Annotated in this window: 57 protein-coding genes (1 of these 57 only partly in view); 25 read left to right on the top strand and 32 right to left on the bottom strand. The window is 55.2% G+C overall.

Annotation, left to right across the window (positions count from 1 at the left end; genetic code table 11):
• Positions 1-256: 256 nt before the first annotated feature.
• Complete coding sequence (mobB, locus tag AAH446_RS17795; protein ID WP_342908013.1) at positions 257-763, bottom strand: molybdopterin-guanine dinucleotide biosynthesis protein MobB; 507 nt, start codon at positions 761-763, stop codon at positions 257-259.
• Positions 764-775: 12 nt separating this feature from the next.
• Positions 776-1,360, bottom strand: coding sequence for a molybdenum cofactor guanylyltransferase MobA (gene mobA, locus AAH446_RS17800; protein WP_463322832.1), 585 nt, complete (start codon positions 1,358-1,360; stop codon positions 776-778).
• A gap of 76 nt (positions 1,361-1,436) precedes the next feature.
• Here mobA and AAH446_RS17805 point away from each other — a divergent pair, with 76 nt between their 5' ends.
• The 5 genes from AAH446_RS17805 to spfP all read left to right on the top strand — a co-directional run bounded on the left by AAH446_RS17805 (position 1,437) and on the right by spfP (position 7,005).
• A complete protein-coding gene (locus AAH446_RS17805) occupies positions 1,437-1,706 on the top strand; it encodes a YihD family protein (protein WP_342908014.1) in 270 nt (89 codons plus the stop codon).
• Positions 1,707-1,787: 81 nt separating this feature from the next.
• The gene (locus AAH446_RS17810) at positions 1,788-2,780 is read left to right on the top strand and encodes a serine/threonine protein kinase (protein WP_342908015.1); all 993 of its coding nucleotides are present in this window, start codon (positions 1,788-1,790) and stop codon (positions 2,778-2,780) included.
• Positions 2,781-2,827: 47 nt separating this feature from the next.
• Entirely contained in the window at positions 2,828-3,457 is a 630-nt protein-coding gene (gene dsbA / locus AAH446_RS17815) for a thiol:disulfide interchange protein DsbA (protein WP_342908016.1), read from the top strand.
• A gap of 419 nt (positions 3,458-3,876) precedes the next feature.
• Complete coding sequence (gene polA / locus AAH446_RS17820; RefSeq protein ID WP_342908017.1) at positions 3,877-6,663, top strand: DNA polymerase I; 2,787 nt, start codon at positions 3,877-3,879, stop codon at positions 6,661-6,663.
• 294 nt (positions 6,664-6,957) lie between these two features.
• Positions 6,958-7,005 (top strand): small protein SpfP, encoded by a 48-nt coding sequence (gene spfP / locus AAH446_RS19810; protein WP_440135769.1) that lies wholly within the window; start codon positions 6,958-6,960, stop codon positions 7,003-7,005.
• Between the two features lie 64 nt (positions 7,006-7,069).
• Here the strand turns inward: spfP and yihA are convergent, their stop codons facing one another.
• Positions 7,070-7,705 carry a ribosome biogenesis GTP-binding protein YihA/YsxC gene (gene yihA, locus AAH446_RS17825; RefSeq protein WP_342908018.1) on the bottom strand — a complete coding sequence of 212 codons (636 nt, stop codon included), beginning with the start codon at positions 7,703-7,705 and terminating at the stop codon, positions 7,070-7,072.
• A gap of 551 nt (positions 7,706-8,256) precedes the next feature.
• Between yihA and yihI the strand changes: the two genes are divergently transcribed.
• Together yihI and hemN are read left to right on the top strand one after the other, a co-directional pair.
• A complete protein-coding gene (yihI, locus tag AAH446_RS17830; RefSeq protein ID WP_342908019.1) occupies positions 8,257-8,787 on the top strand; it encodes a Der GTPase-activating protein YihI in 531 nt (176 codons plus the stop codon).
• A 274-nt stretch (positions 8,788-9,061) separates the two neighbouring features.
• The gene (gene hemN / locus AAH446_RS17835) at positions 9,062-10,420 is read left to right on the top strand and encodes an oxygen-independent coproporphyrinogen III oxidase (protein ID WP_463322836.1); all 1,359 of its coding nucleotides are present in this window, start codon (positions 9,062-9,064) and stop codon (positions 10,418-10,420) included.
• 115 nt (positions 10,421-10,535) lie between these two features.
• Here the strand turns inward: hemN and glnG are convergent, their stop codons facing one another.
• From glnG to glnA, 3 genes are all read right to left on the bottom strand, one after another.
• Positions 10,536-11,945 (bottom strand): nitrogen regulation protein NR(I), encoded by a 1,410-nt coding sequence (gene glnG / locus AAH446_RS17840; protein WP_342908020.1) that lies wholly within the window; start codon positions 11,943-11,945, stop codon positions 10,536-10,538.
• A 7-nt stretch (positions 11,946-11,952) separates the two neighbouring features.
• Positions 11,953-13,002 (bottom strand): nitrogen regulation protein NR(II), encoded by a 1,050-nt coding sequence (gene glnL / locus AAH446_RS17845; protein ID WP_342908021.1) that lies wholly within the window; start codon positions 13,000-13,002, stop codon positions 11,953-11,955.
• A 252-nt stretch (positions 13,003-13,254) separates the two neighbouring features.
• A complete protein-coding gene (gene glnA / locus AAH446_RS17850; RefSeq protein ID WP_342908022.1) occupies positions 13,255-14,664 on the bottom strand; it encodes a glutamate--ammonia ligase in 1,410 nt (469 codons plus the stop codon).
• A 434-nt stretch (positions 14,665-15,098) separates the two neighbouring features.
• Here glnA and typA point away from each other — a divergent pair, with 434 nt between their 5' ends.
• From typA to fabY, 5 genes are all read left to right on the top strand, one after another.
• A complete protein-coding gene (gene typA, locus AAH446_RS17855; RefSeq protein WP_342908023.1) occupies positions 15,099-16,922 on the top strand; it encodes a ribosome-dependent GTPase TypA in 1,824 nt (607 codons plus the stop codon).
• Positions 16,923-17,059: 137 nt separating this feature from the next.
• Positions 17,060-17,656 carry a glucose-1-phosphatase gene (gene yihX, locus AAH446_RS17860; RefSeq protein WP_342908024.1) on the top strand — a complete coding sequence of 199 codons (597 nt, stop codon included), beginning with the start codon at positions 17,060-17,062 and terminating at the stop codon, positions 17,654-17,656.
• Positions 17,657-18,529, top strand: coding sequence for a virulence factor BrkB family protein (locus tag AAH446_RS17865; protein WP_342908025.1), 873 nt, complete (start codon positions 17,657-17,659; stop codon positions 18,527-18,529).
• Positions 18,526-18,963, top strand: a complete 438-nt coding sequence (gene dtd, locus AAH446_RS17870) for a D-aminoacyl-tRNA deacylase (RefSeq protein ID WP_342908026.1) — start codon at positions 18,526-18,528, stop codon at positions 18,961-18,963. The genes AAH446_RS17865 and dtd overlap by 4 nt, the downstream gene beginning before the upstream one ends.
• A gap of 56 nt (positions 18,964-19,019) precedes the next feature.
• A complete protein-coding gene (fabY, locus tag AAH446_RS17875; RefSeq protein ID WP_342908027.1) occupies positions 19,020-19,958 on the top strand; it encodes a fatty acid biosynthesis protein FabY in 939 nt (312 codons plus the stop codon).
• Positions 19,959-19,965: 7 nt separating this feature from the next.
• Here fabY and rluF read toward each other — a convergent pair whose 3' ends face one another.
• The 3 genes from rluF to AAH446_RS17890 all read right to left on the bottom strand — a co-directional run bounded on the left by rluF (position 19,966) and on the right by AAH446_RS17890 (position 24,139).
• A complete protein-coding gene (rluF, locus tag AAH446_RS17880; RefSeq protein WP_342908028.1) occupies positions 19,966-20,835 on the bottom strand; it encodes a 23S rRNA pseudouridine(2604) synthase RluF in 870 nt (289 codons plus the stop codon).
• A 102-nt stretch (positions 20,836-20,937) separates the two neighbouring features.
• Entirely contained in the window at positions 20,938-22,620 is a 1,683-nt protein-coding gene (locus tag AAH446_RS17885) for an AsmA family protein (protein WP_342908029.1), read from the bottom strand.
• 130 nt (positions 22,621-22,750) lie between these two features.
• Positions 22,751-24,139: a nucleobase:cation symporter-2 family protein gene (locus tag AAH446_RS17890; RefSeq protein WP_342908030.1), complete on the bottom strand. Its 1,389-nt coding sequence runs from the start codon at positions 24,137-24,139 to the stop codon at positions 22,751-22,753.
• 176 nt (positions 24,140-24,315) lie between these two features.
• Here AAH446_RS17890 and AAH446_RS17895 point away from each other — a divergent pair, with 176 nt between their 5' ends.
• The gene (locus AAH446_RS17895) at positions 24,316-24,981 is read left to right on the top strand and encodes an SDR family oxidoreductase (RefSeq protein ID WP_342908031.1); all 666 of its coding nucleotides are present in this window, start codon (positions 24,316-24,318) and stop codon (positions 24,979-24,981) included.
• Positions 24,982-24,983: 2 nt separating this feature from the next.
• Here the strand turns inward: AAH446_RS17895 and recG are convergent, their stop codons facing one another.
• From recG to gmk, 5 genes are read right to left on the bottom strand one after another with little or no spacing between them, the layout of a single operon-like run.
• Positions 24,984-27,065, bottom strand: a complete 2,082-nt coding sequence (recG, locus tag AAH446_RS17900; RefSeq protein ID WP_342908032.1) for an ATP-dependent DNA helicase RecG — start codon at positions 27,063-27,065, stop codon at positions 24,984-24,986.
• Positions 27,062-27,760 (bottom strand): tRNA (guanosine(18)-2'-O)-methyltransferase TrmH, encoded by a 699-nt coding sequence (trmH, locus tag AAH446_RS17905; RefSeq protein ID WP_342908033.1) that lies wholly within the window; start codon positions 27,758-27,760, stop codon positions 27,062-27,064. Before trmH ends, recG begins: the two co-directional genes overlap by 4 nt.
• A 3-nt stretch (positions 27,761-27,763) precedes the next feature.
• On the bottom strand, positions 27,764-29,887 hold the full coding sequence (spoT, locus tag AAH446_RS17910; RefSeq protein WP_342908034.1) for a bifunctional GTP diphosphokinase/guanosine-3',5'-bis pyrophosphate 3'-pyrophosphohydrolase: 2,124 nt from the start codon (positions 29,885-29,887) through the stop codon (positions 27,764-27,766).
• A gap of 22 nt (positions 29,888-29,909) precedes the next feature.
• On the bottom strand, positions 29,910-30,185 hold the full coding sequence (gene rpoZ / locus AAH446_RS17915; protein ID WP_342908035.1) for a DNA-directed RNA polymerase subunit omega: 276 nt from the start codon (positions 30,183-30,185) through the stop codon (positions 29,910-29,912).
• A 53-nt stretch (positions 30,186-30,238) separates the two neighbouring features.
• On the bottom strand, positions 30,239-30,862 hold the full coding sequence (gene gmk, locus AAH446_RS17920; RefSeq protein ID WP_342908036.1) for a guanylate kinase: 624 nt from the start codon (positions 30,860-30,862) through the stop codon (positions 30,239-30,241).
• Between the two features lie 253 nt (positions 30,863-31,115).
• On the opposite strand from gmk, the gene ligB reads away from it, so the two are divergent.
• Positions 31,116-32,807 carry an NAD-dependent DNA ligase LigB gene (ligB, locus tag AAH446_RS17925; protein ID WP_342908037.1) on the top strand — a complete coding sequence of 564 codons (1,692 nt, stop codon included), beginning with the start codon at positions 31,116-31,118 and terminating at the stop codon, positions 32,805-32,807.
• Here ligB and AAH446_RS17930 read toward each other — a convergent pair.
• Entirely contained in the window at positions 32,782-33,399 is a 618-nt protein-coding gene (locus tag AAH446_RS17930) for a trimeric intracellular cation channel family protein (protein ID WP_342908038.1), read from the bottom strand. The two genes, ligB and AAH446_RS17930, sit on opposite strands and share 26 nt — an antisense overlap.
• 280 nt (positions 33,400-33,679) lie before the next feature.
• Between AAH446_RS17930 and AAH446_RS17935 the strand changes: the two genes are divergently transcribed.
• Positions 33,680-34,081, top strand: a complete 402-nt coding sequence (locus tag AAH446_RS17935; RefSeq protein WP_342908039.1) for an HMG-box domain-containing protein — start codon at positions 33,680-33,682, stop codon at positions 34,079-34,081.
• 112 nt (positions 34,082-34,193) lie between these two features.
• On the opposite strand, the gene AAH446_RS17940 is transcribed toward AAH446_RS17935, so the two are convergent.
• Positions 34,194-34,532: a zinc ribbon domain-containing protein YjdM gene (locus AAH446_RS17940; RefSeq protein WP_342908040.1), complete on the bottom strand. Its 339-nt coding sequence runs from the start codon at positions 34,530-34,532 to the stop codon at positions 34,194-34,196.
• A gap of 562 nt (positions 34,533-35,094) precedes the next feature.
• Here AAH446_RS17940 and AAH446_RS17945 point away from each other — a divergent pair.
• The 3 genes from AAH446_RS17945 to AAH446_RS17955 are packed head-to-tail and all read left to right on the top strand — an operon-like array spanning position 35,095 to position 36,360.
• Positions 35,095-35,580, top strand: a complete 486-nt coding sequence (locus tag AAH446_RS17945; protein WP_342908041.1) for an Hcp family type VI secretion system effector — start codon at positions 35,095-35,097, stop codon at positions 35,578-35,580.
• 10 nt (positions 35,581-35,590) lie between these two features.
• Positions 35,591-36,034 (top strand): STM2901 family protein, encoded by a 444-nt coding sequence (locus AAH446_RS17950; RefSeq protein WP_342908042.1) that lies wholly within the window; start codon positions 35,591-35,593, stop codon positions 36,032-36,034.
• Positions 36,028-36,360: a DUF1493 family protein gene (locus AAH446_RS17955; RefSeq protein ID WP_342908043.1), complete on the top strand. Its 333-nt coding sequence runs from the start codon at positions 36,028-36,030 to the stop codon at positions 36,358-36,360. The genes AAH446_RS17950 and AAH446_RS17955 overlap by 7 nt, the downstream gene beginning before the upstream one ends.
• A gap of 136 nt (positions 36,361-36,496) precedes the next feature.
• Here the strand turns inward: AAH446_RS17955 and AAH446_RS17960 are convergent, their stop codons facing one another.
• On the bottom strand, positions 36,497-37,360 hold the full coding sequence (locus AAH446_RS17960; protein WP_342908044.1) for a YicC/YloC family endoribonuclease: 864 nt from the start codon (positions 37,358-37,360) through the stop codon (positions 36,497-36,499).
• Positions 37,361-37,733: 373 nt separating this feature from the next.
• On the opposite strand from AAH446_RS17960, the gene rph reads away from it, so the two are divergent.
• Positions 37,734-38,450: a ribonuclease PH gene (rph, locus tag AAH446_RS17965; protein WP_342908045.1), complete on the top strand. Its 717-nt coding sequence runs from the start codon at positions 37,734-37,736 to the stop codon at positions 38,448-38,450.
• A 55-nt stretch (positions 38,451-38,505) separates the two neighbouring features.
• Complete coding sequence (gene pyrE, locus AAH446_RS17970) at positions 38,506-39,147, top strand: orotate phosphoribosyltransferase (protein ID WP_342908046.1); 642 nt, start codon at positions 38,506-38,508, stop codon at positions 39,145-39,147.
• A gap of 39 nt (positions 39,148-39,186) precedes the next feature.
• Here pyrE and slmA read toward each other — a convergent pair whose 3' ends face one another.
• The 3 genes from slmA to coaBC all read right to left on the bottom strand — a co-directional run bounded on the left by slmA (position 39,187) and on the right by coaBC (position 41,550).
• Positions 39,187-39,783 (bottom strand): nucleoid occlusion factor SlmA, encoded by a 597-nt coding sequence (gene slmA, locus AAH446_RS17975; protein ID WP_342908047.1) that lies wholly within the window; start codon positions 39,781-39,783, stop codon positions 39,187-39,189.
• A 116-nt stretch (positions 39,784-39,899) separates the two neighbouring features.
• Entirely contained in the window at positions 39,900-40,358 is a 459-nt protein-coding gene (gene dut / locus AAH446_RS17980; RefSeq protein ID WP_342908048.1) for a dUTP diphosphatase, read from the bottom strand.
• Positions 40,336-41,550 carry a bifunctional phosphopantothenoylcysteine decarboxylase/phosphopantothenate--cysteine ligase CoaBC gene (gene coaBC / locus AAH446_RS17985; protein WP_342908049.1) on the bottom strand — a complete coding sequence of 405 codons (1,215 nt, stop codon included), beginning with the start codon at positions 41,548-41,550 and terminating at the stop codon, positions 40,336-40,338. The genes dut and coaBC overlap by 23 nt, the downstream gene beginning before the upstream one ends.
• Before the next feature lie 195 nt (positions 41,551-41,745).
• On the opposite strand from coaBC, the gene radC reads away from it, so the two are divergent.
• The 4 genes from radC (at position 41,746) to mutM (ending at position 43,997) form a co-directional block, all read left to right on the top strand.
• A complete protein-coding gene (gene radC, locus AAH446_RS17990) occupies positions 41,746-42,417 on the top strand; it encodes a RadC family protein (protein WP_342908050.1) in 672 nt (223 codons plus the stop codon).
• A 271-nt stretch (positions 42,418-42,688) separates the two neighbouring features.
• Entirely contained in the window at positions 42,689-42,925 is a 237-nt protein-coding gene (rpmB, locus tag AAH446_RS17995; protein WP_004154798.1) for a 50S ribosomal protein L28, read from the top strand.
• Positions 42,926-42,941: 16 nt separating this feature from the next.
• Positions 42,942-43,109 carry a 50S ribosomal protein L33 gene (rpmG, locus tag AAH446_RS18000; protein WP_001051798.1) on the top strand — a complete coding sequence of 56 codons (168 nt, stop codon included), beginning with the start codon at positions 42,942-42,944 and terminating at the stop codon, positions 43,107-43,109.
• Between the two features lie 78 nt (positions 43,110-43,187).
• Positions 43,188-43,997, top strand: coding sequence for a bifunctional DNA-formamidopyrimidine glycosylase/DNA-(apurinic or apyrimidinic site) lyase (mutM, locus tag AAH446_RS18005; RefSeq protein WP_342908051.1), 810 nt, complete (start codon positions 43,188-43,190; stop codon positions 43,995-43,997).
• 22 nt (positions 43,998-44,019) lie between these two features.
• Here the strand turns inward: mutM and coaD are convergent, their stop codons facing one another.
• From coaD to AAH446_RS18045, 8 genes are all read right to left on the bottom strand, one after another.
• A complete protein-coding gene (gene coaD, locus AAH446_RS18010) occupies positions 44,020-44,496 on the bottom strand; it encodes a pantetheine-phosphate adenylyltransferase (RefSeq protein WP_342908052.1) in 477 nt (158 codons plus the stop codon).
• Positions 44,493-45,272 (bottom strand): glycosyltransferase family 2 protein, encoded by a 780-nt coding sequence (locus AAH446_RS18015; protein ID WP_342908053.1) that lies wholly within the window; start codon positions 45,270-45,272, stop codon positions 44,493-44,495. The genes coaD and AAH446_RS18015 overlap by 4 nt, the downstream gene beginning before the upstream one ends.
• Complete coding sequence (waaA, locus tag AAH446_RS18020; protein ID WP_342908054.1) at positions 45,273-46,547, bottom strand: lipid IV(A) 3-deoxy-D-manno-octulosonic acid transferase; 1,275 nt, start codon at positions 46,545-46,547, stop codon at positions 45,273-45,275.
• 104 nt (positions 46,548-46,651) lie between these two features.
• Positions 46,652-47,785 (bottom strand): glycosyltransferase family 4 protein, encoded by a 1,134-nt coding sequence (locus tag AAH446_RS18025; RefSeq protein WP_342908055.1) that lies wholly within the window; start codon positions 47,783-47,785, stop codon positions 46,652-46,654.
• Positions 47,778-48,863, bottom strand: a complete 1,086-nt coding sequence (gene rfaQ / locus AAH446_RS18030) for a putative lipopolysaccharide heptosyltransferase III (RefSeq protein ID WP_342908123.1) — start codon at positions 48,861-48,863, stop codon at positions 47,778-47,780. Before rfaQ ends, AAH446_RS18025 begins: the two co-directional genes overlap by 8 nt.
• Before the next feature lie 76 nt (positions 48,864-48,939).
• Complete coding sequence (locus tag AAH446_RS18035; protein ID WP_463322833.1) at positions 48,940-49,941, bottom strand: glycosyltransferase; 1,002 nt, start codon at positions 49,939-49,941, stop codon at positions 48,940-48,942.
• A gap of 8 nt (positions 49,942-49,949) precedes the next feature.
• Positions 49,950-51,047, bottom strand: coding sequence for a glycosyltransferase family 9 protein (locus AAH446_RS18040; RefSeq protein WP_342908056.1), 1,098 nt, complete (start codon positions 51,045-51,047; stop codon positions 49,950-49,952).
• Positions 51,048-51,250: 203 nt separating this feature from the next.
• Positions 51,251-52,357 (bottom strand): glycosyltransferase, encoded by a 1,107-nt coding sequence (locus AAH446_RS18045; RefSeq protein ID WP_463322834.1) that lies wholly within the window; start codon positions 52,355-52,357, stop codon positions 51,251-51,253.
• A 289-nt stretch (positions 52,358-52,646) separates the two neighbouring features.
• On the opposite strand from AAH446_RS18045, the gene AAH446_RS18050 reads away from it, so the two are divergent.
• Complete coding sequence (locus tag AAH446_RS18050) at positions 52,647-53,609, top strand: polysaccharide deacetylase family protein (protein ID WP_342908126.1); 963 nt, start codon at positions 52,647-52,649, stop codon at positions 53,607-53,609.
• A 10-nt stretch (positions 53,610-53,619) separates the two neighbouring features.
• Here the strand turns inward: AAH446_RS18050 and AAH446_RS18055 are convergent, their stop codons facing one another.
• The 4 genes in view from AAH446_RS18055 to rfaD are tightly spaced (at most 15 nt apart) and all read right to left on the bottom strand, a layout consistent with a single transcriptional unit that may run on beyond the window.
• The gene (locus AAH446_RS18055) at positions 53,620-54,540 is read right to left on the bottom strand and encodes a glycosyltransferase family 2 protein (RefSeq protein ID WP_342908057.1); all 921 of its coding nucleotides are present in this window, start codon (positions 54,538-54,540) and stop codon (positions 53,620-53,622) included.
• Entirely contained in the window at positions 54,540-55,532 is a 993-nt protein-coding gene (gene rfaC / locus AAH446_RS18060; RefSeq protein ID WP_342908058.1) for a lipopolysaccharide heptosyltransferase RfaC, read from the bottom strand. Before rfaC ends, AAH446_RS18055 begins: the two co-directional genes overlap by 1 nt.
• A complete protein-coding gene (gene rfaF / locus AAH446_RS18065) occupies positions 55,520-56,581 on the bottom strand; it encodes an ADP-heptose--LPS heptosyltransferase RfaF (RefSeq protein ID WP_342908059.1) in 1,062 nt (353 codons plus the stop codon). The genes rfaC and rfaF overlap by 13 nt, the downstream gene beginning before the upstream one ends.
• Before the next feature lie 15 nt (positions 56,582-56,596).
• Positions 56,597-56,655: the end of an ADP-glyceromanno-heptose 6-epimerase gene (gene rfaD, locus AAH446_RS18070; RefSeq protein ID WP_342908060.1), read on the bottom strand. It continues 874 nt past the right edge of the window; 59 of the gene's 933 nt are visible here — the last part of the coding sequence; its start codon lies beyond the right edge, outside the window; its stop codon occupies positions 56,597-56,599.

Here is a 56,655-nt window from a genome sequence, read left to right on the forward strand (position 1 = left end):
ACGGTCAGGGTTTTTTGCGTTATGCGGCATCAGAAACGCAGCCGGCCAGATACGTTTTCATCCTGTCCGCACCGCACCGGGCCTGTATCCGCGCCCGGATCTCCCGCGTCCCTGCGTAAATCCTGAGACTGGAAAGATAATTTTCAGTTCGTCTCCACACATCGACACCCACTACATCCGGGCATGTCAGCTTTCAGATACTGAAAATATGTCAGCTTTACTGCGGCCCATCCCGGCCTCTCTGCCTTCATCCTGCTTAACGCGGCTTACCCAGCCAGCCAGCGATAAAATCGGCGATGCTGTCCGGCTCGTTAAGATCGAGATGGGGAAGAGCCAGCCCCTGATCCCTGTCGCTGGCGACGGCAATAACAAAATCATCCAGCGGACCGGGAAAAGGATGTCCTGAAGCTTCACGGTGCAGCACAATTCTGGTTAAGGCTTCCTCTTTAAACCCTTCAACCAGGATCAGATCAAGCTGGCTGGCGTCCATCCGGCCCGCCAGAAAAGCCAGATCCAGCTTTTCAGCCGCCGGCGTCTCCGTCATCAGTGCCCAGCGCTTCTGGCTGGCGACCATGACCTGATTCGCTCCTGCTTTCCGCAGCTCATAGCTGTCTTTGCCGGGCTTATCCACGTCCATATCGTGGTGCGTATGCTTAATCAGCCCGCAGCGAATGCCGCGATCCTGCAGCAGCGGGATCAACTGCTTCAGCAACGTGGTTTTTCCTGTGCCGCTAAAGGCGGATATTGCCAGTAAAGGAACCATTAAACATAAACCTCAGCGCGTAAGATCTTCAGGATGGTTAATATTGATGAAGGCATCGGGTTGGTCATCAAAAGAAACAGCGTGCCCCCCGGCCTGTTTCAAAAAAAGCATCACTTTGCGTTCTCCTGCGGCCAGAAAGGCGGCCAGTTCGTCAGCAAGGCTGACATGAACAAGCGCAAAAGTGGGATGATCGCGGCCCGCGCAACGAGCCCAGACAACTGGCGCACTATCTTTGCCCTGCCAAAGCCGGGTCACCAGACTGACAGGCAGCGCAGGCGTATCGCAGGGGGAAAAGACGGTCCATGCATGTTGAGTCTGTTGCAGTGCGCTAAGCATCCCAGCCAGTGGACCAGGAAAATCGGCCAGGGTATCCGTTATCACTCTGAGGCCGCCCTGCTGATAGGCAGCAAGATTGCGGTTAGCATTGATACAGATCTCCTCTACCTGAGGCTGCAGGCGTGAAAGAACATGCTGATAAAGCGGTTTACCTTGCCATAAAATCAGCCCTTTATCCTCACCGCCCATGCGGCTCCCTTTTCCACCCGCCAGGATTACGCCTGAAACAGGTATCCTGGAGATAGTAGACTTCCCGGACATAATACTTACACCCTCTTTTATTGTGGGTTTAACCCTGCTACCGTAGCTGAAACTGACTCAAAACAGGGATCAACTGATGAAATGTCACCGTCTTAATGAACTTCTCACCTTGCTGCAACCTGCCTGGCAACAGGAGCCCGATCTCAATCTAATGCAATTTTTGCAAAAGCTTGCTGATGAGGCTGGTTTCAGGCAACCCATAGGCGAGCTAACCGATGACGTGCTGATCTACCATCTTAAAATGCGTGGGACAGATAAGCATGAGGAGATCCCTGGCCTTAAGAAAGACTATGAGGATGATTTTAAAACCGCACTGCTTCGTGCCCGTGGCGTGATCAAAGATTAACGCCATACCTTCATCCGTCTACCTGATAATGATGATATTCTTTATTACTGATTGAATCGCCATTATCTACAAGTAGGCCGGATGAAAGAACCCGCTTTTACCTTCCAAAACTTAAATCCTGATACCATCCTGGATGCGCTCTGGGAAACCGGCATTCGCGTCGAGTCCGGTTTAACGGCCCTGAACAGCTATGAGAACCGCGTCTATCAGTTTTCCGATGAAGACAAAAAGCGGTACGTCGTGAAGTTTTATCGTCCCCAGCGCTGGACCCAGCAGCAGATCGAGGAGGAACACCAGTTTACCGCCGAAATGCTGGAGGATGAGGTTCCGGTCGCCGCTCCGCTGCTTTTGCAAAACAGTACCCTTCATCAGCATGAGGGCTACCGTTATGCGATTTTCCCCAGTTTGGGGGGGCGCCAGTACGAAACCGATAATGATGACCAGCTGGAGTGGGTTGGCCGTTTTCTGGGGCGTATCCATCAGACCGGGCGGAAAAAAACCTTTCAGCATCGTCCCACTTTTTCGCTGAAAGAATATATTGAAGAACCTCTTCAGGTGTTTGAAAACAGCAGCCTGATTCCTGCCAAACTGAAAGAAAAATTAATCGCCAGCGTCATGCTGATCGGCACAACTTTACAAAAATGTTGGCATACTCAATGGCAACCTCTACGTCTGCACGGGGACTGTCACCCCGGCAACATACTCTGGCGTGATGGTCCTATGTTTGTCGATCTTGATGATGCCCGCAACGGCCCCGCAGTGCAGGATTTGTGGATGCTGATCAATGGCGACAAGCAGGAGCAACGCATCAAATGGGATATTTTGCTGGAGGCATACGGTGAATTCAGTGACTTCGATACACATGAATTGTCACTGATTGAACCTTTACGCGCCATGAGGATGGTTTATTATCTGGCATGGGTGGTTCGCCGCTGGGAAGATCCTGCGTTTCCTGCCTCATTTCCGTGGATGACGGATGAAGATTTCTGGCGCAGGCAGATAGCTATTTTCAACGAGCAGGCGAAGCTGTTGCAGGAACCCCCGCTTCAGCTATTGTCCGCATTCCAGGGCTGACCGCGTATTCTGGTCGGCTTCTTTTGCTGTTAGGAGAGCGTTTTAAAATGAAAAAGATTTGGTTTGCGTTGGTCGGCATGGTGCTGGCATTCAGTGCGTCAGCTGCCCAGTTCACCGAGGGTCAGCAGTACGTTACCATGCAGAAACCCGCAACCGGCGAACCCCAGGTACTGGAGTTCTTCTCCTTTTACTGCCCACACTGTTATGAATTCGAACGCGTCTGGCACGTTAGCGATGCCGTGAAGAAAGGCCTGCCTGAGAATACGAAAATCACCAAGTATCATGTCGAGTTCCTGGGTGGCGAGATGGGCAAAACCGTGACGCAGGCCTGGGCAGTGGCTATGGCGCTGGGTGTGGAAGAGAAGGTCACCGGACCGGTTTTTGATGGTATCCAGAAAACACAGACCATTACTGACCCAGCCAGTCTGAAAGAGACCTTTGTTAAGGCTGCAGGTATCAAGCCCGAAGAGTATGATGCGGCATGGAACAGCTTTGTAGTGAAGTCCCTGGTCGCACAGCAGGAAAAAGCGGCGGCAGATATGAATCTGCGTGGCGTACCAGCAATGTTCGTTAACGGTAAATATATGGTTAACAACGGCGGCCTGGACACCAGTTCAATGGATACCTACGTACAGCAGTATGCCAACGTAGTGAAATTCCTGCTGACGCAAAAATAAGTTATTACCGCGAACAACGCCGGCTGATAGCCGGCGTTGTTGTTTATACGCCCCGGAAGACGATTTGTTGAGCGGACTCATCGGTGCGGATCGGCGTTAACCGTAAAGGATCCTGTGCTGTTAATAGCGCTGATAATTAATATCCACAAAAACGGTATTTTGCAAAATGTAAAGGCTGTGCCAGGGTTTATTTATAATCTTTTGTATTTATTATTATTTTACATAACAAACAAGTTTATATTCTGTTTTTACTACTATAGGCAGAAAATTACGCACAAACTTATCCACAGCTTATTGTTATGCGTCCCGCCGCAAATTTGGGCACGAAACGACGCAATTCCCAGAGTTATTTCATCTTTTATACTCAGCTGTGGCATCCTTACCCTATCGAAAATATCAACGAAGAACGTAATGAAACTATGGCTAAAATCGCAGAAAACCCGCTCATTCTGGTAGACGGCTCCTCTTACCTCTATCGTGCTTATCACGCCTTCCCTCCGCTGACCAACAGCAAAGGAGAGCCGACCGGCGCGATGTATGGTGTCCTGAATATGTTGCGCAGCCTGCTGCTGCAATATAAACCCAGCCATGTTGCCGTCGTTTTCGACGCCAAAGGAAAAACGTTCCGCGATGAGCTGTTCGAACATTACAAATCCCATCGTCCTCCTATGCCAGACGATCTGCGTGCTCAGATTGACCCGCTGCATAGCATGGTAAAAGCGATGGGGCTGCCGCTGCTGGCCGTATCGGGGGTTGAAGCCGATGATGTAATAGGCACGCTGGCGTTAGAAGCGGGTAAAATCGGGAAGCCGGTTTTAATCAGCACCGGCGATAAAGATATGGCCCAGCTGGTCACGCCGGATATCACGCTGATCAATACAATGAACAATGCCATCCTCGGTCCTGAAGAAGTGGTGGAGAAGTATGGTATTCCGCCTTCTCTGATCATCGATTTCCTGGCACTGATGGGGGATTCATCAGACAACATTCCCGGCGTGCCGGGCGTGGGTGAAAAAACCGCACAGGCGCTGCTGCAGGGGCTGGGCGGTATTAAGGATATCTACGATAATCTGGATAAAGTGGCCGGCTTAACGTTTCGCGGCGCGAAAACCATGTCCGCGAAGCTTGAGCAGAATAAAGAGGTCGCTTTCCTCTCCTATCAGCTGGCCACGATCAAAACCGACGTTGAGCTGGCGCTTACCTGTGAGCAACTGACGGTCACTGAACCCGATGTGGAGACGCTGCTCGGACTGTTCCGCCATTACGAGTTCCGGCGCTGGATCGAGGATCTGGAACAGGGGAAATGGCTACAGGGTAAAAAAAGCAATCCGGCAGCGCAGCAAGCCCTGGTTGAAAAAATTGAAGAAAAACCTGAAGCGACCAGTGTGTTATCTGCGGAGGGTTACGTCACCATTCTTGATGACGAAACGTTCGAAGCGTGGCTGACGAAAGTGCAAAAAAGTCCTCTGTTTGCTTTCGATCTGGAAACGGATTCGCTGGACACGCTGAGCGCTAATATTGTCGGCCTCTCTTTTGCCGTGGCACCGGGTGAAGCCGCCTATTTGCCGGTCGCTCACGATTATCTGGATGCCCCCGTCCAGCTGGATCGCAACAGCGTGCTGGAACGCCTCAAGCCTTTGCTGGAAGATCCCAGCCTGCTTAAGGTCGGTCAGAATCTCAAATATGACCGGGGCGTGCTGAAGAATTACGGCATTGAACTACAGGGCATCAAATTTGACACCATGCTGGAATCCTATGCGCTGAACAGCGTTTCCGGACGCCACGACATGGATTCGCTCGCGTCGCGCTGGCTGAACCACAAAACTGTCTCCTTTGAGGAGATCGCCGGTAAGGGCAAAAAACAGCTTACGTTTAATCAGATAGCTATGGAGCAGGCGGCCCATTATGCCGCTGAGGATGCGGACGTCACGCTACAGCTGCACCTCAAAATGTGGCCTGAGCTGGAGAAGGCACCGGGCCCGAAGCAGGTTTTTGAAAATATCGAGATGCCGCTGGTCACCGTTATTTCGCGTATTGAACGTAATGGTGTGCTGATCGATCAGGGAATACTGGCCACCCACTCTAAGGAGCTGACGGAGAGGCTGGCCGGTCTGGAACAGAAGGCGCACGAACTGGCGGGCGAGCCGTTTAATCTCTCCTCAACCAAGCAGTTGCAAACCATTCTTTTTGAAAAGCAGGGGATCAAGCCGACCAAAAAAACGCCGGGGGGAGCGCCTTCCACCTCTGAAGAGGTGCTGGCTGAACTGGCGCTCGACTACCCTTTGCCAAAGGTTATTCTTGAGCATCGCGGGCTCTCCAAGCTGAAATCGACCTATACCGATAAGCTGCCATTGATGATTAACCCGGTCACCGGCAGAGTACACACCTCCTATCATCAGGCGGTGACGGCTACCGGGCGCCTTTCGTCCACCGATCCAAACCTGCAAAACATTCCGGTGCGTAATGACGAAGGCCGTCGTATCCGCCAGGCGTTTATCGCGTCCAAAGGGTGCAAAATTGTGGCGGCGGACTACTCGCAAATCGAGCTGCGCATCATGGCCCATCTCTCGCAGGATAAAGGGCTGCTGAATGCCTTTGCTGAAGGCCAGGATATTCACCGCGCCACGGCGGCTGAGGTCTTTGGCATGGCGCTGGATAGGGTCACGGGCGAGCAGCGACGCAGCGCTAAAGCGATCAACTTTGGGCTGATTTATGGTATGAGCGCCTTCGGCCTCTCGCGTCAGCTTAATATCGGTGCCGGCGAAGCGAAGAAATATATGGATCTCTATTTTGAACGCTATCCGGGCGTGCTGGAGTATATGGAAAGCACACGCCAGCTTGCGGCCGAAAAGGGATACGTTGCTACGCTGGATGGCCGCCGGCTTTACCTGCCGGATATTAAGGCCAGCAATGCGATGCGCCGCAAGGCGGCGGAACGCGCTGCGATTAACGCCCCAATGCAGGGCACCGCAGCAGACATCATAAAAAAAGCGATGATTGCCGTGGACGCCTGGCTGACGCCGCAAGCGTCACCGGATGTCAAAATGATCATGCAGGTTCACGATGAACTGGTCTTTGAAGTCAAAGCGTCTGAGGTTGAAGCCGCCTCGGCTAAAATTCGTGATTTGATGGAGAACAGCATGACGCTGGATGTGCCGCTACGGGTGGATGTCGGCGTTGGGGATAACTGGGATCAGGCCCACTAATTTTTTATAACGAAAGCCGGGAGGCTGGAACCGCGGCGTTTCAGCCTTATTTTTTCACCATACGAAAATTATCTGGCTGAAACGATCCCGCCTTTTGCTACAGGGCATTCCGCTCAGGTTCCCTCCTAAGCATTTATCCCGAAAGCACTTTTTTTGTAATTTTGCTACAGCAAAAGTCGCTTTATGTGACACGAGTTTGATAACACAGGGGGTTTTCTGAAAATTAACTACAAAAAATCCTTTTGAGCGCTCATAAAATCATGTAGAGTTTCAGGCGTAGGGTACAGAGGTAAGATGTTCTATCTTTCAAACCGTTTACTTCACGTAACCGGATTTGGCTGAATTTAGCCGCCCCAGTCGTTATGACTGGGGCGTTTTTTATTGGGCGCGATTCAGCCCTGAAGCCCTATTCTGCGGGGATATTCTCATCGGTCGCCGGTGGGATTTCACTGAACCAGCTATCCAGCTTCTGACTCAGTTTATCAACGCCAATTTTTTTCAGTGAAGAGAACATCTCTACCTGAACATCGCCAACAAATTCTTTAGCCGCTTCCCGCACCTTGTTCAGCTGCGCCTTACGCGCACCGGAGGCCAGCTTGTCGGCTTTCGTCAGTAATACCAGCACCTCAATGCCACTCTGCACGGCCCACTGAATCATCTGCTGATCCAGATCTTTTAGCGGATGGCGGATATCCATCAGGACAACCAGCCCTTTCAGGCATTCGCGCATTTGCAGATATTCTGCCAGCGCACGCTGCCACTTGAGCTTCATCTCTTCCGGGACCTCTGCATAGCCATAGCCGGGGAGATCCACCAGCCGGTAACCCTCCGCGACCTGGAACAGATTGATCAACTGCGTACGCCCTGGGGTTTTACTGGTACGCGCCAGCGCTTTCTGGTTGGTCAGCGTGTTAAGCGCGCTGGATTTGCCCGCATTAGAACGACCGGCAAACGCAACTTCAATTCCGATATCGGGAGGAAGGTGGCGGATGTCAGGGGCGCTGGTGACAAAGTGAGTAACGTGATAATTCCAGCCAGGCAAAATAAAAACTCCAGATAAAAGGGCGATTGCGCAGAGTATACCCTGTCTGGAATGAAAGCGCCCAGCCGTCCGTTTGCCTGCCTGAATTTTGTCAGCGATTTGCCATTAGTTTTGACGGCGATCGCCGCTATTTTTTTTACGCCGTTAACAGAACAGAGCCGTAAAACATTGCGTTAACGATGGTACTGAAAAAATAACGGGAAAATTGCTTTCTTCACCTTGTGTGTCTGACGCTATGGTCTACAGTATCTGTCATAACCCGGGAGGGGTTACTTCAGGATGAAGTGCTCAGGGAGATTGGGATAGTGTGGAGCAGGGAAGGACGGTGCTGAGGGTGAAGCACGAAAAGGAAGGATCGCGTCCAGGCTGGACGAAAAGGCAACGGAAAACAGGGAGGTTGTGTGCTAAAAAGGATGCGGAATGAGTCAACCCTTCTCTGGAAGGGATGAAAAAAGGCGACAGGGTGACCTGCCGCCTTTTTTCTTTGTCCGCTTTCTGCTAGATTTCGCCGCAATTCTATACTGAATGATAAATCCCTGAGAGCAAAAACCATGAAGCAACCCGCACGCGCGTCCCTGGACAAAAAACCAGCCGCGAAAACTAAACGCAAAACGCGCGATGACGTCAACGCTGAAGCACGCGATCGTAAACGTGACAAAAAACATCGCGGTAATGCTTCCGGCAGCCGGGCTAATCCCGTTGTGCAGAATCAGAAAGGCAGCGGCGCGTCTGGCAGCAAAGATCCACGCATTGGCAGCAAAAAACCCGTGCCGCTGGTGGCTGAAGGTATCAGCAGCAAACCGGCCAAACCGGCGAAGGTGAAGCAGCCCGCTGAAAAGAAAAAAGTGGCTCTTTCTCCCCAGGAGGAGCTGACGGCCCTCGAAAACGACGAACGTCTGGATGCGCTGCTCGACCGCCTTGAGAATGGCGATACGGTATCTGCGGAAGAGCAGGCCTGGCTGGATGAGACGCTGGATCGTATCGACATACTGATGGAAGAGCTCGGCATTGCCCTGGACGACGGCGCAGAGGATGAAGAAGCCGAAGAGGATATGTATCGTCTGCTGAAGGGCGGTCAGTAACTATCACGGCCTGAAGGCAGATATTGAGGCAGCGCAATCTGGCGCTGTCTTATAAAAAAGGTTTCTCCGCTAATGAATTGGCCTGGATCAATTTTTGCGCTGATTCTGCTCTGCATGCTGGGCGGGTTATTTGCTAAACTTCGTCGCCTGTCGCGGCTGAAAGCCCGGTTGCGCAGAACCACCGCCCGTCCGCCCCTGAATCAGCACTCCCCCTTTATCCGACGGTCGGCCACCAGACGCAGACGCCTGCGAAGGAGTGACTATCGTGACACAGATGATTGAATGGGATCAGGGCCTGATCCAGAAGTACAATATTTCTGGGCCACGTTACACGTCTTATCCCACCGCGCTGGAGTTTCATCAGGATTATGATGAAGCCGCATTTATGCAGGCGTCGCAGCGCTATCCCGGTCGTCCGCTTTCGCTCTATATTCATATCCCTTTCTGCCATCGTCTCTGCTATTTCTGCGGCTGTAATAAAGTGGTCACCCGCCAGCAGCATAAAGCTGATGCCTATCTGGATGTGCTGGAGAAAGAAATCCTCGCCCGCGCGCCGCTGTTTGTCGATCGCACCGTCACGCAGATGCACTGGGGAGGCGGTACGCCGACCTATCTCAGCAAGGCGCAAATCACCCGCCTGATTGGGCTGCTTAAGTCACAGTTTCGCTTCGACGAGCGCGCTGAACTTTCTATTGAGGTCGATCCGCGTGAAATCGAGCTTGATGTGCTGGATCATCTTCGTGCCGCCGGCTTTAACCGGCTGAGCATGGGCGTTCAGGATTTCAATAAGGCGGTGCAGGAGAAGGTCAATCGCGTACAGGATGAAGAGATGATTGTGGCGCTGGTGGAGCGCGCGCGCAGGCTTGGCTTTACCTCGACAAACCTGGACTTAATTTATGGTCTGCCGATGCAGACGCCGGAAAGCTTCGCCTTCACGCTGAAAAAAGTTGCCGGGCTGAATCCGGACAGGCTGAGCGTATTCAACTATGCCCATATGCCGAACCTGTTTGCCGCCCAGCGTAAAATCAAGGAAGCCGATCTGCCGGATGCCCAACAAAAGCTCGACATACTTCAGCAGTCGATCGCCATGCTGACCGCCGAAGGCTATCAGTTTATCGGTATGGACCACTTTGCCCGGCCCGATGATGAGCTGGCGGTGGCGCAGCGGGAAGGAAAACTGCACCGTAATTTCCAGGGATATACCACGCAGGGCGACAGCGATCTGCTGGGAATGGGGGTTTCTGCCATTAGTATGATCGGCGACACTTACGCCCAGAATCAAAAAGAGCTGAAGGCGTACTATGCCAGCGTCGGTGAGCAACAAACGGCGCTGTGGCGGGGCGTGGTCCTTTCAGAAGATGACTGCCTGCGGCGGGATGTGATCAAAACGCTGATTTGCCATTTTGCGCTCAATTTTGACGATTTCGACGCGCGCGGCCAGGCTTTTACCGACTATTTCTCTGAAGATCTGGCGCTGCTAACGCCGTTTATTGAGGATGGGTTGGTGGAACGGCATGGGAAGGGCCTTCAGGTCACGCCTAAGGGACGTTTGCTGATCCGCAATATCTGCATGTGCTTTGATGTTTACATGCGCCAGAAAGCCCGTATGCAGCAATTTTCACGGGTCATCTGAAGAAAGGTAAAGCCCGGACACCGACACGCCATCTCAACTGTCGGGATCGTTCGGTGTCCGGCTTTATCTTTACGCGCGGCCAGGGGAAAGATAAGGCCGCGCGGCTTTGCCTCCGCTACTCCATTCCCAGCTCTTTCAGCTTACGGGTCAGGGTATTTCGCCCCCAGCCCAGCAGCCTGGCCGCTTCCTGCTTGTGCCCCTGCGTATGACGCAGGGCGGTAGTCAGCAGCGTACGCTCCATCTCCGGCTGCGCTTCCGACAGCAAATTTTGATGACCGGAACGAAGCGCGCGATCTGCCCACTGCGCCAGCAGCGTCGCCCAGCTGTCAGGCAGCGACTGTACCGGGTTGTCGGGCGTCGACGTTTCAAAGAGTTCGGGAGGAAGATCCTGGATCAGCACTTCCTGTCCGGCCGCCATTACCGTCAGCCAGCGGCAGGTATTTTCCAGCTGGCGCACGTTACCGGACCAGTGCAGCCGGGTCAGCGCCGTTTCGGTTTCCGGATGAAGTATTTTCGCCTCCACGCCCAGCTCCCGCGCCGCAACCTGTAAAAAATAGCGCGCAAGACGAGGGATATCCTCACGGCGCTCCCGCAGCGGCGGCAGATGGACGCGGATCACGTTCAGGCGGTGAAATAGATCTTCCCGGAACTTGCCCTCCTGAACGCGCAGCTCCAGGTTCTGGTGGGTGGCCGCGATGATGCGGACGTCCACCTTGACCGGCGCATAGCCTCCGACGCGATAAAACTGCCCATCGGCCAGCACACGCAGCAGACGAGTCTGGACATCCAGCGGCATATCGCCGATTTCATCCAGGAACAGCGTGCCGCCGTCGGCCTGCTCAAAACGCCCCTGGCGAATCTGGTTGGCGCCGGTAAACGCCCCTTTTTCATGGCCGAACAGTTCGGACTCAATCAGGTCTTTTGGGATCGCGGCCATATTCAGGGCGATAAAGGGCGCTTTTGCACGCGGGCTGTGCCGGTGCAGCGCATGAGCCACCAGCTCCTTACCCGTACCGGACTCGCCGTTGATCAGCACGCTAATAGAAGAGCGTGAAAGGCGGCCAATAATGCGGAAGACATCCTGCATGGCTGGCGCTTCGCCGATGATATCGGTGGTAGGACCGCTGACCGGCTGATTGCGCGGCTGCTGCTGCTCCTGATAGTGGCTGATGGCACGCTCAACCAGCGCAACCGCTTCATCAATATCAAACGGCTTTGGCAGATAGTCGAATGCCCCTTGCTGATAGGCGCTGACGGCGGCATCCAGATCCGAATGGGCGGTCATTATGATGACCGGGAGCATCGGATGCCGCTGTTTTATCTGCTTCAGCAGGGCCAGGCCATCCATACCGGGCATGCGAATATCTGAAAGTAAAACGTCCGGCGTCTTGGTAGCAAGGGCGGTCAGCACCTCATTACCGCTGTTAAAAGTGGCACAGCTTAAACCGGCTCCAGTGAGGGCGCGTTCAAGCACCCAGCGGATGGAGCTGTCGTCATCGACGATCCAAACTATCCCTCGTTGCATAGAAACCTCACTGGCGAATAGGCAGGTAAACCGAAAATTCAGTATGTCCGGGCCAACTGTTGAACTCTATTTTTCCCGAATGTTGATCGATAAGACTACGGGCTATCGACAACCCTAAACCCGTCCCGCCTTCACGTCCGCTGACCATCGGATAAAAGAGCGTATCCTGAAGCTGGGCCGGGATACCGGGGCCATCATCTTCAATATCAATACGCGCGACCAGGCGGTAGCGTACGCCGTGCAGCGTCAGCTGGAACGCCGTGCGGGTACGCAGCGTAATTGTCCCGCCTTCTTCCCCCAACGCCTGGAGCGCGTTACGTACGACATTCAGCAATACCTGTTCAATTTGATCCGGATCGTGCGGAAGTTCTGGCAGGCTGGGATCGTAATCTCTGACCAGCGTGACATTATCAGGCAGCTCCATCGACACGAGGTTAACCACCCGCTCGGCCACCTGATGAATACTTTGCGTGACGTGCATGCCCGGCTGCTGAGGGCCAAGCAGGCGATCGACCAGATTGCGCAGCCGGTCTGCCTGCTCAATAATCACGCGGGTATATTCTGTTAACGCGGGATCGGGCAGCGCTTTTTCCAGCAGCTGCGCGGCGCCCCGTAATCCACCCAGCGGATTTTTAATTTCATGGGCCAGCCCACGGACTAAATCCCGTGCGGCAACCTGCTGGGCATGCTGAATCTGTTCCTGACTGAGACGGCGTTGATTATCCATCGGTGCCATTTCGAGCAGGATTAACCCTTCGGGAAGACGCTGTGCCGTCAGCGACATAATATGCGCGCGGCTGTCCACCACAAGAGTCACTTCACTGTCTGTAAATCCCTGACCTGCATTCAGGCTCTCATGCATGACGTCGATATTTAACGAGAAATATCCCACCAGTTCCGGCAGCGGTGTGCCAAACAGCTTGCGAGAGCTCTGTGCCAGTAATTGCTGTGCCGCAGGGTTGGCGTAGTGAATCACCAACGCACTATCAACCAGCAAAATGCTGTTAAGCAGGGAATTGAGAATCTGCCCAGCATCGGGCGGCGTGCCTGTTGCCATACAGCGTTCTCCTGCACTCTTTTAGTGCATTATGAGGCGAGATCCGGGGATCGTCTTCCTGAACGATGAGGGCGTGGAGAAAAAAGCCCATCCGGAGATGGGCTGTACGTTTCCACGGCAACAAAATCCAGGCGGTTTTACGCGGCAGCAGGCTTTGGCCCGACTTTTACTTCTGCCTTAAGGCCTCTTCCGCCAGGGCGGGAGTACCTTCGGCCATTTTGCTGCGGCATAAACCTGCCGGGGACTACCTGATTAAACGCTGTAGTACAGTTCGAACTCGACCGGGTGTGGCGTCATGCGCACGCGGTCCATTTCAGCTTTACGCAGTTCGATGTAGGCATCGATGGTGTCATCAGTGAACACACCGCCGCGCGTCAGGAACTCGCGGTCTTCGTTCAGGGCGTTCAGCGCTTCTTCCAGTGAACCCGCAACTTTTGGGATCTCAGCTTCTTCTTCCGGCGGCAGGTCGTACAGGTTTTTGTCCATCGCATCGCCAGGATGGATTTTGTTGATGATGCCGTCCAGGCCAGCCATCAGCAGGGCTGAGAAAGCCAGATAAGGGTTAGCGGCAGGATCCGGGAAGCGGGCTTCAATACGGCGCGCTTTCGGGCTGGCCACAACCGGGATACGGATTGACGCAGAGCGGTTACGGGCGGAGTAAGCCAGCATCACTGGCGCTTCATAGCCAGGGACCAGACGCTTGTAGGAGTTGGTGGTCGGGTTAGCCAGGGCGTTGATCGCTTTAGCGTGTTTGATCACACCGCCGATGTAGAACAGCGCCATTTCAGACAGGCCGCCGTATTTGTCGCCCGCGAACAGGTTATTGCCATCTTTAGAAAGAGACATATGGCAGTGCATACCGGAACCGTTATCACCAAAAATCGGTTTTGGCATAAAGGTCGCCGTTTTGCCATAGGCATGGGCGACGTTGTGCACGACATATTTGTAGATCTGAATTTCGTCCGCTTTCTTCGTCATGGTATTGAAGCGGGTCGCCACTTCGTTCTGACCTGCGGTTGCCACTTCGTGGTGGTGAGCTTCAACAACCAGCCCCATCTGTTCCATGGTCAGACACATTGCAGAACGGATGTCCTGTGAAGAGTCGACCGGTGGTACCGGGAAGTAGCCGCCTTTCAGACCTGGACGGTGACCTTTGTTGCCGCCTTCGTACTCTTTACCGGTGTTCCATGCGGCTTCGATATCGTCGATCGCAACATGAGAGCCGGAAGTGGTGGCGCCAAAGCGAACGTCATCAAACAGGAAGAATTCAGGTTCCGGTCCAAACAGCACGGTGTCAGCGATACCGGAAGAACGCAGGAAGTCTTCAGCGCGTTTCGCGATAGAGCGCGGGTCGCGGTCATAGCCCTGCATGGTGCCAGGCTCGAGAATGTCACAACGGATGATCAGGGTAGAATCTTCAAAAAACGGATCGAGGACGGCGGTCGTTGCGTCCGGCATCAGAACCATGTCTGATTCGTTAATGCCTTTCCAGCCGCCGATAGAGGAGCCGTCAAACATTTTGCCTTCTTCGAAAAAGTCAGCGTTAACCTGGTGAGCAGGAATGGTGACGTGCTGTTCTTTGCCTTTGGTATCGGTGAAGCGCAGATCAACAAACTTGACTTCATGCTCGTTCATCATCGACAGAACGTGTTCAGCGGACATACTTAACTCTCCTGGATTTTGTCATTGTCGTCGTGGTTAGAGATCTTCACGGTGTACTTTGCTTATCTGGCTTAGTCATCCGATAATAAAGATCTCTGACAAGCTATCAACCGTCGTGGAAATGGCGTTTATCGCTTAAGTGATATAAAGCGAAATCTATGCCAACTTTTTCATTTGGCCCGAAAAGCGCTATGATACGCGCTCTCGTGAAACGCGAGCTGCACCACAATGGAAGTCGCGCACCATTATGGTGCCTCCAGGTGCCCGATGGGCACTAATTTGGTGCATTTTTTCGATGGAGTGCAATTCTTGCACTGTAAATGGCTCTGAAAGCAATCCTGACAGTTATCTTTAATTGAAATTTGTGATCCTGTTCAGTCCTTCGATTAATCCGTGTACAATAGCGCGCTATTTCTAATGCCTGAGGCAAAGCTGTGATCGAAAATTTGCGTAACATCGCCATTATTGCCCACGTTGACCACGGTAAAACTACCCTGGTTGATAAATTGCTACAGCAGTCCGGTACTTTTGATGCCCGTACTGAAGCAACTGAGCGCGTAATGGACTCCAACGATTTGGAGAAAGAGCGTGGGATTACCATCCTCGCAAAAAACACCGCCATTAAATGGAACGACTACCGCATCAACATCGTGGATACCCCAGGACACGCCGACTTCGGCGGTGAGGTAGAGCGTGTGATGTCGATGGTCGACTCGGTGCTGCTGGTTGTGGATGCAACGGATGGCCCTATGCCGCAAACCCGCTTCGTGACCAAAAAAGCGTTTGCTAATGGTCTGAAGCCGATCGTGGTCATCAACAAAGTTGACCGTCCTGGCGCCCGTCCAGACTGGGTTGTGGATCAGGTGTTTGACCTGTTCGTTAACCTGGACGCGACTGACGAACAGCTCGACTTCCCGGTTATCTATGCATCCGCGCTGAACGGCATCGCCGGTCTTGATCATGCCGAAATGGCAGATGACATGACCCCGCTGTACGAAGCGATCGTGGAGCACGTTTCCCCACCGCAGGTGGAAATGGACGCGCCGTTCCAGATGCAGATTTCTCAGCTGGACTATAACAACTACGTGGGTGTTATCGGCATCGGCCGCATCAAACGCGGTAAAGTTAAGCCAAACCAGCAAGTTACTATCATTGATAGCGAAGGCAAAACCCGTAACGGTAAAGTCGGCAAAGTGCTGACCCACCTGGGTCTGGAGCGTATCGACGCGACCGAAGCGGAAGCAGGCGATATCATTGCTATCACCGGTCTGGGCGAGCTGAACATCTCCGATACAATCTGTGATCCACAGAATGTTATGGCGCTGCCAGCCCTGAGCGTTGATGAGCCTACCGTTACCATGTTCTTCAACGTCAACACCTCTCCGTTCTGCGGCAAAGAAGGTAAGTATGTGACGTCTCGTCAGATCCTTGACCGTCTGAACAAAGAGCTGGTGCACAACGTGGCGCTGCGTGTGGAAGAAACATCCGATGCTGACGCGTTCCGCGTATCAGGTCGTGGTGAACTTCACCTGTCCGTTCTGATTGAAAACATGCGTCGTGAAGGTTTCGAACTGGCCGTATCCCGTCCGAAAGTTATCTTCCGCGAATTCGAAGGCCGTAAGCAGGAGCCATTCGAAAACGTGACGCTGGATATCGAAGAGCAGCACCAGGGTTCCGTGATGCAGGCGATGGGCGAGCGTAAAGCCGACATGAAAAACATGGATCCGGATGGCAAAGGCCGCGTACGTCTCGACTACGTGATCCCTAGCCGTGGCCTGATTGGCTTCCGTAACGAATTCATGACCATGACTTCCGGTACTGGCCTGCTCTACTCTACCTTCAGCCATTATGACGATATCCGTCAGGGCGAAGTTGGCCAGCGTCAGAACGGCGTGCTGATCTCTAACGGCCAGGGTAAAGCGGTTGCTTTCGCCCTGTACAGCCTGCAGGATCGCGGTAAGCTGTTCCTGGGTCACGGTGCGGAAGTATATGAAGGCCAGATCATTGGTATTCACTCACGTTCTAACGACCTGACCGTGAACTGCCTGACCGGTAAGAAGCTGACCAACATGCGTGCTTCCGGTACTGACGAAGCGACCACCCTGGTTCCAGCCATTAAAATGACCCTGGAGCAGGCTATCGAGTTCATCGATGATGATGAACTGGTAGAAGTGACGCCGCTGTCCGTCCGTATTCGTAAACGTCACCTGACGGAAAACGATCGTAAACGCGCTAGCCGCGGTCCTAAAGAGTCGTAATCGCCTCTGCAGGATGTAAAAAACGCTCTCCGGGTTCCGGAGGGCGTTTTTTTATGCCTGATGAAAACCCTTCCTCCTGTTCAGCCTCCACATTTACCGCTAGAGTGAATAGCTCACCGGCACAAAAGGAGATGACCATGCTGTATATCTTTGATTTAGGTAACGTCATTGTCGATATTGACTTCAACCGGGTTCTCGGAGTCTGGAGCGATCTTGGCCGGGTGCCTCTGGCAACGTTACAAAGCCGCTTCCAGATGGGGGAGGAGTTTGAGCAGCACGAGCGCGGCGAAATCAGCGACGAAGCTTTTGCCGCCAGGATGTGTGAACAGCTGGATATTGCCCTCAGCTTCGAACAGTTTTCTGCTGGCTGGCAGGCGGTGTTCGTTGGCGTCAGGCCGGAAGTGCTCGCGATCATGCATAAACTGCGTGAGCGGGGCGACCGTGTGGTAATTCTCTCCAATACGAACAAACTGCACTGCGCCTGGTGGCCGACCCAGTACCCTGAAGTGGAACGCGCCGCAGACAAAATTTATCTGTCGCAGGAGATGGGGTTACGTAAGCCGGAAGCGGCGATCTTCCGTCGCGTGCTGGCGGAGGAACAGGTCGCGGCGGAGAACGCGGTTTTTCTGGATGATAATCTGGCGAACATTGAGGCTGCACGGGCATCCGGTATCCACAGCGTACACGTCACCGACGCGACGGTTGTCCCCACATTTTTCAGCGATCGTATTTAAATGCGCAGGTTTAACCGTTACCGGCATCGTCTGCGGACCCTCTGGGCCTGGCTGAAACTGCTCTGGCAGCGCATTGATGAAGATGGCATGACCATGCTGGCAGGCAATCTTGCCTACGTTTCCTTACTTTCTCTGGTCCCCCTGGTCGCCGTCGTCTTTGCCCTGTTCGCTGCTTTTCCCGCTTTTGCTGATATCAGCACCCAGCTGAAAAGCTTTATCTTCAGCAACTTTGTCCCTGCTTCCGGCAACATCATCCAGAGCTATCTGGAACAATTTATCGGTAACGTTAATAGAATGACGGCGGTGGGGGCCTGTGGGCTAGTGGTGACCGCGCTGCTGCTGATGTACGCCATTGACAGCGCGCTGAATACTATCTGGCGGAGTAAGCGAAAAAGGCCGCTGGTCTACTCCGTGGCCGTTTACTGGATGATCCTGACGCTGGGGCCATTGCTGGCCGGGGCCAGCCTGGCGCTCAGCTCTTATCTCCTGTCGCTGCGCTGGGCATCCGTGACGGGCGTCAGTGGGCTGATAGACTATGGGTTGCGCATTTTCCCCCTGCTGCTGTCATGGCTGTCGTTCTGGCTGCTCTACAGTATCGTACCAACCCGTCAGGTGCCGGGCCGTGATGCCTTGATTGGCGCGCTGGTCGCCGGTCTGCTGTTTGAGTTGGGTAAAAAGGCTTTTGCGCTCTATGTTACGATGTTCCCTTCGTATCAGTTGGTCTACGGCGTGCTGGCGGTCATCCCTCTGCTGTTTTTGTGGGTTTACTGGACCTGGTGTATCGTCTTACTGGGTGCCGAAATCGCCGCGACGCTGGGCGACTTCCGCCATCTGAAGCAGCAGGAAGAAAAATCAGAAAAAGAGGAAGTATGATTGCCTTAATTCAACGGGCGCTGAATGCCAGCGTGACGGTGGCAGGAGAAACCATCGGTGAAATCGGGCCAGGGTTGGTGATACTGCTCGGCGTGGAAAAAGGCGATGATGAGCAAAAAGCGCAGCGGCTGTGCGAGCGGGTGCTGGGCTATCGTATTTTTGGCGATGAGCAGGGCAAAATGAATCTTAACGTACAGCAGGCTGGCGGCAGCGTGCTGGTGGTGTCGCAGTTTACCCTGGCGGCGGATACGCAAAAAGGGATGCGCCCTGGCTTTTCGGGCGGTGCGGAGCCGGCAGAAGCTGAACGCCTCTATACGTATTTCATTGGCTGCTGTCGTGAGAAAGGCGTTACCACTGAAACAGGCCAGTTTGCTGCCGATATGCAGGTCGCGCTGGTGAATGATGGCCCCGTCACCTTCTGGCTCCAGGTTTGAGACTGTTGGGCGAACGGCAGGTCAGCGTAGCGGGTTCAGAAAGAGAGAAGCATTTTATGTATCATCTTCGAGTGCCTGAAACAGCGGAAGAGCTGGAGACCTACTACCAGTTCCGCTGGGAAATGCTGAGAAAGCCCCTGCATCAGCCGATGGGGTCCGAACGGGACGCCTGGGACGCGCTGGCGCATCATCAGATGGTGGTGGACGAACGCGGCGAGCCGGTGGCGGTCGGCCGCTTATACATCAATGCGGAAAATGAGGCCGCTATCCGTTTTCTGGCGGTGCATCCTTCCGTCCAGGGCAAAGGATTAGGTACGCTGGTGGCGATGACGCTGGAATCCGTTGCGCGGCAGGAAGGCGCCAAGCGCGTGGTATGCAGCGCCCGTGAGGATGCGATGACGTTCTTTGCCAAGCTGGGTTACATCAACCAGGGCGAAATTACCGTTCCGCAGACGACGCCGGTGCGCCATTTTCTGATGATTAAGCCGGTGATCACGCTTGATGACATTCTGCATCGCGGCGACTGGTGCGGACAGCTTCAGCAGGCATGGTACGACCATATTCCGCTCAGCGAAAAGATGGGCGTGCGCATTCTTCAGTATACCGGCAAAAAATTTATCACCACGATGCCCGAAAACGGTAACCAGAATCCTCACCATACCCTGTTTGCCGGGAGCCTTTTCTCGCTGGCTACGCTGACCGGCTGGGGGCTGATCTGGCTGCTGCTGCGCGAGCGTCATCTGGGTGGGACCATTATCCTGGCGGACGCGCACATTCGCTACAGCCACCCCATTAGCGGCAAGCCGGGTGCCGTGGCGGACTTAGGCTCGCTCAGCGGCGATCTCGATCGTCTGGCGCAGGGGCGCAAGGCGAGGGTACAGCTGGAAGTCGAGCTTTTTGGCAATGAGGTCTGTGGGGCGGTTTTTGAAGGGATTTATATCGTTCTGCCTGCCGACCCGGATGGCCCTCTCGAAGAGGGCGGCTCCGGGCAGTAGCGCTGTTTTAGCGCCCTTTCTTTTTACGACCCGGCTGGGTAAAGCGCTTACGGCCAGCCGGCGCGGCGCTTTTTTCACTGCTTTTCGGCCCGCTGACGGCAGGTTTCTTCGCTGCGGCGGGTTTGGCCTTCGCCTTTTGCGCTGGTTTTTCCTCGGACGAGGAGTCCTCAATCAGCCGGAATAACTCGATCAGCTCATCATCGGTCAGGTCGCGCCACTCCCCCGGCGGCAGCCCTTTCAGGCTGACGTTCATGATGCGGACACGCTCAAGCCTGGTGACTTCATAGTCAAAATGTTTGCACATGCGGCGGATCTGACGATTAAGCCCCTGCACCAGCGTAATGCGAAACGCGAACGGCGCTTCTTTCTTCACTTTGCATTTCCGGGTCACCGTTCCCAGCATGGGCACGCCTGCACCGAGGCCCTGAATAAACTCATCGGTCACCGGCTTGTTAACCGTGACGATATACTCTTTTTCGTGATCGTTTCCGGCGCGCAGGATTTTATTCACTAAATCGCCGTGGTTGGTCAGAAATATCAGTCCCTGAGAATCCTTATCGAGACGCCCCACCGGGAAGACGCGCTTGCTGTGGTTGACGAAATCCACGATGTTATCCCGCTCGCCTTCCTCCGTGGTACAGATGATGCCCACAGGTTTATGCAGCGCGATAAAGACCAAATCTTCTTCATTACGCGGCTCAATAAGCTGACCATTCACCTTCACCACATCCCCGGCAAATACCTGAGCGCCAACCCCGGCCCGTTTGCCGTTGATAAATACGTTACCCTGTTCGATGTAACGATCGGCGTCGCGACGGGAGCAGATACCGCTCTCGCCAATATATTTGTTCAGTCGAATGGATGAGTTGGTCAGCATAGTTCCTCCGTAAAAAAGCGGACTATACCCTAACTGCGGGACATTGCGAATATAAGGGGATCACATTGCATCCTGTAGGCAATCCCCTTCACGGGTGGTATTTCAGGGCGCGGGAACCAGCTGACCTGCCTGTAGCCTTTGCTCAAGGGACTTTTCGTCAGAGGAGACCGACAATATGCCGTTCACCGTCGGTTTCATCGCCGTCTCTGCCGCCAGGCTTCCGGTTATTTTTAACCGCAGCTCTCCTTTGTCGCTCAGTGGCACCTCCGGCCAGCCCCAATTCTGCAACAGATTAACCGGAACTTCATGGCCCTGTAGCGTCAGCGACAGCGCCCGCTGGGGCTGCTGGGAAACCGTTGCCAGACTCTCCACCATACCCGCCTGGATAAACGCACTCATTTCCGTCACGTTAATCATATTATCGTCGGCGGTGAGTGCAACAGATGGATGCCGCATATCGACGCGGTTAAATGTGGCTTCGGCCGCGTTAAAGCGGAGGTTGCCTGACCAGATCCCCCACTGCCGCTGGCGTGCAAGCAGCAGGTTTTTGCCGCTGCCGTCCAGGGCGGTCATCTGGAAGGGAAATACCGGATTGATATCGATGATCAGGTTACGGTTCGCTTCAAACCTGGTGATTTCCACGGCGGAAAGCCATTCGGGAAGCTGCTTCATCCAGCGCTCGCGCCAGTTGAGCGGCAGCGTATATTCGATCCCGGCAATCGCCAGCTCGTCCAGGGTCAGTTTCTTGTCGCTGCGGTTCCATTTTCCGGAGGTACGGATCAGGCCGTTGACCCAGCGTGAACTGAACTGGGTGAGCGATACGCCTTCAGGCGAGAACGTCATATTCAGGATTGGATCGTTCAGTTGCAGGCTACCGTTCACGAAGGATCGGGCATTCATCGACAGTGAACCCTCATCGCTTTCCCATTCGCCGTTGCGCAGCGTCAGATCTTTCAGCGCCAGATTAAGATCGGTGACGGCCCAGTCTGCGCCTTCCAGCCGCGCCCCGGTGACATCAATACGGTCGAAGTGGACGGGGGGAAGACGCCGCAGCGGCGAGAAAAAACCGGACAGGGAATCTGAGGTTTGCAGGCGAATGCTGTTGAGACGCAGATTCGCCACCTGCCAGGCGCCCCGGGCATCACGCTGCGCGCTGGCGGTGATCGAGCCCAGCGCCACATCGGCCCCGACGTTACTCATTACCAGCTGCTGTTTGCTGATGCGTCCCTGCAAGAACACGTTTCTGGCCGGGATACCGTTCAGTTCCAGCGAGTCCGCGCTCATCTGAAAGCTGGCATCCGTTCCGATAACGTCTCCCGCAACGGGCTGCCAGGGAACGATGCCCCCGTTAACCTGCTGCGCGACCAGGGGCAATTCGCCCTGAGGGCGGTTAACCGACATCTTAATCAGCTGGAGCCTGTCCGCCGCGAAGGGAAGGGGAACGCCGTTATCAGTGACCCTGAGCGTACCTTCTTCCAGCTGAATAGCGGCAAAATGGTGGGGCTTAGTAAACTGGGCGCTGCTCAGCGTCAGCGTCACGTGACGGGCAGCCAGCAGCGCCGGGGCAGCTTTGCGGCCAAACGAAACGTCGTTGAGGATGAGTTGAGCAGGATCGGAAAAGTTGTGCTCCAGCTTGCTGAAGGCCAGCTGATAGCTTGTGTGCTGCGTGACGGCACGGCTTACCCATCCTGCGCCCCACTGAGTTTGCAGCAGCACATAAAGCGTGACCACGATAAGCAGTAACACCAGCAGCAGCGTAAGCAGAATTTTTCCAAGTAATTTCATTGCACCCTTTCCCGTGAGCATCCATTCATGAGCGAGTTATGCCTCATTTAAAACTGAAGCTCAACCGTCGATGATGACGGGCGGTTCACAGACCGCCCGTCGCAGGCACCCAGAATGACACAGGAGGGGCTTATTTTTCCTGTGGAAAGATAAGATTCAGAATGATGGCGGTAATTCCGCCGGCGGCAATGCCGGATGAGAACAGCGTTTTCAGCCATTCAGGCGCGAACTGCAGGATCAGCGGCTGTTGAGAAACGCCTAATCCGACCGCCAGCGAGATCGCCATAATCATAATCGCCCGCCGGTTCAGCGGCTCGCGCGAAACGATACGCACGCCGGAAGCGGCGATGGTGCCAAACATCACTAACGTTGCGCCGCCCAGTACGGGTTCAGGAATATGCTGCACAAATCCGCTGACTGCCGGAAAGAGGCCCAGCACGATCAGCATCAGCGCCACGACAAAACCGACGTAACGGCTGGCGACGCCGGTCAGCTGGATCACGCCATTATTCTGACCAAAGCAGGAGTTAGGGAAGGTGTTAAACAGCGCTGAAACAAACGAATTCAGGCCATTCGCCAGCACGCCGCCTTTCAGACGCTTCATATAGAGCGGGCCGCTGACCGGTTGTTCGGAAACGTCAGAGGTAGCGGTGATATCCCCGATGGTTTCCAGGGAGGTCACCATAAAGACCAGCATCAGCGGAATCAAAAGATTCCAGTCAATACTCAGTCCGTAATAGAACGGAACAGGGACCGTAATCAGCGACTCGTTTACCGCGGCCTGGCTCGCCGGCAGCATATCCAGCGCCCAGGCCAGCAGATAGCCGACGGCCATGGCAATCACCAGCGAGGCGACGCGAAGGTAAGGGTTGCGCTGACGGTTGAGCAGAATAATCACCAACAGCACGGCGCCTGCCAGCAGAAGGTTTTTCGGCGCGCCGAAAGTGTGATCGTTCATGGCCGCGAAACCGCCGCCAATTGAGGTTAGTCCGACCTGAATAAGCGACAGGCCGATGATCATCACCACAATGCCAGAAACCAGCGGCGTGATGATGCGGCGGGCCAGATGCAGCACGCGTGAAAGCAGCATCTCCGTACAGGACGCCAGCATCAGCGTACCGAACAGGGCCGCCATCATTGTTGGCACGTCCGCGCCGCCGTTTTTCAGCGCGAGGCCGCCCATAATCAGCGGGGAGACAAAGTTAAAACTGGTGCCCTGAATCGACAACAGGCCCGAGCCCACCGGCCCCCAGGTTTTGATTTGCAGAATCGACGCCACGCCGGAGGCGAACAGCGACATGCTGATAATATGCTGTGTATCCTGGGCGGGCAGCCCCAGCGCCTGACAGATAAGCAGCGCTGGCGTAATGACCGCCACAAACATCGCCAGCAGATGCTGGCAGGCGGCAAACAGCGTCTGCGGCAGCGGCGGGCGATCTTCGAGACGGTAGATAAGCTCACTGTTGGTGACAGAAGCAGGGCTACGGGCGGCTTCAGCATCGGAGGTATTAACGGACATTCTCACGGTTCCCTGGCGAACAAAGTGGCGATTTTAATCTTCTGTCAGCCAAAAGCAATCGTTTGCAGTCAGACAGCGTGCCTGAATGACCTCTGATGTTCAGCGCAGGGAAAGGGAAGCGGCTACAATCGGCTGAACAGTCTCATGGATTAATAGATAACGAATGTGAGGTAGAAATGAGCCGGGTATTTCTTATAGGTGCAACGGGTGGCGTAGGGCGACAGCTCAGGAAGCGCCTGGTTAATGCGGGTCATCACGTTACCGGACTGCATCGTCAGGATTCACAGGCGGATGAGTTAGTGGCGGATGGAGTGACCCCCGTTAATGGCGATTTGCTGAACACCAGCAGTGAAAGGCTGGCCGAAACAATGCGCGGATGCGATATCGTGGTCTTCTCCGCCGGGGCCGGCGGCGCTGGCGTCGATCTGACAGATGGTATTGACGGACGGGGCGCGCGTTTTGCCACTGAAGCCGCCATGCTGGCAGGCATCAGCCGGTTTCTTCTTGTCTCTGCCTTTCCGGAGGCCGGACGCGGTAAGACGGTGTCACCCACGTTTGAGCACTATATGCGGGTCAAAAAACAGGCTGACGTTATGCTGGCGGCAACGCCGCTGGAGTGGGTCATCCTGCGGCCGGGCACCCTGGTCAATGAGCCGGGGAACGGAAAAGTACGGATGGGGCTGGCTATTCCTTACGGAACCGTGCCCCGCGAAGACGTAGCGGCGGTACTGCATAGCCTTATTGAACAGCCCCAGGTGAAACGGGTCATTATCGAACTGACCTCTGGAGAGCAGGCGATTGGGGATGCCGTGGGCAGCATGGCCGCTTTTAGCGGGCAGTAACCTCAGGCATTGGTATAGCGCTCCGTTTCCGGCAGCCAGCGCTCGATCAGTGCCTGAGCCTGTTCCGGATAATGCTGGTGGATGTGCCGGGCGACCCGCTGTACTTCAGGGATCATGGCCTGATCGCGCAGCAGATCGGCAACCTTAAACTCGGCGTTGCCGGTTTGCCGGGTGCCAAGCAGCTCGCCAGGACCGCGAATTTCCAGGTCGCACTGGGCGATCACGAAGCCATCGGTGCTGTCCCGCAGCACCTGAAGCCGTTTCTGGGCGGTTTTACTCAGTGGTGCCTTATAGAGCAGCACGCAGTGTGAGGCGACGGAGCCGCGGCCTACCCGGCCACGCAGCTGGTGAAGCTGCGCCAGCCCAAGGCGTTCCGGATTCTCAATAATCATCAGGCTGGCGTTGGGGACGTCCACTCCCACTTCAATGACCGTGGTGGCCACAAGCAGGTGAATGTCGCCCTGTTTGAACGCCTGCATCACCGCCTGCTTCTCAGCAGGTTTCATGCGGCCATGTACCAGGCCAACCGTCAACTCAGGCAGCGCCAGCTTCAGCTCTTCCCATGAGGCTTCTGCGGCCTGTGCCTCAAGCTGTTCGGATTCTTCAATCAGCGTACACACCCAGTAGGCCTGACGGCCTTCGCCGCTGCAGGCATTCTTAACGCGTTCAATAATGTCCGCCCGGCGCGTATCAGGGATGGCGACGGTGGTTACCGGCGTTCTGCCCGGCGGCAGCTCGTCGATGGTCGAGGTATCCAGATCGGCGTAGGCCGTCATTGCGAGCGTGCGGGGGATCGGCGTGGCCGTCATGATCAGCTGATGGGGATGAAATCCCTGCTCCTCTCCCTTTTCCCACAAAGCCAGACGCTGGTGGACGCCGAAACGGTGCTGCTCGTCGATAATGACCAGCGCCAGCCCGTTAAACTGCACCTGCTCCTGAAAAATGGCGTGGGTGCCCACGATCATCGAAACCTGCCCGGCAGCAATCGCCTCCTGCTGTGCCTGGCGCGCTTTCCCTTTCTGTTTACCGGCCAGCCAGCCCACTTCAATACCCAGAGGCGCAAACCACTGACGGAAATTACTGGCATGCTGTTCGGCGAGCAGCTCGGTCGGTGCCATCAGGGCGACCTGTTTGCCATACGCGATCACATTTAGCGCCGTCAGCGCGGCAACCAGCGTTTTCCCCGATCCCACATCGCCCTGAACCAGCCGCATCATAGGATAGTCGTGCGTCAGATCCTGCTCAATTTCACGCACCACACGGCTTTGGGCGGCGGTAGGGCTGAACGGTAATGTAGCGAGCAGCTTATTGCTCAGATCGTGTCGTGCGGGCATCGGCAGCGCGTGATATCGCTGTGCACCCGCGCGAACCGCCAGCATGCTGAGGTTATGTGCCAGCAGTTCTTCCATAATCAGCCGGCGCTGGGCCGGATGCTTCCCGCTATCCAGATCGGCCAGCGCCATATCCGGCGGCGGACGATGAAGCGTACGCAGCGCTTCGGGAAGGCTGATCATCCCCTGGCTCAGCTCAGGCGGCAGCAGCTCCGCAATCGGGCAGGTTTCCAGCAGCGTAAGCGCCTGGTCGGTGAGATTGCGCAGGGTCGCCTGACGGATGCCTTCGGTGGTGGAATAGACCGGCGTCAGGGTTTCCTGAAGCTCCACCACGCTGTTATCTCCCTGAACGCGGTATTCAGGATGGATGATTTCTGCGCCGCGCTGGCCCCGCTTGATCTCGCCATAGGCGGTGACGCGGCGGCCGGGCGCCAGGCTGTTTTTCATGCCCGCATTGAAGTTGAAAAAGCGGAGGGTAAGGATACCGGTGCCGTCGCTGATCTGGCAGGTCAGCATACGGCGGCGGCCAAAGGTAATATCGCTGTGCAGCACTTCGCCTTCCACCGTGGCGTAGATATCAGGCAGAAGATCGTTAATGGCGTACAGCTGAGTGCGGTCTTCGTAACGAAGCGGGAGATGTAACAGCAGATCCTGCACGGTGCCCAGACCCAGCTTTGCCAGCTTGCCCGCCTGGCTTGCGCCAACGCCGGAAAGCGAGTTCAGCGGAACGGCATCCAGCAGGCGGCCCTTCATTTTTTCCGCACCGAAGCTTGCATGGTTGCCCACCAGTCAGGATCGGCGACCACTTCGCCGCGGTCGTTAATTTCCGGGTAGGGCAGGCCTTTATGTTTCGCCACTCTCGCCAGTACCGGATAGCCCCCTTCGAAAAGCAGGCGTTGCTGTTCGCTGTAGGGAAGCGAACTGCTTTTATGCTGATACATACCGGCGTTCTGACGCTGACGCTGGGCTTCATAGAGGATCAGCGCAGAGGCGACAGAAACGTTCAGTGACTGCACCATGCCCACCATCGGGATAATGATGTCCCGATCGGCCAGCGCAAGGGCTTCCTGGGTGATGCCGGTTTTTTCCTGACCCATCAAAATACAGGTCGGACGGGTGTAGTCAATTTCGCGGAAATCGACAGCGGTATCGGAAAGGTGGGTAGCCAGGATTTGCATATCCTGGCTTTTAAGATGGCTGACCGCATCGACGATGGTGCGGTGCGTTTTCACCTGTACCCAGCTGTTGCTGCCGGCGGCGGAAGAAACCATGGTACGCATCCGGCTGCCGGGCCAGACGGCATGAACCTCATGGACGCCAACGGCATCCGCCGTGCGGATCACGGCGGAGACGTTGTGCGGCTTATGGACCTGCTCCATGCAGACGGTCAGATCGTGCTGACGGGCGGCCAACATTTCACAGATGCGGGCATAGCGTTGGGCATTCATACGTCAGTTTCGGTTACGGTGAACTTTAATCACATCCGGCATTACGCGGATTTTACGCATAATATTGGCCAGATGAACACGGTCACGGGCCGTCAGACGGATAAAGGCACTGTAAACACGCCCATCTTTTTCTTCCGTATTCAGGCTCTGGATATTGGATTTGGCGGTGTTAATCGCCGCCGTCAGGTTAGCCAGTGCCCCCTGATGGTTGAACATATCCACCTTAATTTCCGCCACGAACTCCTGCTCGGAGGTCACTTTATCCCATTCGACGGCCATAAATTTCTCAGGCTCTTTCTGGTAGCCGCGGATATTACGACAGGATTCATGGTGTACCACCAGTCCCTTGCCGGGGCTGACGTGCGCCACAATGGGATCGCCCGGAATCGGACGGCAGCACTTGGCGAACGTGATCAGCACGCCGTCTGCTCCTTTGATCGGCAGCTTGCTGCGCGACGCGGAAGGCGACGAGATGGCGGCAGGCGTTGACTGTTCGCTCTGCTGAAGGTTTTTCGCGACCACCACGCTCATGGCGTTGCCAAGGCCGATTTCCGCCAGCAGATCGTCCAGCGTGGCCAGCTTCATCCGCTCCAGCTCACGCTGAAGGTTTTCCGGCGGAATTTCGGCCAGTTTGCGGCTGCCGCCCAGCGTGTGGTTAAGCAGGCGACGACCAAGGCTGACGGAGTCATCCCGCTTCAGGTTCTTCAGCAGCTGACGAATTTTCGCCCGCGCCTTGGAACTGACGACAAAGTTGAGCCATGCCGCATTCGGACGCGCGCCCGGTGCCGTAATGATCTCAACCGTCTGTCCGCTGGTTAGCGGCTGCGACAGCGGATAGGGCTGGCGATCGACGCGTGCGCCGACGCAGGCATGGCCGATGTCGGTATGTACCGCATAGGCAAAATCGACCGGCGTGGCGCCCGCAGGCAGCTCAACGATACGGCCTTCCGGGGTGAAAACGTAAATTTCGTCCGGGAAGAGATCGGACTTCACGCTTTCAATGAATTCAAAGGAGCTTCCGGCGCTCTGCTGCAGCTCAAGCAGGCTTTGCAGCCAGCGCTGAGCGCGGATCTGCGCCGTTGTGCCGGTCTCACCCTGTTCCTTATAGGCCCAGTGCGCTGCAACCCCCATTTCCGCCATCTGATCCATATCTTCGGTACGGATCTGGACTTCGACCGGCACGCCGTGCGGGCCTATCATCGAAGTATGCAGGGACTGATAGCCGTTCGCCTTGGGGATGGCGATATAATCTTTTACCCGGCCAGGACGAGGCTTATAGAGGCTGTGCATCTGACCCAGCACGCGGTAGCAGGTATCAACATCACGCACAATGACCCGGAAAGCATAGATATCCATGATCGAATGGAAGCGCTGCTCTTTCAGGTGCATCTTGCAGTAGATGGAGTAGAGGTGCTTTTCCCTGCCGCTGACGCGACAGGCGATATCGGCTTCCTGCAAACGCCCGTCAATTTCAGAAAGGATCTTCTGAATCATCTCTTTACGGTTGCCGCGGGCGGCTTTCACCACTTCTTTAATGACACGGTAACGGTTAGGGTAGAGCGCCTCGAAACCGAGCTCTTCCAGTTCAGTTTTAAGGTGGTGAATACCCAGACGATGCGCCAGAGGACTGTAGATCTCCAGCGTTTCCAGCGCGATGCGGCGACGTTTATCCGGACGAAGCGAACCGAGCGTGCGCATGTTGTGCGTCCTGTCGGCCAGCTTAATCAGGATCACGCGAATATCCTGCACCATCGCCATGATCATTTTGCGGAAGTTTTCCGCCTGGGCTTCTTTTTTATCGCGGAATTTCAGCTTATCAAGCTTGGAGACACCCTCCACCAGTTCAGCAACGCTTTTACCAAACAGCTGCTCCATATCCTGATAGGTGGCGGGGGTGTCTTCGATAACGTCATGCAGAAGCGCGGCCATGAGAGTTTCATAGTCGAGCTTCATTTCAGCCAGGATACAGGTGACGGCGACCGGATGGGTGATATAAGGCTCACCGCTGGAGCGCGTCTGTCCCTCGTGGGCATCACGTGCAACGAGATACGCTTGCTTGAGGCGCTTAATCTGGTCCTCAGGCAAGTATTTTTCAATCAGCTGATTGAGACTTTCGAACAGATACAAGGGCGAGCCTACCGGCGGGTGATTAACGACGACCTTCAGCGATAGCGGTCACGGCCTGGAGTTCAGCGGCTTCCTGCTCCTGCTGTTCCTGGCGATCGCGCACGTCCAGAATTTTATTAGTGATCAAACCTTCTTCGATCTCGCGCAGGGCGATAACGGTAGATTTATCGTTTTCTTCCGGAACCAGCGGATCTTTACCGCCTACCTGCATCTGACGCGCACGACGTGCTGCGACCAGAACGAGGTCAAAACGGTTACCAATTTTTTCTACTGCGTCCTGTACGGTTACGCGTGCCATAATTGTGATACTCCACGGGAGAAGAAATGACTGGGCATCATACTGAGTTGTCCTCAGTCTGCCAATAGTTTGCTGATTAATGCATCGTGCCGGGCTTTTTGACGACCCATGCGCAGCCGCTCAGCGCGAATGATGGTTTTCAGATCGGACAGCGCCAGATCGAAATCATCATTCACAATAAGGTAATCGTACTCGGCATAGTGGCTCATTTCCGCAACGGCCTGCGCCATGCGGCGGGCGATAACCTCTTCGCTATCCTGCCCACGACCTCTGAGACGACGATCGAGCTCTTCCCTTGACGGCGGCAGCACAAAAATGGTGCGCGCCTGCGGCATTTTATCCCGGATCTGCTGGGCGCCCTGCCAGTCAATATCCAGAAAAACATCAACGCCGGTAGAAAGCACCTGCTCAATTGCCTTGCGGGAAGTGCCGTAATAGTTGCCAAATACTTCCGCATGTTCCAGGAAAGCCTCTTCCTTAATCATGCCGCGGAATTCGTCATGCTTGACGAAGAAGTAGTGTTCGCCGTGCTGCTCGCCGGGACGCATATCCCTTGTGGTATGGGAAACCGAAACCTGCGTATCGTACAGCGGCTGCGTTTTCAGCAGCGCCGTAATCAGGCTGGATTTACCCGCGCCGCTGGGAGCAGAAACAATAAAAAGTGTGCCTTGAGCCATGATAATTCTTGATATGCCAATAAAGCGGAGTCTGATTCTTGCACAGTATACACGGGTAAGGCTCATCATGCAGCGTTTCAGGCATATGGCGACACGATTTCTCATTAACTGGCATGCTTCTTCCGCTATTTATGTCCTGTTGCAGCGCTGTCAGCTTCTTTTCTCGCGCCGCTTTCCATTTTTCAACTTTAGGGCTCGCCGGACGCGCTTCCTTTCTTTTTAATGTCCTGAGGAGACAGAGGGAGGGACAGGGATGCGTTACATAGCACTACTTCTGGCATGTTTTTGCCTGAGCGTCCGGGCGCAGTGTCCCGTCTGGACACCAGCCAGGGCCAGTCAGGAACTGACCGCGCTTGAGCAGAAGCTAAAAGGCTGGGACGACGCCTACTACAGGAAAGGCGTGAGCGTCGTGACTGACGAACGCTACGATGCTCTCGAAAAAATATTCCATACCTGGCAGCGCTGCTTCCGGCCAGAGATGCCGCTTCGTCAGCCCGTACTGCCTGAAGGCGGAAAGCGTCTTCACCCCGTGGCGCACGCGGGCGTCCGCAAGCTTGCGGATAAAGAGGCCGTCACGCGCTGGATGGAAAATAAGCGCGATCTCTGGGTTCAGCCGAAGGTGGACGGCGTGGCGGTGACGCTCCATTACCGGCAGGGAAAGCTTATCAGCCTGATTAGTCGGGGCAACGGTCTTCGCGGTGAAGACTGGACGGCGAAAGCGCATCTGATCCCCGCCATCCCTCAGTCTATTCCGCTTAAAAATCCCTCGCTTGTGCTGCAAGGGGAACTCTTTCTGAAGATGAACGATCACCAGCAGGCCATTCAGGGAGGTGGCAACGCCCGGTCAGTTGTTGCAGGCGCAATGCGGCGAAATGACAACCGGACAATACTCAGCCAGACAGGCATATTTATCTGGGCGTGGCCAGACGGTCCGCTATCGCTGCATGAAAGAAACCTACAGCTCCGGGCGGCGGGGTTTACGCTTGCGGCTGACTGGAGTAAACCCGTCGCGAATGCCGGTGAGGTTGAAGGCTGGCGCGAGCGCTGGTTCCGCCAGAAACTGCCCTTCGCTACGGACGGTGTGGTCATTCACAGCGCGCCCGTTAAGGGAGAACACTGGATGCCGGGCAACGGAGACTGGGCCGTGGCCTGGAAATACCCGCCGGCGAAGGCGATCGGCAACGTGCGTTCCGTCTCGTTCAGCACGGGACGTACGGGAAAAATCAGCGCGGTACTTAATCTGGATCCGGTACAGCTGGATGATAAAAAAGTCAGTCGTGTCAGCGTGGGCTCGTTACGACGCTGGCAGCAGATGGATATCCTGCCCGGCGATCGCGTTACGCTGAGTCTGGCAGGCCAGGGCATACCGCGCCTGGATGAGGTTATCTGGCGAGTGGTCGAACGTCCCCCGGTGTCGGTACCGGACGCGACAGCATACAATGCACAGACCTGTTTTTATTTTACGCCAGGCTGTCGCGAACAGTTGCTGGCCCGGCTCGTCTGGCTGAGCAGCCCGGAGGGGGTAAACATGCCGGGCGTCAGCCGCGCCACCTGGCAGCGCCTGATGCAGGCGGGTCTGCTTGAACACCTCTTCTCATGGTTAACACTTTCCCCGTCAGACCTGGAAAAAGCACCGGGTATCAATGCGCGTCGGGCCGGGCAGCTTTATCACCAGTTTTCCCTCAGCCCGCAGCAATCTTTCAAACGTTGGGTGAAGGCGCTGGGTGTTCCAATCCCCGAAGAAGCACTGAATGCGCTCAGCGATGAGGGGTGGCAGACGCTGCTTGCCAGAACAGAGGCCGCCTGGCAGCAGTTACCGGGAGTCGGACCACGACTGGCGCAGAAAATCACCGCGTTTCTGGCGAGTGAGCAGGTCAGGAAACTGATCGACTGGTTAGCGGCGGCGCAGGTTCCCCGGCTCAGTGATCGTCATGCGGGTAATTAAAAACGGGCAGGCCCAGCTTAAACCGCAGCGCCAGAAGGCGGGCGATAAAGCCGCATAACAATGTCGTAATGATGATGGTTTCATGCGAGAGCGGCGTTTTCAGCAGCAGGATATAAATCCAGCCTGAAGCGAAGGCGATACCTGCATAAATCTCTTTCTGAAAAACCAGCGGAATGCGGTTGCAGAACATATCACGAAGCACGCCGCCGAAAACGCCGGTAATGACGGCGCAGATTGCGGCAATGATGGAGGCGTGGCCCATATCCAGGGCGACTCTGGCACCAATAATGGAGAAGACGACCAGCCCCAGGGCATCCAGAACCAGAAAGGCTTTACGCAGATGCGTCATCAGCGGGGCGAGCTGGGTAGTGATAACGGCGGCAGCGGCCACAATCATGATATAGACAGGGTGCTGTACCCAGCTAAGCGGATAGTGGCCCAGCACCATATCCCGGACCGAACCGCCGCCGATAGCGGTGACAGAGGCAATAATAATGACGCCGAACATATCCATCTTGCGGCGACCTGCGGCCAGCGCGCCGGTCATCGCTTCCGCCGTGATGCCAATGATATAGAGAACGGTGAGTAACATAGCCAGCTCCTGAATAACCGGCGCCAAGCCTGAAGCATCTGCCTGACATTGGCGACTGAAATTTTTTTAAAGAGGCGTTTTGAAGTTAGTTTTTCTAATCCATAAAAATGATAGTGAAATAGATTAATTTTATAAATATTTGTAATTTATTAATATAATTCACAGAAAGTGAACGGAAGGATTAGATAAGGCAAGGCTATGGCTTCAAAATTCATCATGTATAAATGGGGTTGTCACCGTAAGCCATCCCAGGGATGTAGTACAACAAGGAGAAGCGATAATGTCAGCTGCGGAATTGTTCAGGCTTCTGGCCAGTGGCGTTCATCCTGAAACGGGTGAGCCACTGCCACCCGGCTCGCTGGTTCACCGGCCTGAGGCAATAAGGCTGCTTTTTTTACTGGCTGATGAATTCAGCGGCATGCATTTCAGGCAGATTAAACGCAGGCAAAAGGTGAAGCTGACGCCCGAAGAGCGGCGGCAGAAGAACCGGCAAACCGGCAGGCCCGAAAATGCCTTTCTGCCCTGGCAGGAAGAGGAGAAACAGCAGCTCGCCGCGCAGGTTACCGGAGACTACAGCATTCCAGAGCTGGGAAAACGCTTCGGGCGCTCACCCCGCTCAATTGCCCTACAGCTTGTCAAAATGAAGCTGATAACGGCAGAGGCGGCGGCGGCTTATGAATAATGTCTGCCGCCAGCCTCTGCTCGTGAAGCTGGCCACGACTGGCGGGCAACGCCATTCTGGCGGCGGGCTGGCGCTCAGCCCGCCCCGGAAGAGAGGCACCCGAAAAGAGGGATCAGTTTTTCTTCACAAACTCCGATTTAAGCTTCATCGGGCCAAAGCCATCAATTTTACAGTCAATGTTATGATCGCCTTCGACCAGGCGGATGCTTTTCACTCTTGTGCCAATTTTCAGCGGCGTGGAGCTGCCTTTCACCTTCAGATCTTTAATGACCGTCACGCTATCGCCATCGGCCAGCAGGTTGCCGTTAGCATCCTTCACCACCAGCGTGTCGTCCGCAGCCGCTTCGGAACCTTCAGACCAGACGTGCCCGCACTCCGGGCAGTTAAAGAGTGCGCCATCCTGCCAGGTAAATGCGGAGTGGCATTCAGGGCAGGGAGGAAGAGTTTGCATAATGAGCCTCAAAAATTATCCATAAAAAAACAGGGGGCATTTTAGCCTGGTACGGCGGGCAAACCTACAATAAAAAACCCGCTGTAAGGCGGGTTAGGGGTGAAGCCTGAAGTTCTGTGAGAGCATGGATCTGAATGTGGAGTAATGACGTCTATGCCTTGTAGTCGCTGGTGTCCATCAAAGCGGGTGATAAATGCGGCTTAAACCGGGTTTAAAATGCCTGCCAACATCATAATTCAGTCATTTGCATACAGTCTGAAATCATTCCCGTGCAAAATTTGATTGCTTTTGTGCAGGAAAAATCATTCTGGCCGGGTGTTGGAAATACCCCAATCCCTTATGCGATGCGGCCTACGGGCGAAATGATGCACCAGAAAATGACTTTACCCCCACTCGTCACCAGCGGGCCGCCCGGTTTTGGCCGCGCAGGAAGGGATGTGCCAGCGCCTGTGAGCGTGACGGGAATATGGCGACCTGTCGCATTTGTTTATTTACTGCTCACAAGCAACGGCTTAGACTTGCCCGTGAATTATCCATAAAGAATATAAGGGATTATTAAGCGATGGCCATTCCAACTTATCTTTTCCTGAAAGACGATGGCGGTGCACTTATCAAAGGTTCTGCGGATGTGCAGGACCGCGAGCAGTCTATAGAGGTCACGTCATTTAGCCATAATCTGTACATTCCTACCGATGGAAACACTGGGAAACTAACGGGCACCCGTGTGCATGGGGCGCTGGTTTTTGAAAAAGAATTTGATAGATCCTCTCCGTACCTGTTTAAAGCCGTAGCGACAGGACAGACGCTTTCCAGTGCCGAATTTAAATGGTATCGGATTAATGACGCGGGGCAGGAGGTCGAGTATTACAACATGATGCTTGAAGGTGTGAAAATCGTATCGGTAACCCCGATGATGCATGATACTAAAACCGTGACCAACGTAGGGCATCTTGAGCAGGTTCAGATGCGGTACGCTAAAATCACCTGGCGTTATCTTGACGGGAACATCCAGTTTACTGACGCATGGAACGAGCGCGTAACAGGGTAGGCGGTAGCTGATGGATACTGTAGAAGAACTCAACGGAACGTATTTTTACAGAGGATTTTCTAACCTTTCTGCGGGTGAGCTTTTATTCTGGATATTCCTTGATGAAACGGCGGAGCAGCTCGGGACGGGGGATTTATTCAACGTTGCGCTGATACTGCTGGGCCAGCCCAATATTCCAACAAGGGGTAAACCTGCGCGGGCGACGCCGGGAACATCTCCCCTCAGTTCTCAGCTACGCCACTGGTTGAATATTGAAACCCGCCGACTGCCAACCCTGACAACGGGCAGCATCAAAAGAATTAAATTTACCTATGTAACGAATCTGGGGGCTTTTGTGGGCCGCTGGATACCGATTATTGGCGAGGTCATTCTGGCAAATGATGTTGTTCAGATTACCTACAGGGTTACGACAAAATACAACACCATAGCCAGGGGAAACGATAAGTTATGGTGACGGATAATGATGTGATTGCGTGGTACAGCGAACGGTTTAATAAGCCGGGGCTGTTCTCTAAAAAACGCTGGCCAGTTTCGCTTGATACCAGCCTGAGCACAGGCGACCACGTCTGGGCGAGTGAGACGGGCGCAGACATCATGAACGAGTATTTTGATAAATTCAGCGTTGACCCTGCGGGCTTTGATTTTTACAGGTATTGGCCTGCTGAAACCTTCTTTCTGTACGCGCTGTTGACCTGCGGGAAGAGTGAGGACGACCCGGAGCCGCTTACGCTCCGCATGTTGGCCGAATCTGCAAAAGTGGGTGTCTGGCTGTATGGCTGATGCATTACCTTTGCGTGTTTGCTTACCGCCCCGGAAAGTCGTGTATGTTAATGGGGCAATATGTACATTAATGAAATCGGAAAGAAAAAAGCCCATTTAACATGGGCTTATGGGTTCTCAAGGATGAGGGTGGATATTACTCAATATTCTGGATCTGCTCCCGCATCTGCTCGATCAGCACCTTCAGCTCGATAGCGGAGGTGGTGACCTCGGCATTAATAGATTTTGAGGCCAGGGTGTTCGACTCGCGGTTAAACTCCTGCATCATAAAATCGAGCCGGCGGCCTACAGCTTCTTTCTTCTTCAGAATGTTGTAGGTTTCTTTAACGTGAGCTTCAAGGCGATCAAGCTCTTCCGCCACGTCAACGCGCTGTGCCAGCATGATCAACTCCTGCTCGACACGGTTGCTGTCCAGCTGGACCTGAGCTTCTTCCAGTTTGGTGACCAGGCGCTCACGCTGCCATTTCAGTACGTCCGGCATCTGCGCACGGACTTTAGTGACTTCAGTACTGACGCCTTCCAGGCGCTGTTCGATCAGCGATTTCAGTGCCGCCCCTTCGGTTTCACGGGCGATAATGAAATCGTCCAGCGCTTTTTCCAGGCTCAGCAGCAGCTCAGCGGAAATGGTATCCAGATCCTGTTCCTCAGCGGACATCACGCCGGGCCAGCGCAGGATATCGACCGGGTTAATCTCACCTTCATCGCTCTGCATCTTGACCCAGTTAGCCGCCTGCACCAGCTGAACTGCCAGCTTCTCGTTCAGCACAAGCGCGCTTTGCGCATGAGGATCGGCATCGAAGCGCAGGTTACATTCGATTTTTCCGCGCGTCAGGCGGCTGCGGATACGTTCACGGATCACCGGCTCCAGCCCACGAAATTGCTCGGGAAGACGGATGTAGGTTTCGAGGTAGCGTTGATTGACGGAACGAAGTTCCCAGGCGGCGCTGCCCCAGTCGCCTTTGGTTTCGTGCCGTGCGTAGGCGGTCATGCTGCGGATCATTTTGCGTACCCGTTTTTATAAGAGAAAGAGGATGTGATTATAGCGAGGTGGGCTGTGGCTTAACAGGAATTCAGCTATACCGCATAAAATCAGTGAACTTCACGGCATATTCTCGTTTTCGGGTGCGCTTTACCTGGTTTGGCAGCAGCATAACAGTGTCGCCTTGACAGCATGATTTATTATTCAGAGAAGGAAGAGTGCGGCTTACGGGAAGCAGTTAAGTTAAGGCTGCGGGGGAGAAAACGTAGCTGGCCCACTATAAATGCCCAGGCCATGCGCATTTCCGCAGCGTTAGTGCCCGCTGGCATAGGCATCCGGAGGTGAAATCCGTATAATGCGCAGCCAATCATGTTTTGCTAGCCGGAGAGAAACCATGCGTCCAGCAGGCCGAAGCGCACAGCAGGTGCGTCCCGTCACACTGACCCGTCACTATACCAAACACGCAGAAGGTTCCGTTCTGGTTGAGTTTGGCGATACCAAAGTACTCTGTACCGCCACCATTGAAGAGGGCGTGCCCCGCTTCCTGAAAGGGCAGGGCCAGGGCTGGGTGACGGCCGAATATGGCATGCTGCCACGCGCCACGCACAGCCGTAATGCCCGCGAAGCAGCAAAAGGCAAACAGGGTGGCCGCACGCTGGAGATCCAGCGTCTGATTGCCCGTTCCCTGCGTGCTGCGCTGGATTTAAAAGCGCTGGGCGAGTTCACCATCACGCTGGATTGTGATGTGATACAGGCTGATGGCGGCACGCGTACGGCGTCAATTACAGGGGCCTGCGTGGCGCTTGCTGATGCGTTGAACCACCTGGTCTCCATTGGCAAGCTGAAAACCAATCCTATGAAGGGCATGGTGGCGGCTATTTCTGTCGGTATCGTCAACGGTGAAGCGCTGTGCGATTTAGAATATGTCGAAGATTCTGCCGCTGAGACCGATATGAATGTGGTTATGACCGAAGATGGCCGCATGATCGAAGTGCAGGGTACCGCTGAAGGCGAACCTTTCAGCCATGAAGAGCTGCTTGAGCTGCTTGCGCTTGCGCGGGGAGGGATCAATTCCCTGATTCAGGCGCAGAAAGCAGCGCTGCAAGATTGATTTTCCCCAGGCGACCTCAGAGTCGCCTTTTTTATGACTAGTTGAGGATTGAGACATGAAAGCCTGGCAGCGCCAATTTATCGAATTCGCCATCAACAAGCAGGTGCTGAAGTTTGGTGAGTTCACGCTGAAATCAGGACGTACGAGTCCTTATTTCTTTAACGCTGGCCTGTTCAATACCGGCCGCGATCTGGCTCTACTGGGCCGCTTCTATGCTCAGGCCCTGATGGATTCAGGGATTGATTTCGATCTGCTGTTCGGCCCGGCCTACAAAGGCATCCCTATCGCCACCACCACTGCCGTCGCGCTTGCCGATCATCATGACCGGGATGTGCCTTACTGTTTTAACCGTAAGGAAGCGAAAGATCATGGTGAAGGCGGTACGCTGGTAGGCAGCCCTTTACAGGGTCGGATTATGCTGGTCGACGATGTGATCACGGCGGGAACGGCCATCCGTGAATCGATGGAGATCATTGCGGCGAACCAGGCCAGCCTGGCCGGCGTACTGATTTCGCTGGACCGGCAGGAGCGTGGGCGCGGTAAAGAGTCCGCCATTCAGGAAGTTGAGAGGGATTACGGCTGTAAAGTTATCTCCATCATCACCCTGGATGAGCTTGTGGAGTGGCTTGAGGAGCATCCTGAACAGGCCGATCACCTTGCTGCTGTACGCGCCTACCGTAAAGAGTACGGTATCTGACCGGCTGCGGGCCAGCCAGCCTGGCCCGTACACCGCACGTCAGACCAGCTGAGCGGCCAGTAGCGGCCAGCGGATCTCAAAATCTGCCGTGGGGCGATAGCGGAACCCGGAACGGACAAAGCGTGACAGCATGCCTTCACAAAATGAGAGCAGCTGGCTTGCCAGCAACGTTTCATCAGTCGTGTAGCTTTCACCTTCGCGCATTACCCTTTCCCGCAAAACCTGACGCAGCTGCATCTCAATACGTTCAAAGAGCTGGTTAATACGGCCCTGAAGGCGATCCTGCTCGAACATCAAAGCGTGTCCGGTAAGGATGCGCGTTAAACCCGGATTACGCTCACCAAATCCCAGAATCAGATGAATAATAAGGCGCAGTCGCGACAGCGTTTCTTTTTCATCTTTAAGGATCAGATTGATGCGCGTAATCAGGCTGTCTTCAATAAATTCAATCAGGCTGTCAAACATCCGGGTTTTGCTGGGGAAATGCCGGTACAGTGCCGCTTCCGACACGCCCACGCTGGCGGCGAGCTTGGCGGTAGTAATCCGCTGGCTGCCATCGCTGGATTCCAGCATCTGCGCCAGCGCCTGGAGTATTTCCTCGCGACGATTCCGTTTCGCACTCTTTTTTTCTGCCATGTCCTGTTAGACCTTTGAAATATCACCTTGAACGGCAAATTGCCACGCAACATCCGTGAGCAAATGGCTCACGGCGAAGTAAAGACAAATTAATTGCTGAAGCTGAAGACTAACGACTACTGGCGCCCTGAATGACCAAAGCCGCCTTCACCGCGGATGCTGGTATCAAAGTCGTTTACCAGATTAAATTCGGCCTGGACAACAGGCACGAAGACCATCTGGGCGATACGTTCACCGGGCTCGATAATAAAAGCGTCCTGGCTGCGGTTCCAGACCGAAACCATCAGCTGCCCCTGGTAATCGGAATCAATCAGCCCAACCAGGTTGCCGAGCACCACACCGTGCTTATGGCCAAGCCCGGAGCGTGGCAGCAGGACGGCGGCCAGCATCGGATCGCCGATATGGATGGCCAGCCCGGTCGGCACCAGCGTGGTGGCACCCGGTGCCAGCGGCAGCGCTTCATCCAGGCAGGCACGAAGGTCAAGCCCGGCGGAACCCGCGGTGGCATAAGTGGGCAGCGGGAAATCCTTCCCCACGCGCGGGTCTAAAATCTTAACGTCGATTTTTTTCATCATAAAGGCTGACTATCTCGTCTAATAACTGTTGGCCAAGGAGCGACTTATCGCTAAGCGGTAAGATCTTCTCTCCCTCCTGCCAGAAAAGATGCAGGGCATTCGCGTCACTGTTGAAACCCTGTCCGGCTTTTGAAACATCGTTGGCACAGATTAAGTCCAGATTTTTCCTGACCCTTTTTTGTCTGGCGTATTCTTCCACATTCTCAGTTTCGGCAGCAAATCCCACAACATAAGGGCGGCTTGCCTGCATGGCTGCCACGCCTGCCACGATGTCGGGGTTTTTTACCATTTTGAAGGTAACTTCATCACCCTGTTTTTTGATTTTTTCAGCGGAGATTTCCGCCGCGCGGTAATCCGCCACGGCTGCCGTGCCGATAAAAATGTGCTGCTGCGCGGCCTGCTCCATGACGGCCTGCTGCATTTCAGATGCGGTTACCACGCCAACGCGTCTGACGCCTTGCGGCGTTTGCAGGTCGACAGGCCCCGCGATCAGCGTCACGTTTGCGCCCCGGCTGGCGGCAGCGGCGGCAATGGCAAAGCCCATTTTGCCGGAGCTGTGATTGGTGATGAAACGTACCGGATCCAGCGGCTCGCGCGTCGGGCCTGCGGTTATCATAATATTCATATGTTGCAGATCCAGGCGCGGGGAAGCCCATTTTACGGCTTCATCGACGATGGCGAGCGGGTCGAGCATGCGCCCCGGCCCCACGTCGCCGCACGCCTGGCTGCCGCTGTCCGGGCCCCAAATCGGCAGGCCGCGTCCGGCGAGTATCTGTAAATTGTGTTGGGTAGGCAGCGCCCGGTACATCTGCTGGTTCATGGCGGGCACAACCGCAACCGGCGCCGCGGTGGCCAGGCAAAGGGTGGTCAGTAAATCATTAGCCATCCCCGCCGTCACGCGGGCAATAAGATCGGCGGTAGCCGGCGCGAGGATAACCAGGTCGGCCCATTTGCCCAGCTCAATATGGCCCATGGCGGCCTCGGCAGCCGGATCGAGCAGGTCGTCAGAAACAGGGTAGCCCGATACGGCCTGCAGGCTGAGTGGGGTGATAAACGCTTTTGCTGCCCCGGTCATCACGACCCGTACATCGGCGCCGCGATCGCGAAGCCTTCTGACGAGTTCAGGTGCCTTATAGGCAGCAATCCCGCCACTTACGCCAAGAACGATTTTTTTACCGGTCAATCCCATCATGCTGTTGTCCGCCTCGTAAAGTCAGCGTGGTGCGTCCTGTGACGCCACAATGCGCTCATTTTACCACATTCACCCTCACCGTCCCGTCAACCGCACGCGGCCTTTGCGAGGCGGCTCAATAAGTCATCCTGAGAGGGTGGAAAAACTACTGTATATAATGCCATGATTATGGAGGTTCAGGAAGGAGAGATGCAGATGGAAAATCAATGGCAGAACCTGCCGCCTCGCGAGAAACTGTTGCAGGGAGGGGCTGGCACATTAACCGATACGGAGTTACTGGCTATCTTTCTGAGAACGGGCGCCAGCGGGGTGCATGTGATGACGCTGGCGCAGCAGCTGCTTAATGAATTTGGTTCGTTATACCGGCTGATGACGGCAGACAAGAAAGCCTTTTCGGCGGTTAAAGGCGTCGGGACGGCAAAGTTTGCCCAGCTCAATGCCATCGCTGAACTGGCGCGGCGTTTTTTCGCCTGCCATGAAGCGCTGGAAGAGAATGTGGTGAACAGCTCAGGTGATATGGTGAATTACCTTTACGGCAGGCTTGCCCACCGCGAGCGGGAAATTTTTATGGTTATTTTTTTTGATAACCAGCACCGGGTTATTGAGGCCACGGAAATGTTTGCCGGTACGCTCGCCAGCGTGGAGGTGCATCCCCGGGAAATCGTGCGTGAGGCGTTGAAGCGTAATGCCGCCGCGCTTATCCTTGCCCACAATCATCCCTCAGGTTTATCACGCCCGAGCAAGGCTGACCGGGATGTCACCGGGCAAATCATCGCGGCCTGTCAGCTGTTTAATATCCGGGTGCTTGATCATATGGTGATCGGTCGCGGAGAGTACGTTTCCTTCGCGGAAAAAGGGTGGCTTTAACCGGTTTACACCCGTAATTTGCCGCTGGCCGTGGCGGAAAGGCGGTTTAAATGAAGCAATTTTGCACGATCCATTGGGATCTTTATCTGTTCGGGACTTGAGCACCGGCGGCTCAGGGCGTATACTACGCCACCTTTGAGAATCTCGGGTTTGGCGTATGGGCCTGCTCAGCGGGTTCACATAGAACTCGCCTGGATGGGCTAAGAGCCTGACGAGGCGGCCAAAACCTTATTTTTAAAGCTCGAGCTGATTTGATTTTTGGAGAATAGACATGTCACGAGTCTGCCAAGTAACTGGCAAGCGTCCGGTAACGGGTAACAACCGTTCCCACGCAATGAACGCGACGAAACGCCGTTTCCTGCCGAACCTGCACTCTCACCGTTTTTGGGTTGAGAGCGAAAAGCGCTTCGTTACACTGCGCGTATCTGCCAAAGGCATGCGCGTAATTGATAAGAAGGGTATTGAGACGGTTCTGGCCGATCTGCGTACCCGCGGTGAGAAGTACTAAGGTAAGGAACTGAAACATGGCTAAAGGTATTCGTGAGAAGATCAAGCTGGTTTCTTCTGCTGGTACAGGTCACTTCTATACCACCACGAAGAACAAACGTACTAAGCCGGAAAAACTGGAACTGAAGAAATTCGATCCTGTTGTCCGCCAGCACGTGATCTATAAAGAAGCTAAAATCAAGTAATTGATTTGAGTGGATTGAGAAAAACCCGGCTGCGGCCGGGTTTTTTTATGAGAAAAATTTTATCGCTGAGGGGGAGTTATGCCTGAGTTACCGGAAGTGGAAACCAGCCGGCGCGGTATTGAACCGCATCTTGTGGGCGCCAGGATCCTGCATGCCATAGTGCGCAATGCGCGCCTGCGCTGGCCCGTGTCACAGGAAATCCTCAGCCTCAGCGATCAGCCCGTCCTCAGCGTTCAGCGGCGGGCGAAGTATTTACTGCTGGAGCTGCCAGCGGGCTGGATCATTATTCATCTGGGCATGTCTGGCAGCCTGCGCGTGTTGCCGGAAGCGCTGCCGCCAGCGAAACATGACCATGTCGATCTGGTGATGAGTAACGGCAAAGTGCTGCGTTACACCGATCCCCGTCGCTTTGGTGCATGGCTGTGGAGCAGTGATCCGACCGCCAGCAACGTGCTGGCGCATCTTGGGCCTGAGCCGCTCAGCGAGGCCTTCTCAGCGGATTATCTGTTTGAAAAATCCCGCAGCAGACGCACGCCGGTGAAGCCCTGGCTGATGGATAACAAGCTGGTAGTGGGGGTGGGAAATATCTACGCCAGCGAGTCGCTGTTCGTTGCCGGGATCCTGCCCGATCGACCGGCGATGTCCCTCTCTTATGAAGAGGCCGCGCTCCTGGTGAAAACCATCAAAGCCGTGCTGCTGCGCTCCATTGAGCAGGGGGGCACCACGCTGAGAGACTTTCTGCAAACCGACGGCAAGCCGGGGTACTTTGCGCAGGAGTTACAGGTTTATGGCCGCGGCGGCGAACCGTGTCGGGTCTGTGGCGCGCCAGTTGAAAGCGCGAAGCATGCGCAGCGCAGCACCTTCTTTTGTCCGGTCTGCCAGAAATAGGGCGCGGCCAGCGCCCTCTGACTCAGAGTTTTGCCAGTAGCGCGGTTAAAACTAACGGAGGAAGGAAGGCGCTGACGTCTCCGTTGTGCCTGGCCACCTCTTTCACTAAGGAAGAGGAGATAAAGGAGTAGTTCTCTGAAGGCATCAGAAACACGCTTTCCAGCGTGGGCAGAAGATGGCGGTTCATGTTCGCCAGCTGCATTTCATATTCAAAGTCGGAAACCGCACGCAGCCCCCTTACCAGCACGTTTGCCTGCTGATCCCGCGCAAAATTCGCCATTAAATCGCTAAAGCCCACCACCTCAACGTTTGGCAGAAGCTTAACCGCCTCTTTTGCCAGCGTAACCCGTTCTTCCAGTGAAAACAGCGGTTTTTTGCCCGGACTTGCGGCAATAGCAAGCACGATATGATCGAACATCCCCGCCGCCCGGGTAACGATATCAAGATGACCGTTAGTCAGCGGATCGAAGGTGCCGGGATAAATCGCTTTTGTGCTCATAAGCCGCCCTTGCTGCCATGGGAAGAGTGGTTCAGCGCCCAGAGCGCCGTGTATTTGTTAAAGGTGTACTGCGCATTGACCACTGCCAGCAGCCAGCCCTGCTTACCATCCAGAAAACCGGCGCGCAGCACCAGCGTTTTGAAAAAAGCGGCCAGCGTGTGGGAAAAAATCGAGAACATGGAGCAGCGTTTACCCTGATGATGACGCTGCTTTGCCCAGGCTTCGGCATAGGCAAACTGCTTCCACTGAAATGCGGAGAAGTCGCGGCATGTCAGATGAAGCAGGTCGCCTTTGAGTGCGGTGACGGGCGCACCCTGGGTTTCCAGGGATTCATGCACCTGATGATCGTTATAGTGATAGCTGGCAGGATAAAGCCGGACAACGCGGTCGGGATACCAGCCGCTGTGACGCATAAACCGCCCCAGAAAGAGGTTGCGCCGCCCCAGGCTGTAAAGGGCCGGCGTGGGCTGCTGCAAAGCGTCTTCGATGGCGTGACGCAGCTGGGGCGTGACGCGCTCGTCGGTATCGATCATCAAAATCATCGGATGGCTGGCGTAGCTCTGGGCAAGCTGGCGCTGTTTGCCGTAGCCACGCCATTCCTTTGAATGAAAAACTTTGGCGCCGTGCCGTGCGGCGATTTGCGGCGTGCCGTCGCTGCTGCCCGAATCCAGTACGATAATCTCATCGGCCCAGCTGACGGAATCTAAACATTCCGGCAGCAGCTCGGCGGCGTTTTTGGCAATCAGCACCACGGAGAGAAGTTGGCGTGCAGACATTTAGTGATTCCGCTGTGGCAGATAGGGTTCGAGTAACTGTAGCAGACGCTGTAGCGCGCCCTGATTCTGATGAAGCACTTCCACGGCATGACGCCCGTAGTAAAGGCGGTAATCTTCGTCTGTCAGCAGCGTACCGATCTCTTTATCCAGAGAAGCGGCATCCGTAACGGTAATCATACCGTCGGCCTGCTGCAGCCTGGCGCAGATATCTTTAAAATTGAAGGTGTGCGGCCCCATCAGGACGGGCAGCGCGTGGGCGGCGGCCTCGAGCGGATTATGCCCGCCTCGTTCAACCAGGCTGCCCCCGACGAACGCCAGGTCGGCGATCCCATAAAGCAGCATCAGTTCGCCCATGGTATCGCCAATGACGACCTGAGTGCTGCCTGAAGGGATCTCACCGCTGCTGCGCAGGGTAAAGCTGAAGCCGGCTTTTTGCGTCAGTTCGCGGGCTGTTGAAAAGCGTTCGGGATGGCGGGGCACCAGGATCAGCAGCAGGTCAGGAAAGCGGCTCAGCAGCCGGCGGTGCGCATCGAGGATAATGCTTTCTTCACCTTCATGCGTGCTGGTGGCGATCCAGACCGGGCGGCGCGGCGCCCACTGCCGGCGCAGCGTAATGGCTCTGGCGGCCAGTTCCGGCGTCACGGAAATATCAAATTTCAGGCTGCCGGTGACGGTCAGCTGTGAACGCTTCAGTCCCAGGCTGACAAAACGTTCGCCATCTTCTTCGTTTTGCGCGGCGATCAGGGTGATGCGCTGCAGCAAGCGCTGCATAAACGTACCGAGCTTGCCGTAACCTTTCGCCGAGCGTTCAGAAAGCCTGGCATTCGCGATGACCAGCGGAATTTTTCGGGCATGGAGCTGGGCGATCATGTTGGGCCAAAGCTCGGTTTCCATAATAATGACCAGCCGCGGATTAACATTATCCAGAAAGCGATTCATCGAACCCGGGAGATCGTAGGGCAGATAGACGTGATGGACATCTTTACCGAAAGCGGAAGCGGCGCGCTCGGAGCCTGTCGGCGTCATCGTCGTTACGGTAATCGGCATAGAAGGATAGCGATGACGAAGCGCCCTGACCAGCGGGACGGCCGCCAGGGTTTCTCCCACGGAAACGGAGTGCAGCAGGATACCGTCCGGCTTCACTTTGCCTTTGCAAAAGCCATAGCGTTCGGCCCAGCGTTTACGGTAGGCCGGGGCTTTTCGGCCGCGCAGCCAGAGCCTGAGCCAGATCAGCGGCTGAATAAGGTAGAGCAGGGCGGTATAAAGTGTTGTCATCACAGTGTCTTACAAAATGCGGAGAGACTCACGCCAGAAAATGCCAAAAAAGAGAACTAATACGGCATGTTAGCAGATAAGTTCCCGGCGCTCACACTACTTCATCAGGCGTGCTGCAACACTTGTTGATACAGCGCATGAAGTTGGTCCGCCAACGCCGCAGGGCTACAGTCGCGTACGCGTTCACGTGCCGCATCGCCCATGCGGCTGTCCGCGATGCGCAGGGGAACGGCCTGAAGCGCTGAGGTCAGCGCCGGCACGTCGAGCGCATCGCACACATAGCCCTGCTGACCATTGACGATAAACTCAGCGCCACCGCAGGTAAAACTGGTAATTACCGGCAGGCCGCAGGCCATCGCTTCCAGAATAACGTTGGGGAAGGGATCGTACAGCGTCGGTAAAATCAGCCCGTCGGCCGCATGGTAAAACGGAATAACATTATTCTGTACGCCGCAAAAATGAACGCGCTCTTCGCAGCCCAGCCGCTGTGCAAGCTGACGGTAGCGGGACTGCTGCTTGTCCTGGCCCACAACCAGAAGATGTGCGGAGGTGGCGGCTAGCGCTTCAATACTCGCCTTCAGGCCTTTGCGCTCAAAACCCGATCCCACATAGATAAAAACTTTGGCCCCGTCAGGCAGACCCAGTTTGTCGCGTGACTGCTGACGCTGTGCAGAGGTCGCTGGCATAAAACGCTGTGAATCGATCGCGTTATAGATCACCGCGAACTTCTCTTCCGGCACCTGGAAGCAGCGGATGATATCGTTTTTGACCATCAGCGAATTACAGATAATTTTTTTCAGCGAAGGCGAGCGGAACATCGCTTCTTCGGCCGCCATCACATAACGATGATAGCCGCTGAGCTGGGTGAGCGTACGCTGAAAAGGGGAGATAACGCGGGCGCGCTGTTCAAGCCAGACGCGATGCACGCCGTCCCCGGCGCGGAAAATGTCGCAGCCGACAATACGCTCATGGCTTTGCACAATATCAAACTGCTCCCGCTGCCAGCAGGCGCGTGCGGCGACGGCGAACCCGCGTTCCCGTGAGATGCGGCCCCACTTTTTCGGATTGCAGATATGGAGGTGCCACTCCGGCTTGGGTTCGCCCTGCCAGCTACGGGTGATGATGTTCAACTCAAGGCTGTCATCGTCCAGCGCTTCCAGCGCGCGTGAAATAAAACGCTCTGCGCCGCCGTCAGGACGGTACTTCTGCCGGACTATCGCCAGCCGGACTTTACGCATTCAGGAACTTCCTTGCGGCTTTGACAACTTCTTCCAGCGGGATCGCCGAGAGATAGCGGGTTTTAGTTTTGGTATCAATGCTGTCGGGTCTGGGCAGAGGCGCGTAGTCACCGGCCCAGATGACCTGGTTCCTTTCCCCCCAGGGACGCCACTGCGTCAGCTTGGTGGGGCCAAAAAGCGCGATGCAGGGCGTATCCAGCGCTGCGGCCATATGCATAGGGGCCGAATCAACGCCAATAAACAGCCGGGCGTGATCGATGAGCGCAGCCAGCTGCGGCAGCGTCAGCTGTCCCGCGACCGAAATCACCTGTTTACTGTGACACAGCGAAAGAATGTGATCGATCATCGCCTGCTCTTTTTTATCCGGCGCGGCGGTCAGCACGATGTCGGTATCACTATCCGCGAGGGCATCAATCAGCCCGGCCATTTTGCTGTCTTCCCAGCATTTGAATATCCAGCGTGAAGTGGGCTGAATCACAATATAGGGCTTTGGCACTGTCTGGTGCTGCGCCAGCACGGCCTGCGTCTTCAGCCAGTCATCCTCTTCATAATGCATCGCGGCTGACCAGCCTGTAAGAGGGATTGCCAGAGGCGACAGCGCCGAAAGATTCTGTTCAGCGGTATGCAGCTCGCGGTGCCTCTCAGTAGAGACGAGATGGGTATGGGCCCGATGCCAGAATACGTTGCGGCGCTTATTAAAACCAAAGCCGATTCTGACCTCAGCGCCGGTGAGCGCGGTGATTATCGCGCTGCGCCACTGGTCCGCAAGATTGATCACCAGATCGTAGCGGCACTGGCGAATCGTGTTAATCAACGCCAGTTCATGCCTGAGCTGTTTACCTCGCCCCTCTTTCTTCCAGTTCCGGTCGATGCAGTGCAGCTGTCGCACGGCCGGGTGGGCCTGCAACATCGGGCGGGTTTCTTTATAGAGAAGCACATCAATATTCGCCTGCGGGTAACGATGGCGAAGGGCATGAATCACGGGCGTGGTAAGCAGCATATCACCGTGATGGCGCAGCTTGATGAGCAGAATATTCTGCGGCGCAAACGAAGCAGGAATCGGTTGTGGCGTAGCCATACTCATTGTATCTCAGTAAAAAGTGAACCGATTGTAAGGCAAACGCCGCAAAGGGAAAAGCCAGCGCGGCGTAGCATTACCCTTTACGCCAGCGCCAGATGCGGCCCAGCCATAAAAGAAGTTGATACCACTGGCGAATCCCTCTGGCATTACGCACCATCCGGCCTGGCGTCCCGGTCGCAAAGATATCGGCGATTATCGCCTGCCGTGCCTCCTCTTCCGGTTCCCGGCGGAGAGCATGGCAGACGGTCAGCGCTTCTTTGGTCACCTGGCGGTGTAACTCAGGGGTTATTTTGACTTTGTCACGGTAGCGCTGGTTAATCTCATCCAGCATTCTGGCAATTTTCAGATAGTGACGCTGATAGGCCACGTTTTTCTCGCCGGTACGCTTCCGGTTGCTGATCGACCGATCGTGAACGTAGTAACTGTAAAGAATCTCATCCGTATAGCGAACGCGTTTCACATTCATCATCAGTTCGGTCGTCCAGGGGATATCCTGATGATGCAGGCCCGGTTCAAACTGAAGGTTAAGCTCTCTGATGAGCGAAAGACGGTAAATGCCCATCCAGACGACGTGCAGATAGCGGTTCGTTGCCAGCGCTTTACTCAGCCAGGCTGGACCATCAAGTACGCCCGTTGACCGCAATCGATCCGTAGGAATTAACGGCTTAGTCCGGCCCGACCCCGTAAAAACGCGTTCTGCGTTGCACTGGGCGACATCAAGATCGTCCGCATCGGCCATCTCGATCAGCTTGCTGTACATTTCGGGAGAGAGCGTATCATCCGCGTCGGGAAAGGTTACGTAGCGGCCACGGGCGACGGCAAGACCCGCATTTCGCGCTCTTGAAACGCCGCCATTTGGCTGGTCGATAACCTGGATATGTGAATGGCTGGCGGCATAGCGGTGCGCCATCTCCGCTGATTCATCGGTAGAACCATCGTTGACGACAATAATTTCAACAGACTGGAGGCGCTGCGCCAGCAGTGATTCCATAAATGCATGGAAGCTTGCCCCGGCATTATACATCGGGACGATTACGCTCAGGCTGGGAAGCTGAGCTTCAGAATGCAACATCATACTCAGGATTATATCTTCTGTTCAGGCGTCAGGCTGGGGTGACGCGCCATAATAAATTCATGAATATCATCCAGTTTTTTCTGGTTGAGATCGTAAAGCTGCTCAACTGGATGCGTAAACTGATAAAGGGCATGAAAAACAAAGGAAGAAGGGGCAATGTTATCCGGCCCGATCAATAAAACGTCGCCCAGCGGACGCTGCTCTTCAACGCAGCAGGGCCCATAAATCAGGATGACCGGTACATTCTGCGCATCCGCAATGTAAGCGTTACCGGAGTCCGATGCCACATAGAAATCCATATTCCCGATCGCCCAGGGCAGCCCTTCCAGAGAGACTTTACCTATCAAATTCACGATGTTGTCGGCTTCACCGACCTCGTTATAGAGCGCGTTGAGTCGGGGAAGTTCATTTGGCGCGCCGAAAACGTAGAACAGACATGGCAGATCGCTCAGCCGCTCAAACAGCCGCTTCCAGATTTCCGGCGGGATCGTCTTTGCCTGATTGCCGGCGGAAATGCTGATGCCAATCTTGATTTTGTCCTTGCGAAACACCTCTTCCGGCGTGTCGTGTGGCTTCAGTAGCGGGAGTGTCGCATGCTTGGAATAGCTCTCTTTAGTCAGTGAACGATCGGCCAGCTTGAGATAGTTTTCCAGCGTCAGCGAGTTTTTCTCATGCTCAACCGTCCCCGTCGCGGTGAGATAAAAGAAGGCCTGATAGGCTTTACGGCGATACATAGAGAGAAACTGTTTATTGCCGGCATTACAGCAGGCGGCAAAAAACAGATTAATGTTATTCGGGTGCAGCAGATAAACGTTGTCGTATCTGTTCATCAACCTGAAGGCGAGCCTGAATTTCGCCAGCAAACTGCCCTTATGTTCCTCAATATAGAAAATCTCGTCCAGCGTGGCATCATGCTGCGCCAGGGGCGCAACCGAGCGGCTCAGCAGAGCGTCACTGTGTTGTAAGTGACTGAGCAGAGGCGTGATATTGATAAAATCACCGATTTTCGCCGTCTGGATCACCAGATTGCGCCCGGTTTTTTTCTTCGTCAGTTTGAACAGCAGTTTGACCGGAAAAATAAGAAAAAATAACAGAACATAACTCACGCTCTACTCTCCCTGAGCGAACTGAAAAATCCTCTGCGTCTGAGAGGCGTTAAACTTTCCTGTGCTGAAAAGGCTATTAAGCAGCTTTGTTGTTTCATGAGGCTCTGATATCCGTTCCTGCCTTTGAGCGTTATCATGGGCTAAACCTTACAAGTAGCATAAACAAATAGGGTAACGGGCGATCCCGTACAGCGTGGTACGGCTTACTCAAGCGTAATGAGATCAAGATATTGTTGGCATACAGCCTCAATGCTGTAGATCGACAAATCCAGATCCGCAATGGCCGGAGGATGCTGGTAAATCGCCTTTATGGTGGCGGCAAGCGAATCCTCATTCATCTCAGCAAGTCCCCTGGCCAAATCGCCGGTCATTATGCTGACTGGCCCACCCGGACAGCGGGTGCTGACGATGGGCGTGCCGCAAATTAGCGCCTCAACCAGCACGTTGCCAAACCCCTCGCTGTCCGAGCTGACGATTAATTCTCTGGCGTGGCGGATCCAGGGATAGGGATTGCTGGTAAAGCCCTGAAAAATCACGCGGTCAGCGATATTCAGCTCTTCAGCCAGTCGTTTAAGCGCGGCGGTCGCTTCGCTGCTGCCCTGGCCAATCAGCACCAGCGGGACGGTTAACGTACTTTTCGCATAGGCACGAAGCAGGCGATCGTGGCGTTTGGTCTGATGAAAACGTCCCACGTGGATCAGGTAGTCTGTCCCTTCCAGGCTGCACGGTTCCAGCGAAAGCTGGCGGATCGCGTCAAAATCGAAAGGGTTGAAGATAACCCGATTCTGGTTTGGCCTGACATGAAAAACCTCTTTTAAATCGTCAATCACATACTGAGACACGCCGATCAGATTGCGGTGCCGGTAAACGCTACGCGTTTTGCACTTTTTCAGCCATCGGGAAAGCCCTTTACGGCGCGACAGATAGGACGCGGAAAAAACGCCATGGATGCAAAACCAGGTTATTTCAGGCCGAAGCCGTTTGCAGCGGCTGACGATGCGGTCAGTTTTATGCAGATGTGATAACACCAGATCAAAGCGGCCTCCGGCCGTTTCCGCCGCCGCAATCGCCTCATCCAGCAGGGCGGCACGCCGGTCAAGTTCCGTCAGCTTGCGCCAGGGTTTTTTGCAGGTGTCGGCGACGATTTGAAGGTCCACGCCTTCGGGAATGGTGTAATCACAAACCGTGCGCAAGGAAAAGAGAACGACCTGATGGCCGCGATCGACCAGCCCTTTAGACAGAGTGAGAACTACCTTCTCTGCGCCCCCGCCGGGAAGGCCATCAATGATCATCAAGATGCGTCTGGACAATTTTTTATCCTTTAAATTAGGCGATCGCAGCAAAGCAGGACTCTTTCTTTTCCCTGCGCCAGCGCCATTACCACTCAGAAATTCCCCTTTGTTTTAACACGAGGGATTTAATGCTGTGTTTCCTCCTTCAGGACGGGAGGTTTGCTACCACTGGCCCAGATTATCTTAGAAAATTAAAAAAGATAGCGCTACATCGATTCCCGGCTTCCATTGGGCGTCGGTAAAGCTTTCTGCAACAACGCTGGCGGCGTAACATATCAGGAAGGTTATTATGGAGTCTGACACCGGCATGAACAAACCCGCATTTCTTATTACCATTGATACCGAAGGTGACAACCTTTGGCGTAATCGTTCCGGTGAAGTGACCACCCGAAACGCCGGCTATCTCGCCCGTTTCCAGCACCTTTGCGAAAAATATGGTTTTAAGCCGACCTGGCTTACCAATTATGAAATGGCGATCGATCCGGTTTATATCGAATTTGCCCGCGATGTGATCGCCCGCCAGACGGGAGAGGTCGGCATGCATCTGCATGCGTGGAACAGCCCGCCTGCCTACGATCTTACCGGCGACGACTGGCGCTTTCAGCCCTATCTGATCGAGTATCCCCGTGAGGAGATGCATAAAAAGATCGCTTTTATGACGCAGCTGCTGGAAGAAACCTTCGATACCAAAATGCTCAGCCACCGCGCCGGCCGCTGGGCGTTCAACGAAGAGTACGCCCGGCTGCTGATTGAGTTCGGCTACCGGGTCGATTGTTCCGTGACGCCACGGGTTAACTGGACGTTCTCACCTGGGGCGCCGCAGGGCAACGGGGGCAGTAACTATACGCACTTCCCCCGCCACGCCTATTATCTGGATCCTGAGGCGATCTCGCGCCCCGGTAACTCCACGCTGCTGGAGGTCCCTATGAGCATTCAGTATAAGCACTCCGGGCTGATGAACGGGCTGAAGCAGGGCTATGACCGCCTGCGTGGTAAGCAGCGAAGCCCGTCAGTTCACTGGCTCCGGCCAACCGGCGGCAACGTGCAGCAGATGATCGGCGTCGCGGAAAAAACGCTGGCTGAAGGCGCGGATTACGTCGAATTTATGCTTCACTCCTCCGAGTTTATGCCAGACGGTAGCCCGACCTTTAAGGATGAAGCGGATATTGAGCGGCTTTACGACGATCTGGATCGGCTTTTCAGCTGGCTGCATACCCGGACGACCGGCATGACGTTAGCGGAGTATGGGCTGACCAAACCGGCACCCTGAGCAGGCAAGGCTACAGGCCGCGCCTGCGTACCTTCAGCATTTTGCGCTTGTAGCTCATTCTGACTTTACCGTTCAGCAGAAACCCCAGCAGGCTGACCCCACGGATACGCGCCAGCAGGTCGCGGCCTTCTGGCGTTCCCCGCAGCTGGCTATGATAACGGTTTGCCACGTCCAGCCAGTGGCAGGTGATCAGGGCCTGATAGCGCGCAGGGAGAACGACATCAAGGTTTCGCGTGGCGGCGATCAGGCAGGCGATTTTATCGTCATTGATAACCGAAGAAAGGCTCTGCTGATGCTTACGGTAAAGATAAAACCCCGCCCGGCAGAAGAGCGTTTTCTCGCTCTGGGTGAGCATCTGCGGAAAAAGCCAGGTATCTTCATAACAGATAAAGTCAGGAAAGGCGTGCTGCTGAAAGAGCCGGCGTGAGAAAAACTGCCCGATAAAATGGGCCTGATAGTCGCGATGGATCAGAAAGCGCTCAATAGCATCGTGGCGGGTCAGCGTCTCCGGACTGGCGGCCTGCCATTGGGGAGTGGCGCTCCCGGCGCGCACTTCGATAATTTTGCTGAGCAGAATATCAGGCTTCTCCTGCGCCAGAACGGCCAGCCGATCGTGCAAGGCGCCGGGCAGCAGGGTATCATCCCCATCCACCATCAGAATATAGTCACCTTTTGCCAGCTCTACCGCACGGTTGCGGACTTTGCCGACATTACGAAAATCCGTATTGCCAGAACGGATCTGCGGCAGCCTCGCGGCATACGCTTCAATGACAGCCTGAGTTCCGTCCGTGGAGGCATCGTTGATGATGATAATCTCTGCTTTGTCCAGCGAGCTGCCCAGAGAGGCGATAATACTGTCGAGCGTACCGGCGAGATACTCCTCACAGTTATGCGCGGCGATTAACACACTTAGCAAACAGGATGCGTTCATTAAGGCTTCGGGCCAGTCGTCACAGTGCCGGTAAGAGGGAGCAGTTTCTCCATCACGTTTTGCGCAGAGATATCCGCCATGTTGTTTCCCTGAGCAGGGCGCAGCACCCACTGATTTTTGCCGTAGCCGCCAATCAGGCCGGGATCGGTAGGGCCATAAAGCGTGATGTTCGGACGATCCAGCGCCGCAGTCAGGTGGCTGAGGCCGGTATCCACTGACACGACGGCACGGGCACCGGCCAGCGTCCGGGCGACCTGCTCCAGCGTCAGTTTAGGCAGAACCCCGGCGTGCTCAAATCCTTCCGCCAGGCGCAGGGCACGCTGGTGCTCATGTTCGGCACCCCAGGGAAGCTTAATCTTCATGCCCGTCCCGCTCAGCAGCCCGATCAGTTCGCGCCAGTGGCTTTCCGGCCAGTGCTTGGCGTCCCGGGTGGTGGCATGCAGGAAGACCAGATAACTGCCGGCATCCGCAGGCGGCGCCGCGAGGAAATGTTGCGCAATCGCGTAATCGCCTTCGCTTTCCGGCAGCGCGTAACCGAGGCTTTTGGCGAACAGTTCGCGCGTGCGCTGTACGGCGTGCTGCTTTTTATCGATTTCATGGCGGGTGTCATACCACCAGCTGGCGAAGGGTTCTCTGGCGCTGCGGCTGTCCTGCCCGTGCTTAACGCCTTTTGCGATGCGGGTGACCAGCGCGGCGCTTTTGATCAGCCCCTGGGCATCAATGACCACATCATAGTCGCGGGACTGCACCTCCCGCTTAAACAGAAAACGTTCTTCCCTGACCTGACTGCCGAACCAGTGCTTGCGCCAGCGGCGGATAGCGACCGGAATGACGCGGTCAACGGCAGGATGCCAGGCGGGGATTTGCGCAAAACCCTCTTCCACCACCCAGTCGAAGCGGATCCCCGGGATGGCCGCCATGGCGTCCGTCAGGGCAGGGAGCGTGTGAAGTACGTCCCCCATTGAGGACGTTTTAACAATCAGGACCTGCATTCAGTCTCCTGGCTTATTTCCAGCAGGGCGTCCAGTTCAGCGATAACGCGTTCTGGTGTGATGTCGATCAGGCTCTGATGATAACCCTCTTCAGCATCCCCTTTACGGACTTTGTGATAGCCGGTGATCAGACGGACCACGCGGGCTTTTTCGGAGAGCGGCGGGGTGAAATCCGGGCTGCTTGGTCCATACAGCGCGACCAGCGGGCGATCGAGCGCGGCGGCAATATGCATCAGCCCCGAATCGTTGCTGATCACGGCGCGACAGTGAGCCAGCAGGATCACCGCCTGCTCAAGCTGCGTTTCACCGGCCAGGTTGCGGCAGTGCGCGCGGGAATGCGGTTGCAGGCTTTGCAGGATCTGCTCACCGGTTTCTTTATCTTTCGCGGAGCCAAAGAGAGCGACCTGATAGCCTTCATCGATCAGCTTCTGCGCAAGGGCCGCATAGTGATAGTGTGGCCAGCGCTTGGCCGGGCCAAACTCGGCGCCCGGACAGAATCCCACCAGGGGCCTTGCTGCCGACAGGCCAAATTCGCTGGCGGTGGCGGTTTTCTCCGCTTCCGCCACCTGAAGTCTGGGCCAGAGCAGCGGCTGAGGCAGATCGGCTGCGCTGTTGATCTGCGCCTTGTCATACGCCAGCGCCACGTAGCGTTCAACCATCAGGGGAAACGCGGCTTTATCCAGCACCCGGACATCATTCAGCAGGCCATAACGCATCTCGCCCCGCCAGCCGGTACGCGTGCGGATATCGGCGAAGAAAGGCACGAGCGCGGATTTAAACGAATTGGGCAGCACGTAGGCCCGATCATAGCCCCGCTCGCGAAGCGCTTTTCCCAGCCGGCGACGTTCGCCCAGCGCAAGCGCGCCATGCCCCAGCGGCATCGACAGCGCGTCGTTAACCTCAGGCATCCGCGAGAGAAGAGGACGGCACCACGCGGGCGCCATCACGTCAATTACGGCGTCAGGATGGTCGGCCTTCAGCGTGCGATAGAGGCTTTGCGACATCATCATATCGCCGACCCAGGAGGGGCCGATTACCAGAATTTTCATCGCCGGTCCGTCCCGTTATGCCTTGCGGTTAAGCCAGGCCATGTAGTCAGCCACCCCTTCGGCCACGGTTTTAA

The sequence above is a fragment of the Erwinia psychrophila genome (assembly GCF_039023475.1).
Classification (GTDB): domain Bacteria; phylum Pseudomonadota; class Gammaproteobacteria; order Enterobacterales; family Enterobacteriaceae; genus Erwinia.

Bases quoted from the DNA above. Each gene is read 5' to 3' on its own strand.
- rpmG (WP_001051798.1), top strand. From the start codon at position 42,942: ATGGCTAAAGGTATTCGTGAGAAGATCAAGCTGGTTTCTTCTGCTGGT.
- AAH446_RS17865 (WP_342908025.1), top strand. From the start codon at position 17,657: ATGCGCAGGTTTAACCGTTACCGGCATCGTCTGCGGACCCTCTGGGCC.
- AAH446_RS17945 (WP_342908041.1), top strand. From the start codon at position 35,095: ATGGCCATTCCAACTTATCTTTTCCTGAAAGACGATGGCGGTGCACTT.
- AAH446_RS17955 (WP_342908043.1), top strand. From the start codon at position 36,028: ATGGTGACGGATAATGATGTGATTGCGTGGTACAGCGAACGGTTTAAT.
- AAH446_RS17960 (WP_342908044.1), bottom strand. From the start codon at position 37,360: ATGATCCGCAGCATGACCGCCTACGCACGGCACGAAACCAAAGGCGAC.
- AAH446_RS17885 (WP_342908029.1), bottom strand. From the start codon at position 22,620: ATGAAATTACTTGGAAAAATTCTGCTTACGCTGCTGCTGGTGTTACTG.
- ligB (WP_342908037.1), top strand. From the start codon at position 31,116: ATGCGTTACATAGCACTACTTCTGGCATGTTTTTGCCTGAGCGTCCGG.
- AAH446_RS17890 (WP_342908030.1), bottom strand. From the start codon at position 24,139: ATGTCCGTTAATACCTCCGATGCTGAAGCCGCCCGTAGCCCTGCTTCT.
- AAH446_RS17805 (WP_342908014.1), top strand. From the start codon at position 1,437: ATGAAATGTCACCGTCTTAATGAACTTCTCACCTTGCTGCAACCTGCC.
- AAH446_RS17895 (WP_342908031.1), top strand. From the start codon at position 24,316: ATGAGCCGGGTATTTCTTATAGGTGCAACGGGTGGCGTAGGGCGACAG.
- AAH446_RS17950 (WP_342908042.1), top strand. From the start codon at position 35,591: ATGGATACTGTAGAAGAACTCAACGGAACGTATTTTTACAGAGGATTT.
- mobB (WP_342908013.1), bottom strand. From the start codon at position 763: ATGGTTCCTTTACTGGCAATATCCGCCTTTAGCGGCACAGGAAAAACC.
- rpoZ (WP_342908035.1), bottom strand. From the start codon at position 30,185: ATGGCACGCGTAACCGTACAGGACGCAGTAGAAAAAATTGGTAACCGT.
- rpmB (WP_004154798.1), top strand. From the start codon at position 42,689: ATGTCACGAGTCTGCCAAGTAACTGGCAAGCGTCCGGTAACGGGTAAC.
- rfaC (WP_342908058.1), bottom strand. From the start codon at position 55,532: ATGCAGGTCCTGATTGTTAAAACGTCCTCAATGGGGGACGTACTTCAC.
- rph (WP_342908045.1), top strand. From the start codon at position 37,734: ATGCGTCCAGCAGGCCGAAGCGCACAGCAGGTGCGTCCCGTCACACTG.
- polA (WP_342908017.1), top strand. From the start codon at position 3,877: ATGGCTAAAATCGCAGAAAACCCGCTCATTCTGGTAGACGGCTCCTCT.
- dsbA (WP_342908016.1), top strand. From the start codon at position 2,828: ATGAAAAAGATTTGGTTTGCGTTGGTCGGCATGGTGCTGGCATTCAGT.
- pyrE (WP_342908046.1), top strand. From the start codon at position 38,506: ATGAAAGCCTGGCAGCGCCAATTTATCGAATTCGCCATCAACAAGCAG.
- AAH446_RS17810 (WP_342908015.1), top strand. From the start codon at position 1,788: ATGAAAGAACCCGCTTTTACCTTCCAAAACTTAAATCCTGATACCATC.
- dtd (WP_342908026.1), top strand. From the start codon at position 18,526: ATGATTGCCTTAATTCAACGGGCGCTGAATGCCAGCGTGACGGTGGCA.
- coaBC (WP_342908049.1), bottom strand. From the start codon at position 41,550: ATGATGGGATTGACCGGTAAAAAAATCGTTCTTGGCGTAAGTGGCGGG.
- hemN (WP_463322836.1), top strand. From the start codon at position 9,062: ATGATTGAATGGGATCAGGGCCTGATCCAGAAGTACAATATTTCTGGG.
- glnA (WP_342908022.1), bottom strand. From the start codon at position 14,664: ATGTCCGCTGAACACGTTCTGTCGATGATGAACGAGCATGAAGTCAAG.
- AAH446_RS18055 (WP_342908057.1), bottom strand. From the start codon at position 54,540: ATGAACGCATCCTGTTTGCTAAGTGTGTTAATCGCCGCGCATAACTGT.
- gmk (WP_342908036.1), bottom strand. From the start codon at position 30,862: ATGGCTCAAGGCACACTTTTTATTGTTTCTGCTCCCAGCGGCGCGGGT.
- slmA (WP_342908047.1), bottom strand. From the start codon at position 39,783: ATGGCAGAAAAAAAGAGTGCGAAACGGAATCGTCGCGAGGAAATACTC.
- yihX (WP_342908024.1), top strand. From the start codon at position 17,060: ATGCTGTATATCTTTGATTTAGGTAACGTCATTGTCGATATTGACTTC.
- AAH446_RS18035 (WP_463322833.1), bottom strand. From the start codon at position 49,941: ATGATGTTGCATTCTGAAGCTCAGCTTCCCAGCCTGAGCGTAATCGTC.
- AAH446_RS18015 (WP_342908053.1), bottom strand. From the start codon at position 45,272: ATGTCTGCACGCCAACTTCTCTCCGTGGTGCTGATTGCCAAAAACGCC.
- rfaQ (WP_342908123.1), bottom strand. From the start codon at position 48,863: ATGGCTACGCCACAACCGATTCCTGCTTCGTTTGCGCCGCAGAATATT.
- AAH446_RS17930 (WP_342908038.1), bottom strand. From the start codon at position 33,399: ATGTTACTCACCGTTCTCTATATCATTGGCATCACGGCGGAAGCGATG.
- AAH446_RS18050 (WP_342908126.1), top strand. From the start codon at position 52,647: ATGAACAAACCCGCATTTCTTATTACCATTGATACCGAAGGTGACAAC.
- fabY (WP_342908027.1), top strand. From the start codon at position 19,020: ATGTATCATCTTCGAGTGCCTGAAACAGCGGAAGAGCTGGAGACCTAC.
- AAH446_RS17935 (WP_342908039.1), top strand. From the start codon at position 33,680: ATGTCAGCTGCGGAATTGTTCAGGCTTCTGGCCAGTGGCGTTCATCCT.
- mobA (WP_463322832.1), bottom strand. From the start codon at position 1,360: ATGTCCGGGAAGTCTACTATCTCCAGGATACCTGTTTCAGGCGTAATC.
- yihI (WP_342908019.1), top strand. From the start codon at position 8,257: ATGAAGCAACCCGCACGCGCGTCCCTGGACAAAAAACCAGCCGCGAAA.
- trmH (WP_342908033.1), bottom strand. From the start codon at position 27,760: ATGAATGCCCAACGCTATGCCCGCATCTGTGAAATGTTGGCCGCCCGT.
- rfaF (WP_342908059.1), bottom strand. From the start codon at position 56,581: ATGAAAATTCTGGTAATCGGCCCCTCCTGGGTCGGCGATATGATGATG.
- mutM (WP_342908051.1), top strand. From the start codon at position 43,188: ATGCCTGAGTTACCGGAAGTGGAAACCAGCCGGCGCGGTATTGAACCG.
- waaA (WP_342908054.1), bottom strand. From the start codon at position 46,547: ATGACAACACTTTATACCGCCCTGCTCTACCTTATTCAGCCGCTGATC.
- glnG (WP_342908020.1), bottom strand. From the start codon at position 11,945: ATGCAACGAGGGATAGTTTGGATCGTCGATGACGACAGCTCCATCCGC.
- glnL (WP_342908021.1), bottom strand. From the start codon at position 13,002: ATGGCAACAGGCACGCCGCCCGATGCTGGGCAGATTCTCAATTCCCTG.
- recG (WP_342908032.1), bottom strand. From the start codon at position 27,065: ATGAAGGGCCGCCTGCTGGATGCCGTTCCGCTGAACTCGCTTTCCGGC.
- radC (WP_342908050.1), top strand. From the start codon at position 41,746: ATGGAAAATCAATGGCAGAACCTGCCGCCTCGCGAGAAACTGTTGCAG.
- coaD (WP_342908052.1), bottom strand. From the start codon at position 44,496: ATGAGCACAAAAGCGATTTATCCCGGCACCTTCGATCCGCTGACTAAC.
- rluF (WP_342908028.1), bottom strand. From the start codon at position 20,835: ATGCTGACCAACTCATCCATTCGACTGAACAAATATATTGGCGAGAGC.
- AAH446_RS17940 (WP_342908040.1), bottom strand. From the start codon at position 34,532: ATGCAAACTCTTCCTCCCTGCCCTGAATGCCACTCCGCATTTACCTGG.
- dut (WP_342908048.1), bottom strand. From the start codon at position 40,358: ATGATGAAAAAAATCGACGTTAAGATTTTAGACCCGCGCGTGGGGAAG.
- AAH446_RS18025 (WP_342908055.1), bottom strand. From the start codon at position 47,785: ATGCGTAAAGTCCGGCTGGCGATAGTCCGGCAGAAGTACCGTCCTGAC.